Source organism: Streptomyces sp. NPDC001832, from assembly GCF_040297265.1.
Taxonomy (GTDB): Bacteria; Actinomycetota; Actinomycetes; order Streptomycetales; family Streptomycetaceae; genus Streptomyces.
This window is the reverse complement of the sequence record NZ_JBEOYU010000030.1, coordinates 1-57,671: the sequence shown is the minus strand read 5'-3', so window position 1 is coordinate 57,671 and position 57,671 is coordinate 1. Positions and strand designations below refer to the sequence as shown.

At 69.4% G+C, this 57,671-nt stretch carries 37 protein-coding genes and 1 riboswitch (1 of these 38 running past the window's edge); of the genes, 27 read left to right on the top strand and 10 right to left on the bottom strand.

Translation table 11 applies throughout. From position 1 onward, the window contains the following. Positions 1-2,969, top strand: partial view of a S8 family serine peptidase gene (locus ABT115_RS21985; protein WP_351792432.1) — the 3' portion only. 1,396 nt of this gene lie to the left of the window's left edge; the window shows 2,969 of its 4,365 coding nt (coding positions 1,397-4,365); its start codon lies beyond the left edge, outside the window; it ends in the stop codon at positions 2,967-2,969. Positions 2,970-3,099: 130 nt separating this feature from the next. Here ABT115_RS21985 and ABT115_RS21980 read toward each other — a convergent pair whose 3' ends face one another. Further along, positions 3,100-4,332, bottom strand: coding sequence for an MFS transporter (locus tag ABT115_RS21980; protein ID WP_351792429.1), 1,233 nt, complete (start codon positions 4,330-4,332; stop codon positions 3,100-3,102). Between the two features lie 26 nt (positions 4,333-4,358). Then, positions 4,359-4,553 (bottom strand): hypothetical protein, encoded by a 195-nt coding sequence (locus ABT115_RS21975; protein ID WP_351792427.1) that lies wholly within the window; start codon positions 4,551-4,553, stop codon positions 4,359-4,361. A gap of 62 nt (positions 4,554-4,615) precedes the next feature. Continuing rightward, a riboswitch (FMN riboswitch) is annotated at positions 4,616-4,746 on the top strand. Between the two features lie 155 nt (positions 4,747-4,901). Between ABT115_RS21975 and ribD the strand changes: the two genes are divergently transcribed. The 10 genes from ribD to ABT115_RS21925 all read left to right on the top strand — a co-directional run bounded on the left by ribD (position 4,902) and on the right by ABT115_RS21925 (position 13,458). Further along, positions 4,902-6,002: a bifunctional diaminohydroxyphosphoribosylaminopyrimidine deaminase/5-amino-6-(5-phosphoribosylamino)uracil reductase RibD gene (gene ribD, locus ABT115_RS21970; protein ID WP_351792424.1), complete on the top strand. Its 1,101-nt coding sequence runs from the start codon at positions 4,902-4,904 to the stop codon at positions 6,000-6,002. Continuing rightward, a complete protein-coding gene (locus ABT115_RS21965) occupies positions 6,003-6,620 on the top strand; it encodes a riboflavin synthase (RefSeq protein ID WP_351792422.1) in 618 nt (205 codons plus the stop codon). It abuts the gene before it with no gap. Further along, on the top strand, positions 6,617-7,261 hold the full coding sequence (locus ABT115_RS21960) for a nicotinamide mononucleotide transporter family protein (protein ID WP_351792419.1): 645 nt from the start codon (positions 6,617-6,619) through the stop codon (positions 7,259-7,261). The genes ABT115_RS21965 and ABT115_RS21960 overlap by 4 nt, the downstream gene beginning before the upstream one ends. Then, positions 7,258-8,556, top strand: a complete 1,299-nt coding sequence (locus tag ABT115_RS21955) for a bifunctional 3,4-dihydroxy-2-butanone-4-phosphate synthase/GTP cyclohydrolase II (protein ID WP_351792417.1) — start codon at positions 7,258-7,260, stop codon at positions 8,554-8,556. Before ABT115_RS21960 ends, ABT115_RS21955 begins: the two co-directional genes overlap by 4 nt. A 29-nt stretch (positions 8,557-8,585) precedes the next feature. After that, positions 8,586-9,071: a 6,7-dimethyl-8-ribityllumazine synthase gene (ribH, locus tag ABT115_RS21950; protein ID WP_351792414.1), complete on the top strand. Its 486-nt coding sequence runs from the start codon at positions 8,586-8,588 to the stop codon at positions 9,069-9,071. A gap of 35 nt (positions 9,072-9,106) precedes the next feature. Continuing rightward, positions 9,107-9,379, top strand: a complete 273-nt coding sequence (locus ABT115_RS21945) for a phosphoribosyl-ATP diphosphatase (RefSeq protein WP_018524273.1) — start codon at positions 9,107-9,109, stop codon at positions 9,377-9,379. Positions 9,380-9,460: 81 nt separating this feature from the next. Continuing rightward, positions 9,461-10,309 (top strand): ATP phosphoribosyltransferase, encoded by an 849-nt coding sequence (hisG, locus tag ABT115_RS21940; protein ID WP_351792412.1) that lies wholly within the window; start codon positions 9,461-9,463, stop codon positions 10,307-10,309. A 35-nt stretch (positions 10,310-10,344) separates the two neighbouring features. After that, the gene (locus tag ABT115_RS21935; RefSeq protein ID WP_351792410.1) at positions 10,345-10,809 is read left to right on the top strand and encodes a PH domain-containing protein; all 465 of its coding nucleotides are present in this window, start codon (positions 10,345-10,347) and stop codon (positions 10,807-10,809) included. Positions 10,810-10,993: 184 nt separating this feature from the next. Further along, positions 10,994-12,364, top strand: a complete 1,371-nt coding sequence (locus ABT115_RS21930) for a hemolysin family protein (protein ID WP_351792407.1) — start codon at positions 10,994-10,996, stop codon at positions 12,362-12,364. After that, positions 12,361-13,458: a hemolysin family protein gene (locus tag ABT115_RS21925; RefSeq protein ID WP_351792404.1), complete on the top strand. Its 1,098-nt coding sequence runs from the start codon at positions 12,361-12,363 to the stop codon at positions 13,456-13,458. The genes ABT115_RS21930 and ABT115_RS21925 overlap by 4 nt, the downstream gene beginning before the upstream one ends. Before the next feature lie 199 nt (positions 13,459-13,657). On the opposite strand, the gene ABT115_RS21920 is transcribed toward ABT115_RS21925, so the two are convergent. Then, the gene (locus tag ABT115_RS21920; protein ID WP_351792401.1) at positions 13,658-15,568 is read right to left on the bottom strand and encodes an AAA family ATPase; all 1,911 of its coding nucleotides are present in this window, start codon (positions 15,566-15,568) and stop codon (positions 13,658-13,660) included. Between the two features lie 362 nt (positions 15,569-15,930). After that, a complete protein-coding gene (locus tag ABT115_RS21915) occupies positions 15,931-16,557 on the bottom strand; it encodes a uridine kinase family protein (RefSeq protein ID WP_351792399.1) in 627 nt (208 codons plus the stop codon). Between the two features lie 175 nt (positions 16,558-16,732). Here ABT115_RS21915 and ABT115_RS21910 point away from each other — a divergent pair, with 175 nt between their 5' ends. Further along, positions 16,733-18,103: a C39 family peptidase gene (locus ABT115_RS21910; RefSeq protein ID WP_351792396.1), complete on the top strand. Its 1,371-nt coding sequence runs from the start codon at positions 16,733-16,735 to the stop codon at positions 18,101-18,103. Here the strand turns inward: ABT115_RS21910 and ABT115_RS21905 are convergent. The 5 genes from ABT115_RS21905 to eccCa all read right to left on the bottom strand — a co-directional run bounded on the left by ABT115_RS21905 (position 18,009) and on the right by eccCa (position 27,476). After that, positions 18,009-18,341, bottom strand: a complete 333-nt coding sequence (locus ABT115_RS21905) for a tyrosine-type recombinase/integrase (RefSeq protein WP_351792455.1) — start codon at positions 18,339-18,341, stop codon at positions 18,009-18,011. The two genes, ABT115_RS21910 and ABT115_RS21905, sit on opposite strands and share 95 nt — an antisense overlap. Further along, the gene (locus tag ABT115_RS21900) at positions 18,329-19,507 is read right to left on the bottom strand and encodes a S8 family serine peptidase (protein WP_351792393.1); all 1,179 of its coding nucleotides are present in this window, start codon (positions 19,505-19,507) and stop codon (positions 18,329-18,331) included. Before ABT115_RS21900 ends, ABT115_RS21905 begins: the two co-directional genes overlap by 13 nt. 35 nt (positions 19,508-19,542) lie before the next feature. After that, positions 19,543-20,109, bottom strand: coding sequence for a hypothetical protein (locus ABT115_RS21895; RefSeq protein ID WP_351792390.1), 567 nt, complete (start codon positions 20,107-20,109; stop codon positions 19,543-19,545). Further along, the gene (locus ABT115_RS21890) at positions 20,106-23,393 is read right to left on the bottom strand and encodes an AAA family ATPase (RefSeq protein ID WP_351792387.1); all 3,288 of its coding nucleotides are present in this window, start codon (positions 23,391-23,393) and stop codon (positions 20,106-20,108) included. The genes ABT115_RS21895 and ABT115_RS21890 overlap by 4 nt, the downstream gene beginning before the upstream one ends. 144 nt (positions 23,394-23,537) lie before the next feature. Then, positions 23,538-27,476: a type VII secretion protein EccCa gene (gene eccCa, locus ABT115_RS21885; protein WP_351792384.1), complete on the bottom strand. Its 3,939-nt coding sequence runs from the start codon at positions 27,474-27,476 to the stop codon at positions 23,538-23,540. 164 nt (positions 27,477-27,640) lie between these two features. On the opposite strand from eccCa, the gene eccD reads away from it, so the two are divergent. The 11 genes from eccD to ABT115_RS21830 all read left to right on the top strand — a co-directional run bounded on the left by eccD (position 27,641) and on the right by ABT115_RS21830 (position 52,622). Then, positions 27,641-29,023, top strand: a complete 1,383-nt coding sequence (gene eccD / locus ABT115_RS21880) for a type VII secretion integral membrane protein EccD (RefSeq protein WP_351792381.1) — start codon at positions 27,641-27,643, stop codon at positions 29,021-29,023. Positions 29,024-29,030: 7 nt separating this feature from the next. Further along, positions 29,031-30,521: a type VII secretion protein EccB gene (gene eccB, locus ABT115_RS21875; protein WP_351792378.1), complete on the top strand. Its 1,491-nt coding sequence runs from the start codon at positions 29,031-29,033 to the stop codon at positions 30,519-30,521. 171 nt (positions 30,522-30,692) lie between these two features. Then, complete coding sequence (locus tag ABT115_RS21870) at positions 30,693-31,043, top strand: hypothetical protein (RefSeq protein WP_351792375.1); 351 nt, start codon at positions 30,693-30,695, stop codon at positions 31,041-31,043. Positions 31,044-31,094: 51 nt separating this feature from the next. Continuing rightward, positions 31,095-31,388, top strand: coding sequence for a hypothetical protein (locus tag ABT115_RS21865; protein ID WP_351792373.1), 294 nt, complete (start codon positions 31,095-31,097; stop codon positions 31,386-31,388). 13 nt (positions 31,389-31,401) lie between these two features. After that, the gene (locus ABT115_RS21860; protein ID WP_351792370.1) at positions 31,402-31,875 is read left to right on the top strand and encodes a hypothetical protein; all 474 of its coding nucleotides are present in this window, start codon (positions 31,402-31,404) and stop codon (positions 31,873-31,875) included. A gap of 49 nt (positions 31,876-31,924) precedes the next feature. Continuing rightward, positions 31,925-33,907 (top strand): hypothetical protein, encoded by a 1,983-nt coding sequence (locus ABT115_RS21855; protein WP_351792367.1) that lies wholly within the window; start codon positions 31,925-31,927, stop codon positions 33,905-33,907. After that, positions 33,907-34,437, top strand: a complete 531-nt coding sequence (locus ABT115_RS21850) for a YbaB/EbfC family nucleoid-associated protein (RefSeq protein ID WP_351792364.1) — start codon at positions 33,907-33,909, stop codon at positions 34,435-34,437. Before ABT115_RS21855 ends, ABT115_RS21850 begins: the two co-directional genes overlap by 1 nt. After that, on the top strand, positions 34,430-34,771 hold the full coding sequence (locus ABT115_RS21845) for a hypothetical protein (protein WP_351792361.1): 342 nt from the start codon (positions 34,430-34,432) through the stop codon (positions 34,769-34,771). Before ABT115_RS21850 ends, ABT115_RS21845 begins: the two co-directional genes overlap by 8 nt. A 19-nt stretch (positions 34,772-34,790) precedes the next feature. After that, positions 34,791-49,403 carry a WXG100-like domain-containing protein gene (locus ABT115_RS21840; protein WP_351792359.1) on the top strand — a complete coding sequence of 4,871 codons (14,613 nt, stop codon included), beginning with the start codon at positions 34,791-34,793 and terminating at the stop codon, positions 49,401-49,403. Positions 49,404-49,455: 52 nt separating this feature from the next. Continuing rightward, positions 49,456-50,940, top strand: coding sequence for a hypothetical protein (locus ABT115_RS21835; protein ID WP_351792356.1), 1,485 nt, complete (start codon positions 49,456-49,458; stop codon positions 50,938-50,940). Positions 50,941-51,449: 509 nt separating this feature from the next. Next, the gene (locus tag ABT115_RS21830; RefSeq protein ID WP_351792354.1) at positions 51,450-52,622 is read left to right on the top strand and encodes an acyl-CoA dehydrogenase family protein; all 1,173 of its coding nucleotides are present in this window, start codon (positions 51,450-51,452) and stop codon (positions 52,620-52,622) included. Between the two features lie 122 nt (positions 52,623-52,744). Here the strand turns inward: ABT115_RS21830 and ABT115_RS21825 are convergent, their stop codons facing one another. After that, the gene (locus tag ABT115_RS21825; protein WP_351792352.1) at positions 52,745-53,143 is read right to left on the bottom strand and encodes a hypothetical protein; all 399 of its coding nucleotides are present in this window, start codon (positions 53,141-53,143) and stop codon (positions 52,745-52,747) included. Between the two features lie 203 nt (positions 53,144-53,346). On the opposite strand from ABT115_RS21825, the gene ABT115_RS21820 reads away from it, so the two are divergent. The 4 genes from ABT115_RS21820 to fxsA all read left to right on the top strand — a co-directional run bounded on the left by ABT115_RS21820 (position 53,347) and on the right by fxsA (position 57,486). Further along, on the top strand, positions 53,347-53,787 hold the full coding sequence (locus ABT115_RS21820; protein WP_024493538.1) for an Lrp/AsnC family transcriptional regulator: 441 nt from the start codon (positions 53,347-53,349) through the stop codon (positions 53,785-53,787). A gap of 46 nt (positions 53,788-53,833) precedes the next feature. Further along, positions 53,834-55,480 (top strand): amidohydrolase, encoded by a 1,647-nt coding sequence (locus ABT115_RS21815; protein WP_351792349.1) that lies wholly within the window; start codon positions 53,834-53,836, stop codon positions 55,478-55,480. A gap of 541 nt (positions 55,481-56,021) precedes the next feature. Beyond that, the gene (locus ABT115_RS21810) at positions 56,022-56,789 is read left to right on the top strand and encodes a polyprenol monophosphomannose synthase (protein WP_351792346.1); all 768 of its coding nucleotides are present in this window, start codon (positions 56,022-56,024) and stop codon (positions 56,787-56,789) included. A 109-nt stretch (positions 56,790-56,898) separates the two neighbouring features. Beyond that, on the top strand, positions 56,899-57,486 hold the full coding sequence (fxsA, locus tag ABT115_RS21805; RefSeq protein ID WP_351792343.1) for an FxsA family membrane protein: 588 nt from the start codon (positions 56,899-56,901) through the stop codon (positions 57,484-57,486). The last annotated feature ends 185 nt before the right edge of the window (positions 57,487-57,671 follow it).

Here is a 57,671-nt window from a genome sequence, read left to right as displayed (position 1 = left end):
TCAATCGCGGCGTCGATGTGGTGAACCTGTCGATCGGCGGGTTGCCGGCGCTCAACGACGGATCCGACGTGATCTCCCAGCTGTACAACAAGCTGACCGCCAACTTCGGCGTGCAGATCGTGGTGGCGGCCGGTAACGAGGGCGCGGGCACCAACACCGTCGGCTCCCCGGCGGTCTCCTCGTCGGTGCTGGCCGTTGCAGCCTCGGTGAGCAAGGAAACCTGGTGGGCCAACTACGGTTCCGCGGTCGATGCACCGCAGGGACTGTTCGGGTTCTCCTCCCACGGCCCGTCCGAGGACGGTGCGCTCGCACCCGCGGTCAGCGCCCCGGGATCGGCGATCTCCTCGATCCCCGGCTGGTTGGAAGGTGAGGCCGTGCCGGAAGCGGGCTACTCACTGCCGGTCGGCTACGGCATGGCGAACGGAACCTCTATGGCAGCACCCCAGGTGGCCGGAGCCGCTGCCCTGTTGCTGTCGGCGGCGAAGTCCCGACACGTCGAATCCGGCCCAACGGCGCTGCGCGCCGTGCTGACAGGAACGGCGACACCCATCGACGGAGTGCCGACCACCGCCCAGGGCGCCGGACTGGTCGACGTCCCGGCCGCCTGGAAGCAGCTCTCGAAGGGCGTGCGGATCGACAACTATGACGTCTCCGCTCCGGTGTGCACGGTGCTGTCGGGCAATCTGGCCACGCCGAACAGCGGCGCCGGAATCTACAACCGGTGCCTGCCCGGGTCGGGTGGGCAGCCGGTCGCGACCGGCAAGTCCTACCGGGTGACGGTGACCAGGACCAGCGGAAAGGCCGGAAGCACCAGTAGCCGGATCGGCTGGATCGGCAACGACGGCACGTTCCGGGCACCGAAGACCCTCTCGTCGCGGCGCGACGCCTCGAACACCGTGACGGTGACCGCCACTCCGGCGACGACCGGTGTGCACAGCGCGATCATGACGATCGACGATCCGACGACGGTCGGCATCGACCGGTTCGTAGCGGTTACCGTGCTGGCGGCGGATCCGTTGCGCGGCCCGACATATCAGGTCAGCAAGATCGGAACCCTTGGTCGCGCCCAAGCGACGTCGTTCCTGGTTGCGGTGCCGCAGGGCGTCGAAGCCCTGCAGATGAACCTTGACGGACTGGCCAAGGGCAGCCAGATGCGAGTCCTGCCCATCGGTCCCGACGGGATCCCGGCAGACTCCAACGCCAGCAATCACTGCTACACCGGATACAGCGATCCGACCGGATGTGATCCGCGATCCAGGGCCGTGCTGCGGCCGAAGGCGGGCATCTGGGAGTTCGTCGTGGAAGCCCGACGCACCTCCGAGACCGCCAAGAACCCCTTCGCCGCATCGATTTCATTGCAGGGAATGTCGTTTGCGCCGGACGTGACGACCTTGCCGTCGGCCACCGTGCACCAGAAGGCGTCGGTCGAGTTCACCGGGACGAACACCTGGGGCACGGCGAAGCTCAAGGCCACCGACGGTGAGCTCGGGTTCGTCCGGAACCTGTTCTCCACCGTCGCGAACGGAGAGCTCACGGCGAATCGGGTCGACGTGCCGCGGCAGTCGACGCGATTGGACCTGACGTTGACCCCACGCTCCGACGATGCCGATCTCGACATGTACATCGTCGGAGCCCGCGGCATCGCAGCCACCAGCATGAACATCGGCCCGGGCGTGGAGCGCATCGTCCTGGACGATCCGGCACCTGGCACCTACTTCGTGGTGGTGACCGGCGCCAACGTCCCGTCCGGCCCAGTTACCTTCGACTATCACGAGGAGATGTTCTCCCGCGGCATCGGGACCATCACGGCACAGTCCGACAAGGCGTTCCGGCTCGAGCCGGGACAGTCGATGCCGGTGGGCGCCGACATCGACCTGAGCGCGGTCACCCGGACGAGCGAGCCGGTGATCGGCCGGGTCCGAGTGGCCAACACGGACGGCACCATCGTCGGCGCAGCGAAGGTCAGGATCAACAGGGTCGTCGCGCCGAAGCTGGCGGCGGTGAAATGGGAAAAGCCTTTCGTCGGTGCCAAACTCACCAACAGCGGCGTCGTCGCAGGCGATCGACAGTTCAACGCCAACATGACGCCGACAACCTGGACCAAGGAGTCCGGGTTCACCAACCTGGCCCTGGGGACGGCGAAGAACGGCTCGGCGCTGGACATGAATGAGCGCCAGGAAGCGGCCGGGCTGCTCTATTACAGCGGTGAAGGAGTCACCCGGCCGACCGTGTGGGCGGCCGACGGCAGTGTGACGGACCTCGGGCTGCCGGATTGGCGGGAAAGGGCCTACGGCAGCGGGTACGCCACCGGCATCAGCGACAGCGGGACCGTCGTCGGGTTCGCGAGCCTTCAGTACCGGGAGAACGGACAGGGACACACCTACGTGGACCCGTTCAGTTGGACCAGAAACGGCGGATACACGAAGCTGGCCCACCTGTCGGACAACACCACGGAGACCCAACCGAGAGCGATCAACGCCCAAGGCACTGCGGTCGGGTCGTCGCGCAACGCTGAGGCTCGATCGCGAGCCGTCACCTGGCAGACCTCAACCGGGAAGATCACCGATCTCGGCACCCTTCCCGGGCAGTTCAACTCGGTTGCCCTGGGCGTCAACGCGGTCGGCTCGGTGGTCGGCGCCAGCGGAGACGACGCGTTCGTCTGGACGCCGGCAGCCGGAATGAAACGCTTGCCCGACTACGGGTTCAACGCCAAGGCGGAGAAGATCACCACCGACGGCTGGATCCTCGGCACCGTGGAACTGCAGCCCGACTTCGAGGTTTCGGCGCTGTGGGATCCGCAGGGCCGGCTCTGGGATCTGTCGGCAATGATCCCCGGGGACGATTGGTTCCTGCCGACCTACAGCTTCGGCATCAACGAAAACCACGATCTGATGGTCTACGGCGAAGGCGGGCCCACCGGATCCCCGTCGAGCACTGTCCTGCTGCACATACCGGATCAGATCTCGTAATAGCTCTTGCGTACCGACCGCGACCGTGTCCGGCCTGAGGCGACTCAGAGCCGGCCACGGTCGCGTGCGTACCAGCCGAGCAGAATCCGGGAGGTTCCTCGACCGGCCGGTGCCCCGCGCAGCCGCCGACTCAGAGGCGCGGCTCGGCCGCTGCCGTGCTCGGAGCGACGGCGCCCGGGGACGACACGGCCCCGCGGTCGCCCGCCCGCAGCACGCCGGCCCCCAGCACCAGGCCGAACGCCAGCACCGTCACCAGGCCGAACGACACGACCAGCGACGTCGCCTCGGCCAGTGAGCCGATCGCGGACGGGGCGATGAGCCCGGAGGTGTACGTGATGGTGGCGACGCCCGCAATCGCCTGACTCGGGTTCGGGCCGCTGCGTCCGGCTGCGGCGAAGGCGAGGGGGACGACCACGGCGACACCGAGGCCGAGGAGCCCGAAGCCGCACATCACCAGTACCGCGCTCGGTGACGCGACCACGAGCAGTCCGCCGACCGTCGCGAGGACGCCGCCGACCCGCACGGTCCTGACCGCCCCGAAGCGGTCGACGACCTTGTCGCCGACGATCCGGGCGACGGCCATCGTGAGCGCGAACGCCGTCGTGGACGCCGCGGCGAGCCCGGCGGAGGTGTCCATGACGTCCCGGAGATAGACCGCCGACCAGTCCAGGCTGGCCCCCTCCGCGAACACCGCGCAGAAGCCCACCGCGCCGATGACCAGCGCCGACTTCGGCGGCAGCGTGAAGCGCGGCGGCGGCTCCTCGTCCGGCTCGCTGCGCAGATCCAGTACGCCCTGGCAGGCGATCAGACCGAGCGCGGTGAGGACGAGAGCGGCGAGAGTGTGATGCAGCCGTGCATCGGAGCCCAGATGTGCGGCCACCGTGCCCACCGCCGAACCGACCAGGGCGCCCACGCTCCACATCCCGTGCAGCCCGGACATGATCGATTTGTTGAGGCGGTTCTCCACCTCGACACCGAGGGCGTTCATCGCCACGTCCGACATGCCGGCCGTCGCTCCGTACACGAAGAGCGCGGCGCACAGCGTCAGCAGGTTGGGTGCCAGCGCGGGCAGGATCAGCGCCAGCGTCCACAAGGCGAGCAGGCCGCGCAGCGCGGTTCTGGAGCCGAAGCGATGGCTGACCGCACCGGCCAGCGGCATCGCGAGCGAGGCGCCGATCGCCGGGAAGGCCAGGGCGAGACCGAGTTGCCCGGCACTGACCCCCGCGTGGTCCTGGATCCAGGGCACCCGGGTGGCGAAGCTGCCGGTCACCGCGCCGTGCACGGCGAAGACCGCGGCGACGGCGAACCTGGCCCGCTTCACCTGCTCCATGCCGAAGACCGTCTGTGCGGAATCCGTTGTCACCGTCGTGCCCTCCCCTGGGAATCCTCTCACCGAGGCCGCCGCCGAACGGGCCGCCGCACTGCGAACGCACCGCTCGCGAGGCGGGCGCCGCCCCGCTGCACAGTGTCGGCCTCGCCCTGCGTCCACCAACCATCCTTCCGCTGGTGGTCGGCGCCCATCTTCTCGCGGCCCTCGGTGTCGTGGGCGGAGCAGTACTCCGTCCGGGCCCGCTTGTGAGCCACTCCACAGGTGCTCGCCCGCATGGCTCATGGGCAGGCGTGGCACACTGACCGTGTACCAGCAGCAGCGCACTCCGGGGTCGGTGCAATTCCGAACCGGCGGTTATAGTCCGCGACCCGTCCGCATCCAGCGGCCGGTTGACCAGGTGAGATTCCTGGACCGACGGTTAAAGTCCGGATGGGAGGCAGTGCGCGGCGGGCCGTTTCACGGGTACGCCGCCGTCGGCGGATGGTCTTCGGGCAACCGTCCATCCGTGATTTCGGCATTCGGCGTCCCCCTGTTGCGTTCCCGCTTCATCTGTCGTCATCGACAGGCCCCGGAGTCCGTGCCCGAAGAGGCAGGAGGACCCGGTGGACACCGCAGCCGACATCACCGCCATGCGCCGAGCGATCACGCTCGCAGCGCGCGGTCTCGGCTCCACCAGCCCCAACCCGGTCGTCGGCTGCGTCATTCTCGACGCCGCAGGCCTGCAGGTCGGTGAAGGATTCCACCAGCGCGCCGGCGGGCCGCACGCAGAGATCCACGCCCTGTGCGCCGCAGGCGACAGGGCCCGGGGCGGCACTGCCTACGTCACCCTCGAACCTTGTAATCACACCGGACGCACCGGTCCCTGCGCCCAGGCGCTCATCGAGGCCGGTGTCGCCCGCGTCGTCTACGCCGTCGGCGACCCGAACCCGCAGGCCACCGGAGGCGCGGACACCCTGCGCGCGGCCGGGGTCAAGGCCGAACAGGGGCTCCTCGCGGACGAGGCCGAGGCGGGCAACGCGGCCTGGCTGACCTCGGCGCGCCTGGGCCGCCCGTACGTCCTGTGGAAGTACGCGGCGACCCTCGACGGCCGGATCGCGGCCGCCGACGCCACCAGCCGCTGGATCACCTCTCCCGAGTCCCGGGCCGACGTCCATCGGCTGCGCGCCGAGGCCGACGCCGTCGTGGTCGGCTCGGGCACCGCCCGTACCGACGACCCACAGCTCGCGGTACGGGGTATCGAAGGTGCTGTACAGCCCCTGCGGGTGGTCGTCGACACCGGTGCCACCGCCGTGCGCCCAGGCGCCCGCGTCCTCGACGACGCCGCGCCCACCCTGATCGCCGTCGCCGGTGATGCCGATGCCCGTCATCTCCCCGAAGGGGCCGTCCTGCGGCTGCCGCGCGCCGCCACCGGCCCCGGCCTGGACATCCTCGCCCTGCTCACCGCCCTGTACGGGCGGGGCATCCGCTCCATACTCCTCGAAGGCGGCCCGACCCTGGCCGGGGCCTTCGTCGCGGCGGCAAAGGTCGACAAGGTCGTCGGCTATCTCGCCCCCGTGCTCCTCGGCGCCGGCCCCGCGGCCCTCGCCGACGCCGGAATCTCCACCATCGCCGATGCGTTGCGCCTCGATGTGACCGAGACCGTCCGTATCGGCCCCGATCTGCGCATCACAGCCGCCATCGGCCCTGCCCGGAAGGGGAACTGAGTGTTCACCGGAATTGTCGAAGAACTGGGTGAGGTCACCGCTGTCGAGAAGCTCGGCGACGCCTCCCGCTTCCGTCTGCGCGGTCCCGTCGTCACCGAAGGCGCCAAGCACGGCGACTCCATCGCCGTCAACGGCGTCTGCCTCACCGTCGTCGACTTCGGCGAGCACGAGTTCACCGCCGATGTGATGGCCGAGACCCTGAACCGGTCCAGCCTCGGTGCCCTGGAGGTCGGCTCCCGGGTCAACCTGGAGCGCCCCATGGCGGTCGGCGGCAGGCTCGGCGGACACATCGTCCAGGGCCATGTCGACGGCACAGGCCGCATCGTCGAGCGCGAGATCTCCGAGAACTGGGAGATCGTGAAGATCTCCCTCCCCGCGGACCTGACCCGCTATGTGGTGGAGAAGGGGTCGATCACCGTCGACGGCGTGAGCCTGACCGTCGTGGACGCCGGACCCGACTACTTCACCATCAGCCTCATCCCCACCACCCTCGCCCTGACCACGCTCGGCATCAAGGAGCCGGGCGACCCGGTCAACCTCGAGGTGGACGTCATCGCGAAGTACGTCGAGCGGCTGCTCGGCAACACCGCGCAGGAATCCGAGGAGCCTGCGAGGTGACTGCGCTGAACTGGCTGAACGCGGAGGCGTTCACCGTCTTCGGACAGCACATCATCTGGTCCGACATGATCGGCAACACGGTCGGTCTGATCGCGCTGACGCTGGGCTGGCTCCGCTCGGTCTGGACCTGGCCGGCGCAGCTCCTGTCCGGCGTCGTCCTGGTCGCCGCCAACGCCTCCGTGCACCAGGCGGGCAGCGTAGGCAAGCAGCTCGTGGTCATCGCCGTGGCCGTCTGGGGCTGGCAGCAGTGGACCCGGGGCAAGCGGCAGGCGCAGGACGGTTCCATCGCCGTACGGTTCGCCACCTGGCGCGAGCGCGGCTGTCTGCTGGGCGGTGCCGTGCTCGGCACCCTCGCGGTCGGCGGCCTGTTCACCGCGTTTCCTTCGCTCTCCTGGAGCCCGTGGGCGGACGCGTACATATTCGCCGGGACGCTCGTGGCGATGCTTGCCCAGGCCCGCGGCCTGGTCGAGTTCTGGTTCGCCTGGCTCCTCGTCGACCTGGTCGGCGTACCGCTGAACTTCCGCAGTGGTCTCGCCTTCTCCGGTCTCATCTACATCGTGTACGGCGCCCTCGTCCTGTGGGGCATGCGCGACTGGTGGCTGCGTTCGCGGACACCCGCTCTGGAAGGAGCCACGGCATGACTGCCCAGCCCACCTGGTTGCACCGGGAAGACGAAGGCGTCGTCGAGGACCTCACCCTCGACCCCGTCGAGCAGGCGATCCGCGACATCGCCGCCGGACGGCCCGTCGTGGTCGTCGACGACGAGGACCGGGAGAACGAGGGCGACCTCGTCATCGCGGCCGAGAAGGCCACCCCCGAGATCGTCGCGTTCATGATGAGCGAGTGCCGCGGTCTGATCTGCGCACCCATGGAGAACGACGAGCTGGAACGGCTCGAGCTGCCGCAGATGGTCGACCACAACACCGAGTCGATGCGCACGGCGTTCACCGTCTCCGTCGACGCATCGGCGGTGCACGGCGTGACCACCGGCATCTCCGCTGCCGACCGTGCCACCACGCTCCGGATGCTGGCGGGCGGCGAGGCCGGGCCCGGCGACTTCGTACGGCCCGGCCACATCTTCCCGCTCCGTGCCCGCTCCGGCGGTGTGCTGGTCCGCAACGGCCACACCGAGGCCGCCGTCGACCTCGCCCGGCTCGCCGGACTGCGGCCCGCCGGAGCGATCGTCGAGATCGCCGGCGAGGACGGCTTGATGCTGCGGCTGCCCCAGTTGGTCCCGTTCGCCCGCAAGCACGGCCTCACGATCATCTCCATCGATGACCTGATCGCCTACCGCCGCACCTCGGAGCCGACCGTCCGCCGCGCAGCCGAGGTACGGCTGCCGACGAGCTTCGGCGCGTTCACCGCGTACGGCTACCGCTCCATGACCGACGGCGTCGAGCATGTCGCGCTCGTCCATGGCGACATCGGGAACGGCGACGACGTCCTGGTGCGGATCCACTCCGAGTGTCTGACCGGCGACATCTTCCAGTCGCAGCGCTGCGACTGCGGGCCACAGCTGCACGCCTCCATGCGACGGATCAATGAGGAGGGCCGCGGCGTCGTCATCTATCTGCGCGGCCACGAGGGCCGGGGCATCGGCCTGCTGTCCAAGCTGCGCGCCTACGAACTCCAGGAGCGCGGCATCGACACCCTCGACGCCAACCTGGAACTCGGTCTGCCCGCCGACGCCCGGGACTACGCGGCGGGCGCCCAGATCCTCAAGGACCTCGGCGTCCACAGCCTGCGGCTGATGACCAACAACCCCGACAAGACGGCCGCGGTCCTGCGGCACGGTCTGGCCGTCACCGGCCGCGAGCCGATGCCCGTCCAGGCCGGCGAACACAATCTGCGCTACCTGCGCACCAAGCGCGACCGCATGGGGCACGACCTGCCCTGGCTCGACGCCGCCACGGCGTCGACCTGCGGCAACCAGTAACGATCACGGAAACGAGCAGCAGGAGAGACATGAGCGGCAAGGGTGCACCCGAACTGTCCGTACGCAACTGCGGCGACCTGCGTGTGGCGGTCGTCGCCGCCCAGTGGCACGAGAAGGTCATGGCCGGACTCGTCGACGGCGCGCTGCGTGCCCTGCGCGAGCTGGGCATCGACGAGCCGACCCTGCTCCGGGTGCCCGGCAGCTTCGAGCTCCCGGTGGTTGCCAAGGTTCTCGCCGGTCGCGGTTACGACGCGGTCGTCGCCCTCGGCGTGATCATCCGCGGCGGCACCCCGCACTTCGAGTATGTGTCCCACGGCGTCACCAACGGCCTGACCCAGGTGGCCGTCGACACCGGAGTCCCGGTCGGCTTCGGCGTACTCACCTGCGACACCGAAGAGCAGGCCCTCGACCGGGCCGGGCTGGAAGGCTCCAACGAGGACAAGGGGCACGAAGCGGTCACCGCGGCCGTCGCCACCGCCGCCACGCTGCGTACGGTCAACGAGCCCTGGCGCTGAGTGGGGGGCGTGCACCCCGTACCCTAAGGACCATCATGGCGAACAAAACCTTCGAAGAGCTCTTCGCCGAGCTGCAGCTCAAGGCCGCCAACGGCGACCCCTCCACCTCCCGTACCGCCGAGCTCGTGGACAAGGGTGTCCATGCCATCGGCAAGAAGGTCGTCGAGGAGGCCGCCGAAGTCTGGATGGCCGCCGAGCACGAGAGCAAGGACGCCGCCGCCGAGGAGATCTCCCAGCTGCTGTACCACGTCCAGGTGATGATGGTCGCCCGCGGGATCTCCCTCGACGACGTCTACGCCCACCTCTGAGTACGACCTGAGCACCACGTAGCACTCCGTACATCCGCACATCCGTACAGCACTCTCTCCTCGCAAAGGAAACCTGAACTCATGCTGCGCATCGCCGTACCCAACAAGGGTTCACTCTCCGGGCCTGCGATGGCGATGCTCCATGAGGCCGGCTACCAGCAGCGCACGGAGTCCAAGGAGCTCGTACTCGTCGACCCCGAGAACGAGGTCGAGTTCTTCTACCTGCGGCCACGCGACATCGCGATCTACGTCAGCTCCGGCCGCCTCGACATCGGCATCACCGGCCGCGACCTGCTGCTGGACTCCGGCGCCGACTCCGAGGAGATCCTCCAGCTCGGCTTCGCCCGCTCCACCTTCCGCTACGCCACCAAGCCCGGCACGGCCCAGGGCCCGCAGGACTTCGACGGCAAGGCGATCGCCACCTCCTACGAGGGCATCGTTGCCAAGCACCTCGCCGACGCCGGCGTCAACGCCTCCGTCGTCCACCTCGACGGCGCGGTCGAGACCGCCATCGAACTCGGTGTCGCCCAGGTCATCGCCGACGTCGTGGAGACCGGCACCAGCCTGCGCAACGCCGGACTCGTAGTCATCGGCGAGCCGATCATGAAGTCGGAAGCGGTCGTCATCCGCCGCACCGGCGCACCGGACGACGACCCCAAGGTGCAGCAGTTCCTCCGCCGCCTCCAGGGCGTCCTGGTCGCCCGCAGCTACGTGATGATGGACTACGACTGCCGCGTCGAGCACCTGGAGCGCGCGGTCGCCCTCACTCCGGGCCTGGAGTCGCCGACCATCTCCCCGCTGCACCACGAGGGCTGGGTCGCCGTCCGTTCCATGGTCGCCGCCCGGGAGGCCCAGCGGATCATGGACGATCTGTATGACCTCGGCGCCCGCGCCATCCTCACCACCGCCATCCACGCCTGCCGCCTCTGACGGCCGGGCGATCACTCGGAAGACAGAAGAACGCCATGTCCGCCCCTGCGCCCCGGTCCGAACTCCCTGCACTGCCTGTCACGTTCCGGCCGACCCGAACCCGGGTGGTCCTGCTGACCGTGGGGGCGGCGATGGTCGTCGTCATCACCGCGGTCGCCCTGACCCTGGAGCAGCTGAGCGCGGGGGAGCAGTCCAGCTTCATCTTCACCGCGCTGCTGTTCTTCGGTGTGCTGGCGCTGCTCAGCCGCCCGAAGGTCGTCGCGAACGAGGAAGGGGTGACGGTGGTCAATCTCACCCGGACGCGCCGGCTGTCCTGGGCGGAGGTTGTCCGCGTCAACCTGCGCGCCGGCGACCCCTGGGTCTTTCTCGACCTGAGCGACGGGACCAGCATGCCCGTCCTCGGTATCCAGCCGGGAATCGGCAAGCAGCAGGCCATCCGCGACGCCGGTGCGCTCCGCGCCCTCGCCGAGCACCACGGCACCGGCAAGGACCACAGCTGAGCCCCTTGCCTCGTACGGCCACTTCTTGATTACTCTGGAGGACGGCGGCGCCCTGTGCGCCCCGCCCCGCACGAGCGGTCCATGAGGCCGGCGGGGCTTTCCTGCGACCCGAGGAGTGACTCCTTCCAGCAATGGACGGACCGTCCGGTAGTACCTGCGCCGCCCCTGCCCCGGAGGCGGCGGCATGACCATCCCCCTGCTGCTTCTGAGCGCAGCGTTCCTTCTCATCCTCGCCAACGGATTCTTCGTGGCGGCCGAGTTCGGGCTCGTCACGGTGGAGCGGCCGGACGCCGAGCGCGCCGCCGCCGAGGGCGACCGACGGGCCCGCACCGTCGTCGAAGCCTTGCGTGAACTCTCCTTCCAGCTCTCCGGCACCCAGCTCGGCATCACCATCACCTCACTGGTCGTCGGTATGCTCGCCGAACCGGCACTCGCCCAACTGCTGGACGGCCCCCTCACCGCGACCGGTCTGCCCGACGGCGCCGTACCCGGCATCAGCATGGTGATCGGGATGATGGTGGCCTCGGCCGTCCAGATGGTGATCGGCGAGCTCGTGCCCAAGAACTGGGCGGTCTCCCGGCCGCTCCAGGTCGCCCGGTTCGTCGCCGGCCCCCAGTACCGTTTCTCCGCCGCCCTCCGACCGGTGATCAGCATGCTGAACACGGTCGCCAACCGGCTGGTACGCCTGCTGGGTGTCGAACCCACCGACGAGCTGGCCTCCGCCCGTACCCCCGGAGAACTGGTCTCCCTGGCCCGGCACTCGGCCGAGGCCGGCACCCTCGAACAGGACACCGCGGATCTCTTCGTGCGGACCCTGTCGCTCGCCGGACTCACCGCACAGCACGTCATGACCCCACGGGTGAAGGTCAGCGCCCTGCAGTCCTCGGCGACGGCGCAGGACGTCCTCAACCTCACCCGCGCCACCGGCCTCTCCCGCTTTCCCGTCTACCGGGAGCGCATCGACGAGGTCATCGGAATGATCTACCTCAAGGACGCGCTCGCCGTGCCCGCCCAGGACCGGCTGCGCATACCGGCGCGCCGGATCGCCGTACCGCCGCTGCTGGTGCCGGAATCCCTGCCCGTCGAACAGCTGCTTCAGCGGCTGCGCAACGAGCAGCCGATCGCCGTGGTGGTCGACGAGTACGGCGGCACCGCCGGAGTCGTCACCCTTGAGGACATCATCGAGGAACTCGTCGGCGAGGTCAGGGACGAGCACGATGCCGAAGGCGCCGACCGGCCCGAACTGGCCCCTGCAGCTCCCGAGGACGGCCGCCCGGCCTGGGACGCCGAAGGCAGCTGCCGGGTCCTGACCCTGCGCCGGATAGGGCTCGACGTACCCGACGGACCGTACGAGACCGTGGCCGGACTCGTCGCCGATCTGCTGGGACGCATCCCCGCCCCCGGTGACCGGGCGGAACTGCCCGGCTGGCGGATCTCCGTCCGCCAGGTCGGCCACTACCGCGCCGAGAAGGTCCGCTTCGTACGCGTGGCCGAGGTGATGGACCCCGTCACCGAGGCATCGGTGACCCACGGCGTCCTGGAGGCCGTGCGATGAGCCTTGTCCAACTGCTTTTCGCCGCGCTCCTCGTGCTGGCGAACGGCTTCTTCGTCGGTGCCGAGTTCGCCCTCGTCTCCGTACGGCGCAGCCAGGTCGAACCCCTGGCGGCTGCCGGGTCGGGCCGGGCCCGCCAGGTGCTGTACGGCCTGGAGAACCTGCCGCAGATGATGGCCGCCGCCCAGTTCGGCATCACCATCTGCTCGCTGACCCTCGGCGCCGTCGCCGAACCGACCGTCGCCCATCTGCTGGAGCCGGTCTTCCAGGCGGTCAACCTGCCCGAGGGGCTCATCCATCCGCTCTGCTACGTACTGGCGCTCGTCTTCGTGGTGTTCCTCCACCTCGTCATCGGCGAAATGGTCCCGAAGAACCTCGCGATGGCGGCGCCGGAGAAGACCGCGCTGTGGTTCAGCCCCGGCCTCGTCGGCTTCGCCCGCATCTGCCGTCCAATCACCTCCGCACTGGGTGCCTGCGCCCGGCTGGTGCTCCGGCTCTTCGGTGTCGAACCGAAGGACGAGGTGGAGGCCGTCTTCACCAGTGAGCAGCTCAACCGGCTCGTCGAGGACTCCGGCCAGGCCGGACTGCTGGAGCCGGAGGCACGGGAGCGGCTGGAGGACGCACTGGAACTGGGCAGCAGGCCCGTCACCGATGTGCTGCTCAGCCGGGCCTCTCTGGTGACGGTCGACCCCTCCGTCACCCCGCACCGGATCGAGGAGCTGACCGTACGGACCGGCTACTCGCGCTTTCCCGTGTGCGCGGAGGGCGGCGGCCCGTTCATGGGCTATCTGCACGTCAAGGACGTCCTGGACCTGGAGGACGGCGAGCGGGCCGTCCCCCAGCAGGTGTGGCGCCCGATGGCGACCGTACGGGCCGAGCTGCCCCTGGACGACGCCCTGACCGTGATGCGCCGAGCGGCCACGCATCTGGCACAGGTCGCCGACGCGTCCGGCCGGGTCCTCGGCCTGGTCGCCATGGAGGACGTCCTGGAGATGCTGGTCGGTGAGGTGCGCGACCCGGCCCACCGGGTCTCGGTGCCGCGCCGGGCGGAGGAGACGACGACCGGCTACGGCGAACTCACCGCGGCGGCCCGCTAAGGGCTGTCCCGTAATCCCTGGCGGGCGCGCGACGACAGCTACGGCACCTCGCCGCGTTGTCGGAACGTCCGCATACATCCAGTATGCGGACGTCCCTCCGCCTTGGTCTGGCCGGGGGCGTCTGGCATGCACGCCCGCCGCTCCGGCTCCCGGACGCCGGAGGGCGCGGTCCCGCCGCCCCGGCGTCCTCGGGCGCTTCTCACAACACCGGCGGTTCCTGGGGCCCCCGGTCCACCGGTCCCCGGCCGGACAGTACCTCGCCGTACGCCTGCATCAGATCCGGCAGCCGCAGTGTGGCCAGGTCATCTCGGTCCGGCACAGCCGCATAGCCGGAGAGCCGCAGATCGCGGTAGGCGCAGCTCTTCTCGTACAGGGTGCGCAGGAACCGTCCGTTGCCCAGTTCGTCGATCCAGCCCTGCTCCACGACATGACCGCTGATGGAGCGCAGCTCCTCCAGGGACTCCTCGTCCCACGCATCGCCGTTCTCCGTGGCCAGCACCTCACCGATGGAGGTGAGCTCCAGGGGCCGGTAGCTCGGGAAGTCCACCCGGGTGGTGAAGCGTGAGGAGAGCCCCGGATTGGTGGCCAGCAGCCGGTCCATGCCTTCCGGATAGCCCGCGAGGATGACGACGAGATGGTCCCGGTTGTCCTCCGCGCGCTTGAGGAGGACCTGGAGGGCCTCGTCGCCGTACGCGTCACCCTTGCTGTAGCCGGTGTTGAAGAGGCTGTACGCCTCGTCGACGAAGAGCACCCCGCCGAGCGCCGAGTCGATCAGCTCATTGGCCTTGACGGCGGTCTGGCCGAGGAACTCGCCCACCAGATCTGCCCGTTGGGCCTCGACGAGGTGGTCGCCGCCGAGCAGACCGAGAGCGTAGAAGACTCGGCCGAGGATGCGGGCCACCGTGGTCTTGCCGGTGCCGGAGGGGCCCGAGAAGACGAAATGGCGTTTCGGCGGCTGTACGGGAAGCCCCTGGCCGGCCCGCAGCCGTGCCATGTTGAGCTGCGCGGACAACGCCTTGACCTGGCGTTTGACCGGTTCCAGGCCGACCATCCGCTCCAGCTCCGCCAGCGCCTCGGCGAGCAGTACCGGATCGCTGGGCCCGGCCGGGAAGGGGGCTGCCGGCCGGCCGGGCACCGCGGTCTTCCGCCGCGCCGTGCCGGACGGCGGTGGCACTCCGAGGCCCACGAGCCCCGGTGTCTCGCTGCCCGGCCGCAGTTCCCGGCCGTCCACCAGATCGGTGCCGAGCAGCGCATCCCCGTCCGGCTGTGCCTCCGCCCCGGCGTCCTTGCCGAACCCGGCCAGGGGCACGGCGGTCAGACCGGCGGCCTCGTCGGTCCCTTCGAGACCGTCGTAGTCCGCGATCGCGGCGAGTCGCGCCGAGGTATCCATGAACGCCGGATCGATCCGGTGCACCGCGCGGTAGAGCGGCAGGGCGGCCGCGCTGCGGCCGGTGCCCTCGTGCGCGCGGGCCAGCCAGTAGCGCAGCTCCTTGCGCTGCGGCTGCTCGCTGCGGCAGCGCATCAGTGCGGCGGAGAGCAGCGGCTCGGCCTGCCCGTACATCTCCAGCCGCACCCGCGCCATCCCGCCGAACAGCCCCGCCTCGATACCGAGCACCGGATCGTCGGTCAGCTGCTCGGTGTTGCGTACGAGTTGCTCCCAGTCCTTGACCAGGTAGGAGCGGCAGGCGTGCAGGAAGCGCACCTGCGGGTCCGTGTCCACTGGCGGCAGGCCGGCCAGCGCACGGTCCAGTTCGGGGACATGGCGCCCGTCCAGCCAGTGCGAGGCGTGCGCGAGGAGCAGATCGCGTGGGCTTTCCAGCACCGGCTGCACCCACCAGCCCAGCCAGTACCAGGAGTTGAGCGTGCGCCGATGGCGGGTGCGCTGTTCACCGAAGCGTTCGCGGTGGCGGTACATGCGCAGCAGCGCCGTCGTGGTGTCGACCCTCAGCGCGTGCAGGCCGAGCCAGCCGTCCGCCATGCCGGGATCGATCCGTACCGCAGCCCGGAACTCCTCCTCGGCCTGTGGGTAGGCGCCCATGGTGTAGGCGTCCACGCCGCGCAGCCAGGCGAGGTCGGCCGGGGCCTGTGCGCCCTGCGTGCCGATGTCCATCTGGTCCCCCACAAACGTGCCCCCAGGATGTCCCGCCGCACGACCTGCCCGCCGAGGCGCGCTGAATCACTGTGCCACGGACGGGATTTGACCGCACCGAGAGGCATCGTACCTGCGCAGGGAGTGTGCGACTAAGAGCACCGCAGGCGGAAGGGAGACCGTGACCGAGGGTGAGCGGAATCCGTCGAACAGGCAGGAGGGCGAGGGTGCAAGGGCAGAACGAAGCCCCCGATCACGGGGGAACAACCGGGGGCTTCGTGTCTGTGAGGGCTCCGAAAAGCCGCACATTGAGAACGTAAGACCTGTACCGCCCTCGGGTCAAGCAGAGTTGAGGTACTTCCGGGCCGTTTTCTCACCACTCATCACGGCGGCGCCATGTGATCACGTTCCGTGACGGGATGGTTCGCTCCTGCTGCCGTGGCGGACCTCTCCAGCCACTCGTACCCCACAGGCAACTGCCGTACCAGAGCATCCGCGTGGGAGCGCGAGGGATCGACCGAGAAGTGCTCCGCCTCGGCAGCCGTCCACCCGTCCCAGAAGGCCGAAAGAGCCGGTCCGTCCCGGCGGCGGCCCCGTTTCCAGGACTCCGCGGCGGCGAGATCCATCCACAGCAGCTGTGCCAGATGCGGCCGCAGCGCACGGCGGCCCGCCCCGACCCCCTCGATCAGCACCACCGGTGCGGGCTCCAGGCTGCGCGGCGCCGCGAACGTCCGCGCGGTCCAGTCGTACGGCGCGTAGCGCGCGCACTCACCGCGCGACAGGGGTCCGATCACCTGCTCCCGCAGCCGGTCCACCCAGGTGAAGAAGGACTCATGGGTGGCCAGGTCGTCCAGACGCAGTACGGGGGCGTCGTCGAGCGCGGCCGCGAGGCGGGACGCGAAGGTGCTCTTCCCCGATCCCGCGTGGCCGTCGACGGCGATCAGCCGCACCGGTCCGCAGGACGGCGCCAGGGTTCGCAGCCGCGCGGCGAGGAGCGAGAGGTCGTTCATGCGCCCCAGCCTACGAGCCGATCCGAAGCAATCGCAGGTCGCGCCAGTGGACTGGACCAATATTGGTTCATCGGTGCGAGTGGAACCGCTGGCCGAACCGGGCCGCGACCCGCAATAGTTGGCGCACTGTCGTGTACCCGCAGCGTCATTTCGCTTACGACCGGGGGTCTCGCCCATGAACAGACCGACCTCGCGCAGAACCGTCCTGACCGCCGCACTCGCGGCAGCGGCCACCGCCGGCACGGTGTCGTCCGCCGACTCCGCAACCGCCGCCGTTCCCTCCGACGCCCCGTCCCTCACCTCCCCGGCAGCCGCTTCTCTTGCGGACAACCGTTCCTGGCACACGTACACCGACTGGCGCTGCGGCTTCGGCGCCGGGACGCGGGCCGTCGCGGGCCGCCGGCCCGGTCTGGTGATCGGCCACGCCGAGGGGCGCACCGACTACACCGATCCGCACACCGGCCTGACCACCACCTGGGAGTACGCGACCTGGACCTCGCCGGTCCACCGGTCCGCCGTCCCGGCGACCGAGGTGATCGCCTCCTGGAACGCCGACACCCCGGCGGGCACCTGGATCCAGATCGAGCTCCAGGGCCGCTACTCGGACGCCACCTCCACACCCTGGTACGTGATGGGTCGGTGGGCCGCCGGCGACGGTGACATCCGCCGGACGTCGGTCGACGACCAGACCGACGGCAAGAGCTCCATCTGGACCGACACCTTCTCGGTGGACGACGCGGCGAGCGGGCTGCGGCTGGTCTCGTACCGGTTGCGGCTCACCCTCCACCGCCTCCCGGGCACCCGCCGCACGCCCACCGTCTGGCGGCTCGGCGCGATGGCGTCCGACATCCCGGACCGCTTCACCGTGCCCGCCAGCACCCCCGGTCTCGCCCGGGAGCTGCTGGTGCCGCGTTACTCGCAGAATGTGCACGCGGGCCAGTACCCGGAGTACGACAACGGCGGCGAGGCCTGGTGCAGCCCCACCTCCTCTCAAATGATCATCGAGTACTGGGGGCGCAGGCCCACCGCCGAGGACCTCGCCTGGGTCAAGCCGGGCCTGCCCGACCCTCAGGTCTGCCACGCTGCCCGGTTCACGTACGACTACCAGTACGAGGGCTGCGGCAACTGGCCGTTCAACGCCGCGTACGCCGCGACGTACGACGGCCTGAGCGCCGTGGTGACCAGGCTCCGCTCGCTGACGGACCTGGAGACGCTGATCCGGGCCGGCATCCCGGTCATCACGTCGCAGTCCTTCCTCAAGGAGGAACTGACCGGCGCCGGGTACGGCACCTCCGGCCATCTCATGACCGTGATCGGGTTCACCGCGGACGGCGACGTCGTCGCGAACGACCCGGCCTCGCCGAGCGACGAGGCGGTGCGCCGGGTCTACAAGCGCCGGGAGTGGGAGAACATCTGGCTGCGCACCAAGCGGTACGACGCGAACGGCAAGGTCAGGAGCGGTACGGGCGGGGTCTGCTACATCTTCTGGCCCGCTGAGCCAGCACCGAGCCAGCACCGCGCACTGCGGTCGCTCGGCCTGCTGTGAGCATGTACGGCCCCACGGCCGTCTCGGCCACCTGACGGCAGCGCTCCCGGCCGTCCTGCGTGAGGTGGCCGTACCGGTCCACCGTGACCTTGATCGAACGATGTCCGAACCGGCGGGACACCTCGTGGATGGACACACCGTTCGTCAGGGCCACGGTGGTCCATTTGTGGCGCGAGTCGTGCGGGTTGTATGCGGGCGACCGAGCCGCCTGATGGCGCGGTCCGCCTACGGCGCCGATCCTCCCGGCCGCCAGCCCCGGCGGCGGGCCCGGGGAAGGGTGAACGCGGCGAAGCCCGTGATCAGGACGGCCGCCCCGGCGGCGGAGGTGATGGCGATGGCCGTGGTGCGGCCGGAGTGGGCCTCGGCGGGCGGCATGCGGAGGGCTGCCGGGGTCTGGGGGGACGGGACGGCCGAGGGATCGGGGGCCGGAGCGGTGACGGCCGCCGCCGGGTCCACCGTTCCCGCGCCGACCAGCGCCTTGTCGGCAGGGATGTGATACGCCGTCGCGGTGAGACGGTCACACAGCTGAGAGGGCGTCAGATCCGGGTGCGCCGCGAGGGTGAGTGCGGCGGCGCCCGCGACGAAGGCGGTGGCCAGATCGGCACCGTCGCCGGTGAAGCTGCCCGTACCGCCGGGGCCGACACTCATCACGGCAATGCCGGGCGCAGCCAGATCGGGCGCGGTGCGGGGCGTGAGCTTCTGATCCGGGACACCGCCCGGTCCGAGTGCGGCGACGGCCAGGACGCCCGGCAACGCGGCCGGATAGGCGGCCGGGGCGGGGGCATTCCCGGAACCCGTGACCGTGCTGCCCGACGCGTACGCCGGGGCGATCACCACCGCGCCGTGGCGTTCCGCGTTACGGACCGCCGCGACGAGCGCCGGACTGCTCCGGGACAGGGCGATCGGGACATCGATGACACGCGCACGGCGGACGACGGCCGCGTCGATCCCGGCGGCCACGCTGTCCGCAGTGGCGGTGCCGTCCGACGCGGTGGCGCGGACGGCGATGATCCCGGCCTCGGGGGCGACCCCCGCGAACCCCGTGCCGGGGCGCGGCGCGGCGGCGATCAGGCCCGCGACGAACGTGCCGTGGCCGATGCAGTCGGTCCCGGCGGCCGCGGTGGCCGGTGTGACGCGACCCGCGAGGGCGGGGCTGCGCACGGCGTCCACGCCGGTGTCGACGACGGCGACGGTGACGCCCGCGCCTCGGGTGGTGTCCCAGGCACGGGACGGAGCGATGTACTGCTGCGGCCACGGGACATCGGCGGGATGCTGCCGGGACGGCTTGACGCAGCCGCCGTCCCGGGGCGGGGCAGTGGAGATCCGGGGCAGGCCGGGGTCGGCCGCGGCGGGGGAGGCCGCGATGAGCGGTCCGGCCGCGGTCAGGACAGCAGTCAGCAGCACGGGCAGGGTACGGACTGCCCTACGGGGTGGCCAGGTCATCGGGACGTGCCCCCCTCCGTGGCCGGGGCCTCGGCCCTGCCGGGCGCGGCGGTGCCGGGGCGCGGGGCACGGGCCGGTGCGGCGCCCGGCGTCGCGGTGCGCGTGCGGTCCGCCGTACCGGGTGCGGGGGTTGTACCGGGGGCCGAGCGCGGTGCGGTGCGCTCCTGCCACGGCGCCGGGCCGGCCGACGCGTCCGTCCTCGGGCGGCGCGGGTCACGGACCGGGGCGGAGGAGCGGTGCTCCGGGGAGGGAGCGGCCGAGTCCGAGGAGGCGGCGGTGCCCCGGGGACGGGAGGCGGCAGGGGGCTGCGCGGTGACCCTCGGCCGGTCGGTGTCCCCGGGGTTTTCGGACGTAGCAGGGCTCTCGGGTGTGGCGGGACCGGCGGTGGTACGGCGCGGGGACACCGGGTCCAGTGGCGGCACCGGCTCCGCCGGCCGCCGCGGAACTTCCTGCGTGCTCTCGTCCAGCACCGCGCGTGGGCACGCGGGGTTGAAGGACTCGAAGCAGGTGGCACACCGGCCGGTCCTCGGGTGCCTGCCGGTCGCCTTGTGTTCCTCCGTCATTCCGTCACATCCTCGGGGAGCAGCAGCCGCAGCTGGTCTGTGTCCGCGTCCGGGACGGACGCGAGCCGCCCGGCCTGGCGGGTCATCATCTGTTCGAGCACGGTGCGGGCGTAGCGCCCGTTGCCGAAGCTCGGGCCGCGGTCGACCCCGGCGAAGTGGCGACGCAGCGCGTCCAGCGTGGCGGGCGCGCACTCGTAACCGTCCCGGGTGCTCTGGCGGCGCACAATCTCGACCAGCTCGTCGGCGCTGTACGAGGCGAAGGTGACGGCGCGTCCGAAGCGTGAGGCCAGACCGGGGTTGGAGCCCAGGAAGCGGGCCATCTCGCCTTCGTAGCCCGCCGCCACCACGACCGTGTCGTCCCGGTGGTCCTCCATCAGCTTGAGCAAGGTGTCGACGGCCTCCCGGCCGAAGTCGGAGCCCGAACCGCCGTCGGGGGTGAGGGCATACGCTTCGTCGATGAACAGCACCCCGCCCCGGGCCCGCGCGAACACCTCCTTGGTGAGCTGGGCGGTGTGACCGACGTACCGGCCGACGAGATCGGCGCGGGACACCTCCACCAGCTGGCCGCGCGGCAGCACCGACATCGCGCCCAGTAGTTCGCCGTAGAGCCGGGCCACCGACGTCTTGCCGGTGCCGGGCGGGCCGGTGAACACCAGATGGTGGGCGACGGCCGGGGCGGGCAGCCCGGCGGCCTTGCGGCGGCGTGTCGCCGACAGCAGGTTGACGACATCGCGGACCTGCGCCTTGACGCCCTCCAGGCCGATCAGGCCGTCGAGTTCGGCGAGCAGTGCGGTGAGGCGCTCGGACTGGCGGCCCGGAGCACTCTGCCCCGCGACGACACGTGCGGCCTCCTCGCCGACATCCGTCGGGACGAGAACGGTGAGGTCCTCCTCCGTGACGTCCGGGGACTCGGCGAGCCGAAACGCCTGGCGGTCCACCATCTCCTCGAACACCTTGCGGGCCGCGCGGGCGTTGCCGAACGACTCGTCCCGGTGCATCTGCTCGAAGTGGTGGGTCAGGGCCCTCTCGGTGTCCTCGCGGATCGTGAACCGGTGCTGCTCGCCCTGGCGCTTCACGATGGTGAGCAGTTCGTCCACCGAGTAGTTCTCGAACTCCAGGGTGCGGCTGAACCGCGACCCCAGACCGGGGTTGGACTCCAGGAAGCTCCGCATCTGCTGCGAGTACCCGGCGGCGATGACGACGATGTCCTCGCGGTGGTCCTCCATCAGCTTGACCAGGGTGTCGACGGCCTCCCGGCCGAAGTCGGGGCCGCTGCCGCCATCCGCGGTGAGGGTGTACGCCTCGTCAACGAACAGCACGCCGCCGAGGGCCTGTTCGAACACCTCGGTGGTCTTGATGGCGGTGCCGCCGATGATCTTCGCGACGAGATCGGCGCGGGCCACTTCCACCAGGTGCCCGGAGCGCAGGACGCCGAGTGAGGCGAGGACCGAGCCGTAGAGACGGGCGACGGTGGTCTTGCCGGTGCCGGGCGGCCCGGCGAAGACCAGATGGCGGGCGGTGGCCGGGACGGGCAGCCCCATCTCGCGGCGCCGCCGGGCCAGCTTGTTGAGGTTGACGAGCGTGGCTACCTGCTCCTTGACGGCACGCAGCCCCACCAGCTCGTCGAGCTGGGCGAGCGGCCCGGCGAGCGGTCCGCCGTCCGCGCCCTCGCTCTCCGGGGCGGCGGCACCGTCGCCCCGTCCGCCGAGGACATCGGTCTCGCCGTTGTCCTCGCTGGTCAGCTCGTCCGCGGCGAGGCTGCCGCCAGGGGCGGTGTGACGGACCCCGGCCCCGGCGTTTCCGGTGACGGTGCAGCCCGCCGCCCGTACAGGGCGTTCGGTGGCGATCCGGATGCCGTCGGCCTTTCCGCCGGTGAACTCGCACTCCGTCAGCTCGGCCGCGGCGCCCGCGCCGATGAGGGCGCCGTGGCCTCGGCTGCGCAGGACGCGGGCCCGGACGGCGGTCAGCCCGGCTTCGTCGTCGGTGACCGTGATGCCGTCGCTGCCGGAATCTTCGATGAGGGTGTCGATGAGCTCGGGGGCGCACTTCCCGGCAGCGGCGAACCCGGCTGCCCCGCTTCCGCGCACGGCGACGTCCTGGAACGCCGGGCTCGCCCCGTCGGCGCGGACCCCGCACTGCGCGGCATCGACGACCGAGGTCATCTCGATACGTCCGCGCGCCTCGTCACGGGCGTGCAGGCCATGGCCGCCGGCCTCGACGATCTCGACATCGCGGAGCCTGGCCCGGCTGCCGCCGGCGAGGACGATGCCGTGGCCTCCCGCCCGGTGCACCGTCACCCGGTCGACGCGCGGCGCGCTGTCGGCGTCGATGAGGACGCCCTCGGCCTTGCCGCCGGTCACGAGGGTGCGCTGGACGGCGGGCTCGGCTCGGCCGCGGACCAGGATGCCGGCGGCGAGGGAGTTCTCGGCCAGGCAGTCCGAGAGGGTGCCGCGGGCCTGATCGATCGCGACGAAGCCGCTGCCGCCCGAGTCCCGGGCCTCCACGTTGTTGAGGGCGGGCGCGGCGGTGGCGGAGAGCAGCACCCCGTGAGTGACGCTGTTGACGGCGCAGCAGCCGGTGAGGACGGGCTGGGCGGTGGAGGAGATGTGGAAGCCGATGGTGCAGCCCACGGTGCGGACATCGGTGAGACGGGTGGCGGCCTGTTCCTCCAGGGCGACCCCGGGCTTGGGGGTGCCGTCGACCGTGAGCCGCTCGACGGTGCCGCCCGCGCGCCCGTTGGCCAGCAGGCCGTTGCCGCGGGCGCCGCGGACCGCGCAGTCGCGGATCGCGGGTGCGGAGTCGTCGCCGAGCACCAGGCCGGAGCTGCCGAGGTCCTCGAAGACGCAGTGCTCGACGACGCTGGGCTCGGGGGAGAGGTCGACGAACCCGGCGCCCGCAGGGTTGGCAATGACGCAGTTGCGCATGGCGAGGGAGCCGCGCTCGCGGGAAAGCAGCGCGGTCCAGGAGTGGGCGTGCACCCGGCAGTTCTCCAGTGCCGCCTGGCCGCGCGGCACATCGACGACGGGGGCGTCCTCGTCGCTGCCGCGCAGGATCAGGCCGGAGAGCTTGACGGCCTCGGCGACGACCTGGACGGCGCTGCCGGAATGGGGGGATATCTCGGGCGGGTCGTCGGGGTCGTCGGCGATGAGGGTGACCATCTTGGTGATGACCAGGGACTCGTCGTAGCGGCCGGGACGGAGGCGGATCACACCCCCCGGGCGGGCGGCGACGAGAGCCGACGTGATGCCCTGGTACGGGTCCGCGACGATGGTCTGGCGGGCCATGGTGTTCCTTTCTGCGTCGTCGTGGTCAGCCCTCCGCCGGTTCCTCGGCACCCGGCCCCACCGCGGCGGCCGCCCTCACCAGGGCGACGGTGCAGGCGCGCTCGGGGACGGGGGCCGAGGAGGTGGCAGGAGGGCGCCGGGCCGTCAGGACCGGTGTGCCGTCTGGATCTGCACCGTACGGCGACGGGTGATGTACAGGCCCCGTCCCGCAGGCAGGATACGTGGCTTCGTTCCGGCCACCACCTGCCCTTCCGCCGGCGGACAGCTCATCATCAGCACCGGGGTGTTGGCCTCCACCATGCGTCGAAGCAATTGGTCGGACATCATCGCCCGGCCGGAGCCGTTCGCACTACGGGCCACGACGATGTGCAAGCCGATCTCGTCGGCCTGGGCGAGGAACTCGTGGAGCGCGCCGAACGGATCGCCGCCGCTCAGCCCGCTCGTGGAGACCAGTTCGTGGTCGTCGACGAGAAGGAACAGCCGGGGCCCGCTCCACCAGTCGCGCAGCTTGAGCCGGGCCGGGGCGATCTCGGGGCCGGGGACCCGGTCCTTCATCGCCCGCGCCACCCCGTCGACCATCTGCGCCAGCAGATTGGCGCCGGTGGCATAGCCGAGGCGGTGCGACTCGGGCACTGCCTCGGCGAGGCCGCGCCGGTAGTCGACGAGCACGACACGGGCCTCGTCGGGGGTGTAGCGGGCACAGATCCCGTCGGCCACATGGGCGAGCAGGTTCGACTTGCCGGACTCCACATCACCGACGACCACCAGATGCGGGTGCTCCTCGAAGTCGTGGTGGAACACGTCGAGCCGCTGATCTTCCAGGCCGAGCGGGACGCGCAGATCGCCGTCCGCGGCGGGGAGTTCGGCCGCCGGAAGGCTCATCGGGAGCATCCGGACCCGTGGAGCACCCGGCCCGCCCCACCCGGCCGCGACCTCCCGTACGAGTGCGGCGACGCCGTCCGCGACGGTCTCCGCGTTCGGATCGCCGTCGTTGCGGGGCAGAGCGGTGAGGTAGTGCATCCGGTCGGTGGTCAGACCGCGGCCCGGAATCGTCGGGACGGTGCCCGCCGCCCGCATGTTGACCATCGAGTCCACGGGGTCGCCGAGACGCAGCTCGAAGCGGGTGCCGAGCTGGTCGCGCAGGGCGGCCGAGATCTCCATCCAGCGGCCGGAGGCCACGATCAGGTGCACCCCGAAGTTGAGGCCCCGCGAGGCGATCAGGTTGAAGGTGGGGGCGAGATCCATGAAGTCCTGGCGGATGGTGTTCCAGCCGTCCACGACGAGGAAGACATCGCCGTGCGCCTCGTCCGGGAACTCACCGGCGGCCCGGCGGCGCCGGAAGTCGGCCATGGACTCCACGCCCCGCTCCGCGAAGAGCAGTTCGCGGTGGGTGATGACCTGGCTGACCTCGGCGATGCTACGCGCTATCCGCTCGGGGTCGAGGCGCCCGGTGACGCCGCCGACGTGCGGCAGCCCGGTGAGCGAGGTGAGCGTCCCGCCGCCGAAGTCCAGGCAGTAGAACTGCACGTCGCGCGGGGTGTGGGTGAGCGCGAGCGCCGTGATCAGCGTACGGATCAGGGTGGACTTGCCGGACTGGGGACCGCCCGCGATGCCGACATGGCCGCCCGCACCCGAGAGGTCGGCCACCAGCTCGTCGCGACGCTGATCGAAGGGGCGGTCGATGACACCGACCGGAACGGAGAGGAACTTCCCGCCGGGCGTACCGGGCGGGGGCAACAGGAGGTCGAGCGTCGGGGGCTCGTCCAGCGGGGCCAGCCACACCTGGTGGGCGGGCGGCCCGGAGCGCTCCAGCTTGTCGACGGCGACGGCGAGCAGGCTGGGCCCGGAGGTGTTCTCCTCCGGCTCCGGCTCCGTCTCCGGGGCGGTGGGCAGGTTCCGGGGCGGAACCCAGCCCGCCTCGAACGGCACCACCTGCCCGGCGACCACCGCACCGCTGACCGCGGGGCGGGTGGCCCGGTAACGGCCCGACACATAGGCGGCCTTGAAGCGGGTGAGCGCACCGACGTCGTTCTTGAGCAGACCGCTGCCGGGCTGCGGCGGCAGCTCGTAGGCGTCCGGAACACCGAGCACGCCCCGGCTGTCCATCGCCGAGAAGGTGCGCAGCGCGATGCGGTAGGAGAGGTGGCCCTCCAGTTGGCTGATCCGGCCTTCGTCCAGGCGCTGCGAGGCGAGCAGCAGGTGGACGGAGAGCGAGCGGCCGAGCCGCCCGATCATCACGAAGAGGTCGAGGAAGTCGCGGTGCGCGGCCAGCAGTTCGCTGAACTCGTCGACCACCACGAACAGGGTGGGCAGCGGGGCGAGGTCGGTGCCGCTCGCCCGCGCCTGCTCGTACTCGCGGACGGACGAGTAGTTGCCGGCCTTGCGCAGCAGCTCCTGGCGGCGGACGAGTTCGCCGTGCAGGGCGTCCTTCATCCGCTCGACCAGCGCCGCCTCGTCGGCCAGGTTGGTGATGACGGCCGAGGTATGCGGCAGCCGGTCCAGGCCGAGGAAGGTAGCGCCGCCCTTGAAGTCGGTGAGGACGAAGTTGAGCGTCTCGGAGGAGTGGGTGAGCGCCAGGGCGAGCACCAGGGTGCGCAGCAGTTCCGACTTGCCGGAGCCGGTGGCGCCGATCAGCATGCCGTGCGGGCCCATGCCGCCCTGCGCGGACTCCTTGAGGTCGAGATCGACGTGCGCACCGTCCGAGCCGATGCCGATCGGCACCCGCATCCGTTCCGCGGCGGTGCGGGGGCGGTGCAGATCGGCCGCCTCGGCTGCGTGCAGATCGCGGATGCCGAGCAGATCGGTGAGCTCCATGTCGTCCTGCAGCGGGCGCTCGGCCCGGGCCGCGGCGCCCAGTCGGAAGGGTGCGAGGGTGGTGGCGAGGGCACGGGAGGCGTGCAGACCGAGCGCGTCCGGCCGGCCCAGCTTCGTCTCGGACGGCTTGCCGTCCGGCGCGGTGGACAGCAGGGTCAGCGCGTCCGGTGCGACGCGCAGTCGCAGTGTGCCGCGTGTCCGGCAGGCACCCTCCAGGGTGCCGCGTACGTCGACGACGGCGGTGTTGCGATAGCCGGACTCGGCGAGCCGGGCCCCGGGGGGCACGGTCGCGGTGTCCAGGATGACGACGGTGAACGGCTCGTCACGGCTGGGCTCCGCGCCGGGCTCGAACGGCGGCCGCCCGGCGAACTCCTCGCCGAGCAGCGGCTCCAGCTCCGAGACCGTCTCGGCCACCAGACGGGCCGGGCCCACCCCGTCGACGTCGGCCTGATGCTGTACGTGCGGCAGCCACTTGGCCCAGGACCAGGACGGCAGCGCGTCGCCGTCCGCCACCACGGCGATCGTCAGATCCTCCGGGGCGTGGGCCACGGCGAGCTGGGCGACCAGCGCGCGGGCCGCGGCCCGGGAAACGGCGCGGTGCTCGTCCGTGGCGGTGAGCAGCACCCGGGCGAACGAACGCAGACGTACGGCCACCGGCTGATCCTCGACCGTCGAGTACGTGTGGATGAAACGGCGCAAAGCGTGCGCGGAGAGCGGCTCCAGGTCCTCGACCGGCTTGGTGGACAGCGGCGCCAGGGTGAGCGCGAGCTGCTGCTCACCGGTCCCGATCCGGGCCTCGCCGAAGTCGTCGTGGGTGGCGCGCCGTTCCCACAGCCGCCCGGTGCGGGCGACCGACCACAGCGCCTGCGGCAACGGGTGGCGCCACTCCTGGGCCTGCCGCTGCTGCTCGACCACCTTGCGGATGCGGCGTCGGCTCGTCGTCAGGTACCGCAGGTAGTCCCGGCGTTCGGCGCGCAGCTTGCGCTTGCGGTCCCCGGCGGCCCGGAGGAACTGGGCGACCAGCATGGCGATGGCCGAGGTGGCCATCATGCCGACCGACACCCACATCAGCACCCCGTTGCCGTCGCCGGGCCGGATGAAGATGAGCACCATGCCGAGCGAACTGAGCGCCATCGGCAGGTAGGTGATGATGCCGCCCATGGCGCCCTGGGGCTCCGGGAGGGACGGTGGCTCCTGAAGCGTCAGTTCGCCCTCGGGCATGCGCGGGCCGACCCGGCGCGGGGGCCGTCGAAAAATGACGGTGCTCAAACCGGCTCCCGACTCGAAGTGTCGACGACCTGAAATCGGCGGCCCACGCCGCCGATTAACGGTTGGTCGCACGAACGTACAGTCATAACGAACTTCACGATAATGTGCACTCGTTCTCGGGGTCGAATCCCGATCGAAATACAGGCGGGAGTGAATCGCGCACCGTGGGCGACAAGACCGCCGGGCTCTGCCGGATAACCGTCAGAAGTCCGGAGAAAACCTTCGAACTAGGCATACCCGCCGATGTTCCGCTCGCTGATCTGCTGCCGGTACTGGTCGAGTACGCCGGTGGAGACCTCGACGAACAGGGCCTGGAACACGGCGGCTGGACTCTCCAACGGCTCGGTGCGGCCCCCCTCGACGAGGAGCGCACCCCGGCCGAGGTGGAGCTGCGCGACGGCGAGACGCTTTATCTGAGGGTCCGTCATGACACGTTGCCCGAAGCAGACTTCGACGATCTGGTCGATGGCATCGGGGAGACGCTGCGCGCCCGGTCCGACACCTGGCGGCCCGAGCTGACGCGTCGGCTGCTCATCGGTTTCACCGTGACGGCTCTGGCCGCCGGACTGATCACCGTGCTGCTGCCGGGCGCCGCGATGTGGCGGGCCGGAGCGGCCGGTGCCGTCGCGCTGCTGCTGGTGGCGGGCGGTCTTGCCGCCTCCCGCGCGGTCGGCGACGCGGGCGCCGGAGCGGCGCTCGGCCTGCTGGCCGTGCCCTACCTGGCCGTCGCTGGCGCGCTGGTCCCGGCCGCCGGGCACGGCGAGAGCATGCTCGGCCCGAGGCTGCTGGCCGGAGGTGCGGCCGGAGCGGGCGCCGCGATCATCGCGCTGGCCGCGGTCGGGGCCTTCGCACCGCTCTTCCTCGGGGCGTTCACGGTGGCCGCGTTCACCGCGGCGGCCGGTGCGGTCGCGCTGTCCGGGATGCCGATCGACCAGGTCGCGGGGTGGCTGGCGGTCGTGGTCGTGCTCGCCGGCGGGTTCGTACCCAGCCTGGCCTTCCGGTTCGCCGGGATGCGGATGCCGCCGCTGCCGTCCAACGCGGGCGAACTGCAGGAGGGCATCGAACCGTTCCCCGCCGCACAGGTCCGCGAGCGCGCCGAACTGGCCGACCGCTACCTGACCGGCATGTACGTGGCGCTCGGGCTGCTGGCCGCCGCCTGCGAGACCGCGCTGCTCGCCACCGGCAGCGGCTGGACGGCCGAGCTGCTCGCCGTGGCGCTGAGCACGCTGCTGCTCCTGCACGTACGCGTGGTCGGCGCCGTGCCGCACCGGCTCGCGATGGCGGTCCCGGGGGCGTACGGACTGGCCCTGGCCGGGGTGCTCCGCGCCATCGACCTGGGACTTCCGGGGCGACTGGAGATCACCGCCGCCTTCGCCGTGCTGGCCGCGATCACCGCGATCGCCGCCTGGACGGTGCCGGGACGACGGCTCGTCCCCTACTGGGGACGGATCGCCGACCTGCTGCACACGCTGTGCGCGCTGGCGCTGCTGCCGCTCGCGGTGCTGCTCGCCGGCGTGTTCGGCGCGCTGCGCGGAATCAGGGGGTGAGGGGCTGATGGCGGTGCAGTCGCGCAAGGACCAGGTGCAGGCGCATCTGTACGTGATGGGGCGGCTCTCCAGCGGACTGCTGCGGGACGACCCCGACTCGCCCGACACCCCGACTGCGCGGACCTGGCGGGGCATTCGCTGGGGTGCGTTGATCGTGGCGCTGGCCTGCGTGGTCACCACGCTCTTCGGGCTGATCAAGCCGGGGGGCGGCACCTCCTGGCAGACACCGGGCACGCTGGTCGTGGTGAAGGAGACCGGCGCCCGCTACCTGAACGTCGGCGGGGTGCTCCATCCGGTGCTCAACCAGGCGTCCGCACGGCTGGTCGCGGGAGATCGGATGGCGGTGCAGCAGGTCGCGTCGGAGTCGATCGGGGACGCGCCGCGCGGCACCCCCATCGGGATCGTGGGCGCCCCGGACGGACTGCCGGGCACCCCCGGCTCCGAAGCCTGGGCGGTCTGCGCCGGTACGCAGCCGGCCGGACCGACGAAGTCGAAGCCGCTGACCAGCTTGGTCGTGGGGGGACCCGCGGACTCGGAGGACGGACTCGGCTCCGACCGCGGTGTGCTGGTGACGGCACCGGGGGAGGGGCGGCAACTGGTGTGGAACGGCCGCCGGTTCCCGGTCGACACCCAGCACGGCACGGAGGCGGCCCTGGGCTGGGCCGGGGTCACGCCCGTACCGGTCAGCGCCTCGTTCCTGACGGCGCTGGACGCCGGGCCTAGGCTCGCCCCGCCGGAGATCACCGGGCGGGGGGGCCCGGGGCCGGAGCTGGCGGGCTCCGTCACCCGCATCGGCCAGCTCTTCTCGGCCGGAGGACAGCACTATGTGCTGCGTACGGACGGGCTGGCCCCGCTGACCGAGCTGGCCCGGCTGCTGCTGCGCGGCGACCCGCGGACCCAGGACCAGGCGTACGGCGGAAAGGCCGTGGTCGAGCGTCCGGTGGGCCCCTCCGACCTGGCGGGTCATCAGGCGCCCGCGTCGGCCGCGCAGCAGCTGGCGGCGGGGCTTCCCGCCTCGGCGCCGAGGGTGTCGACGGTGGACCCGGCGCAGGAGCAGGTCTGCGTCCGGGTGAAGCCGTCCGCCGGTGGTCATACGACGACGGTGTCCCTGGTTCCGGCGGACAGTGTCCCCGGCTCGCTGCCGGACCGGCAGCCGGGGGTGACGGCGGCGTGCGTGGCGGTGGACCGGATCTGGGTGCGCCCGGGAACGGGAACGCTGGTGCGGTCCCGGTCCTCAGCCGGTACCGGCAACTCGATGTATTTGGTGACGGATTCGGGCGTTTCCTATCCGGTTACGGCGGCGGGACTGAAACAACTCGGGTATTCGGCCGGCGTAGCCGTGGATGTTCCGGGGCGTTTGTTGAGTCTTCTTCCGACGGGTCCCGTACTGGACCCGTCGGGGGTTTCGAAGAGCGGAGTGGTGGACGCGGACGGCCGAGAGGAGGGGAAGGTTCCACAGAAGAGAACACAGCTCCGTGAACAATGCGGTGCGGGATAGCGGACATGCTCAAGAAAAGCTCAGACAGAGGTGAACTGGGCTCCCCCACTGCTGACATGAATCCCAATGATCGGATAATCTTCCCGACACAGATGAGGTTGGGGAGGGCCCTGCGACGGATGGGTCGTGCCTTCCCGTAACCGATCGGGTTCCAACTGGAAGGAGACAACGGTGTCCCAGCTCGTCAAGGACGCTGCGGCGGCACGGAAGGCTGTCGTCGCGCTCGACACCCACTTCGGGTTCATGAAGCAGGCCGGCGGCGTCGCCGAAGGCATCAGGAGCAACGTCGCGACGCACTACAGCACGACGGACGGGTCGGCCGCGACCTTCCAGGACAAGTTCGCGTCATGGCAGCAGGGCTACACCAAGGCGATGGCTGCCGTCGACGACGTCTGGAACAAGCTGAACCAGCAGCAGAACGTCCTCGACGCCGGTGAGGAAGCCGCCCTCCAGCACGCCAAGAGCGGGTTCGAGAGCTCCGCCGTCTCCGACGGCATCGCGGGCGTTCTCAACAACAACTGATTTGAAACCACCGATCCGGCCTCATCCGTCGCGGCAAGAAGGGGGCACCCTGTGTCCGGCAACATCCACATCAACTGGAACGGTCTTGGCGACGCCACCAACGACATGCAGCAGCTCACAGCCAACATGCGCAACGCGCTGGAAGAGCTGATCGCGGGCGTGCAGGAGCTCGCCAACACCGCCGAGGGCAAGAGCGCCAACACCTGGCGCCAGGTCCAGCAGCAGCTGAACACCGCGATCAACGAGATGGACAACGCGTTCAACCAGGGCCACCAGACGCTCAACAACATGGGTGACACCCACCACGAGCATGACGTCCACGGTGCCAACGTCATGAACAACTGACGGGTGGTGACCCATGGCTGAGGACGGCGGTACCTACAAGATCTCGTCGGAATTCCTGGAGAGCTTCGCGCGGGACCGGATCAACGGCCAGTTCGTCGAGGAGTTCAGGAACGACGAGCACCTCCTGAAGCTGTACGGCTACGGCGGCATGAAGGGCGCCGGCACCTACGACACCTTGCGTGCGGGTAACCCGGACGTGAAGGAGATCGGCGCGGCGAAGGCCCTGGAGGACCGGTTCACGAAGTTCGCGACGGACATGGTGGGGATTCTGGACGGTCTCAAGGAGGGGATGCTGGTCCTCTCCGACAAGGTGCTCAACGTCAATCACATCACCCAGCAGGGCGAGCAGGATGCCAAGGACATCGCCCTTCAGTCGATGATGGACGACCTCAAGGAACCGCTGGCCATGTTCAGCGGCAGCGGTGGGAAAAGTAACACCACCACAGAGTCTACGTCGGACAACCTGACGCAGAACAAAGATAGTTGACCGAGGGGCGAATCAGCGGGGCGGGATCGGAAGAAGAGGCGAAGGTAAGATGGGTGATGTGAAGTGGGAGGCGGCTCTCAGCCTCTTCACCGATTCCGCGCATCCTCCGGCCACCCGGGAGGACGTAACTAAGCTCCAGTGGATCGCCAACAGCCATGTGGATCCCTGGCACTTCGAGTGGGGGCCCGAGGTCGGTCCTCCCGGGGGCTACGAGTTCGGCTGGAACAAGCCGTGGAACCTGCACAACTTCTGGCCCGTCAACTACCAGATCGGTTTCAACCTCAGCCCGGACATCAAGGACCCGCTGCCCCAGGACAAAGCGCTCTACCAGTGGCACTTCCGCGCAAGGGATACCCTGAAGGAAGCGCTCTCCGGCCACGGCAATGTCTTCGCGCTGTTCAGCTTCGATGACGCGAGTAACACGGTCAAGGGTGTCCAGCGCTTCCTGTTGCGCTGGTTCCAGACGGTCAAGGGCTGGGCCGACGAGATCGACGTTCCCGATTCCGAGATGCAGGGCAGTGCGGCTGGACAGTTCCGCAGCATGCTCATAGGAGTCGCGAACCAGTTTGGTGATCTGCATACGCAGATCACCAACCCGGGTGACCCCTCCAAGGAGATCGACGAAGCTCGGACCGCGGCCATGACGGAGCTGCAGAACCTGTACCACGTGATCTTCGCGTACGGCACGGAGGGGAATGCCTGGCCCGCCCAGATCCTGCACGATCTGTTCCGTGAGGAGTTCGGTGAGGGCTCCTACACGTTCAACAATGGCTGGCTGACGACGAAGACACTTGGCGACCCGAACGCGGCGGGATTCTGGGCCGCCTTCGAGCAGAAGGCCAAGGACCGCTGGCTCGACCAGGTAAAGGGCAGTCTCGACGGTCCTGCATCGACCGCGGCGTCGGTCATCAGCAGCGCGTACAGCAATGCGACCAATGCCCTCCGCTCACCGTACAAGCCGAGCTGGGACGCCCCTGCCGGCACTGGGAAGGGCGGGCTGAATCTGGGAGACAGTGACAACACGGCGTCCGATGCCATCGCCCAACTACTCAAAGGACTGCCGAACCCTCAGGGCGACGCGAACGATCTGCCGGGCGGCGGGACCGGCGACGAGACCCAAGTCCAGGACGGAGAGGGTGACGGCACGTTCAGCGGAGGCGGCGACGGGTCATCCTTCGAGCAGAACGGCTCGGAGGGAGAGAACAAGGGCCCCGGCTCGGCGCTGGAAGACCAGCTCAAGAACCTGAACGCCCAGGGCCCGGGAAGCTTCGACACCAGCGACGTCACCGGAAACGGCAGTACGGGCCTCGACCACAACGGCCTGGGGAACACCAACACCGATCAGAACACCACCGGCCCGGGTACGTTCGGCCCCGGCGGACTGACGGGCATCCCGCCCGGCTCCAGGATCAACCAGAACGGCACCGTGACCGGCCCGGACGGCAAGACGCTCAAGAACCCCGACGGCTCCTTCTACAAGGCCCCGCCCGGCGCGTTCCAGCAACAGCAGAAGCAGCAGGAGACGCTGCGCCGCCAGGCCGAGGCCGAGCAGAAGGCGTACCAGCAGCACGCCAAGGAGCAGGAAGAGGCGCAGCGGCGTGCCGAGCAGCAGCGGCGCGACAACGAGAAGGCGCTGGCCCGCCTCCGCGAGAGCTCCCGGCTCTCCAGCGACCACTCCGGCCTGCGCACCGGCGGCGAGGGCGGATCGCAGCAGAGCAAAGGCGTGTTCAAGGTCCGCAACGCCGACGGTACGTTCTCCGAGTACACGAGTGGCAAGGGCGGCAAGAACAGCGTCGGCATCGAGCCGACCGGCCGGGTCAGGACCAGCTCCGTCGATCCCAGTGCCAAGGCCGTCGAGGAAGCGACCGGGCGGCGCACCTCCTCCCAGCCACCGATGATGCCCCCCGGCGCGGGGGCGGGGGCCGGTGCGGGAGCGGGACAGGAGCAGCACCGGGAGCGCAAGAGCTACCTGGACGAGGACGAGGAGACGTGGGGCACGCAGGAGTGCACCACGACGGGAGTGATCGGCTGATGGGCAACCAGAACGGAGGGCCGGCCCGCGACAACGGCGGCATGCACGACGGCGGTGACGCCCGGGTTCCGCTGTCCGCGCGCGAGCAGTTCGAGTCGATCCTCGGCTCGACGCTCCAGGAGCAGTTCGGCGAGATGCAGCGGCAGGTCCGCGAACATGCCGAGAAGCTTGCCTCCGTCCAGCGCGAGCTGGCCGCCCGCACCTCCACGGTGCGCTCCAAGGACCGCGCCATCAGCGTCACCGTGGGTGTCCAGGGCGATGTCCGCGAGATCAAGTTCCACACCGAGGACTACCGCCAGATGGATCCGGTCCGTCTCGGCAAGGCGCTGGTGGACCTGATCGGCCGGGCGCAGAACGAAGGCGGTGAGGCCGCACGCGAGGCCTTCGAGCCTCTGCGCGGCAAGGGCGACGAGATGCGCCGCTCGATGCTGGCCGGCACCCCGGTGGAGGATTTCCTGGCGCCCCTCCGCGAGATGGCGAAGGGCGCCGCCGAGGCGTCCAAGCCCCGGGGAGGCAGAAACGATGGCTGACGGCAATGAGCTGAAGGCGAGTGAGGCGACCTGGAAGGGCATCGAGGAGTACGGGCAGCTCGGCCGGACCCTGGCCGAGACGCACGCCCATGTCGAGTCCATCAACGACCTCAACGCGCGCGGTGGTGGCGACGGTGAGGACGATTCCTCGAAGCAGTACCACGAAGTGATCAAGGTGGGCATGCCGCCGCTCACCGACAGCCTGAAGATGCTCGACATCCTGATCACCCGGCTGGGTGAGAACGGCCAGGACGTGAAGAAGCTCTTCGCGGAGGCCGAGGACCTGGCCACCCAGCTGGCCAAGGACTGGAAGGCGGCTGGAGGGGACCAGTGAGGCGCACCACCATCAGGTCGTGCCTGACGGACCGGGGTCGGGCAGGGCGCCCGTGCTGACCCCGTCGCCCGAGGCGCAGACGCTGCTCATGGTCTTCTCGGGCGAAAAATGGCCCTCCATCAACGAAGACCTGTTGCGCGAGGCCGCCGGCTACTACGACAAGCTGATCGACAACTTCAAGGATCTGCAGACGTATCTCGTCGCTGTCCAGAACTATGTCGATGAGAGCTTCTCCGGGAAGAGCGCGGAGGAGTTCCAGAAGTACGCCCAGTACCTGTCGGGGGGCGGCGACGCCTCGATCCTGAACGCCTGCGCCACGCAGGCCCAGAACCTTGCAAAGATCGCCCGGGACACCGCGAATCAGGCCGAGTACTCGAAGTGGATGATCCTGGGGCAGGTCATCCAGCTGATGGTCGAGATGGCCTTCGAGGCTGCGGTGAGCTGGATCCCCGGCCTGAACGCGGTCGCCCACGCCAACACGGTCGCCGCGGAGACCACCCTCCGGATAGTGGCCCAGCAGGTCATCAAGGCCCTGATCAAGAGCATCGCGATCCACACCGCCATGAGCGTGGTGATCGGCGAGGCGATGGACATCGCCATCCAGCTGATCCAGAAGGGCATGGGGAACCGCACCGAATGGGACCTGGAGGCCACGAAGAGTGCGCTCGGGTTCGGAGCGCTGCAGGGCGTGTTCGGTGGTGTCTTCAGCCCGATCGGTGGTGCGCTCGGCAGGCAGGTCGCCAAGGTGCTCGGCAGCGACGCGACCAAGTGGCTGAGCACGCAGATCGGGAAGCACCTCGACACACTGGGTGCCAAGGAGGGGGCGAAGGCAGGCGCGGCCAAGGGGCTGGGGAACTCTCTCGGCAGCATCCTCGGGGGCACCGAGGGGGAGTTGGCCAAGAACCTTGACAAGAGCACTGGGAAGCTGATTTCGGACAGTTTCGTCGACAAGGTGGGCAACGCGTTCGCCAAGTTCGGCTTCCACACGCTCGACAAAGACATGTCGCGGGACGTCGGCAAGGCCTGGGCGAGTTCCCTCAACAAGCACTGGACGACGAAGGAAACTGTCGATGTAGTGTCCCAGAAGATCTTCAACGACCTGACGAAGACCTTTGGCGGCAAAGTCGACGAGGCTGCCCTCAAGAAGCTGTCCAACGAGATCACCTACGATGTCGCGAAGTCCGTCAGCTCGAAGACGATGGCCGAGACCCTGACCAGGATGGAGAAATTCGGCTTCGCGGCGGGCCTGTACGGGACGTCGGCACTCATCGACGCGGGTGCGCAGAATCTGGCCGAGGGCACGTACAACTCGATGACCCAGGGCGAGTTCACCACGAGCTGGCAGACGTTCGTCTCCGGTGTCGCGCCGACCATGTTCAGTCATGTGATGCGGCACACCGTGGTACATCCGCTCATCGCCCAGTCCGACTCGGGGATCGCCAACCTGATCAAGGGCATCCACTCGAAGGCCGACACGCTGGACAGGCCGGGCGGGGAGTTCGGGCCGTACCTGTCGGCGCCGCCCGTACTGGGCGCGGGGGATCTTTCGAACGTTAATTCGGGTAACGGTCTCGACGAGCAGCTGGAGGTGGAAACGAAGGAGGAAGAGAACGAGCAGGAACCGCTGATCCCGCCCGGGAAGAACCCCGTTGCCCCCGTCACGCCGATCGTGACGGAAACACCGAACGAGAACGACACCCGGGAGTCGAACTCCTCGGTGATCCCATCGGCGGTGCCCCCCGTGGCGCCTTCGGAGATGCCGACGAACCCGACGGCGACGTCCCCGAAGATGACGCAGGTTCCCACCCAGTCGACACCGCAGCCGAACGCCCAGATCCAGATTCCTCCCAAGGTGACGCAGAATCCAGCGCCTTCCGCGGCCGGGAACAACGCGAGTACGCCCCCGACGAAGCAATATCCCCCGCGTTCCACGGCGTCGTCCCCGCCCTCCTCCGAGTTCAACGACATGCTCAAGCAGAGCCCGCTGAACTCCCAACGGATGGAAACGAATCAGGACCCGCTCACCTTCGAGATGCGGGACTTGCAGCCTCTGGTGACGACGAGCACGCCAACGGTCGACGTAGACAGCAATCAGGGCGCGACTATCACCCCGGCCGCCGTTGAAAACAACACCCAGAGCACCGCCAACACCAACACCACCGTTGACGAGATCATCGAAGACGTCATCATCGATGATGCAGACATCGATCCCGGCAACACCGTTGGTGTCATCACCGATAACACCGATGTCACCGACATCGAAAACAACAACAGCCAGGACAGCACCCCGCAGTTCCACGAAACCGACGACACCACCACCCCTGCACCCACCACACCCCCGCCGCTTGAGGTCACCGACTCCAAGGGCAACACGAAGACCATCAAGATTCCCGGCTTCCTCAACGACATCTCCGTCTACGCCGACGAGGGCGAGGAGACCCCGTTCAACGGCGCGGTCGGCGGGCATCACGTCGTCCAGTTCAGCCACGAGAAGGGCTCGGAGCAGCTCGCCGACGAACTGGCCAAGAAGGCCAAGGTGACCCTGACGACCCCGTCGGATCTCTCTTTCGCCCTGGCGAATCAGGCGGGCACCCTCCTCGGCGACGGCCGCCGGTTCGTCGTCAAGGACGGGGGACGGACGCGGGAACTGCGCGTCAAGGTGGTCCCCGACCAGAACGGCTGGGAGGCCGCCCCCGGCGATGCCGGCAAGCAGGACAGCATCGCGCGCAATCAGCAGAGCGAAGGCCAGTCCTCCTCCGAATCCAGCACGGTCCAGATGGCGTTCACCGCCGCGGTTACGGCAGGACCAGCCGCGGTCAAGGCGACCATGGCGCCCGCGATGGGCACCAGTCATGACTCCAACCTCAACACCCAGCAGCTCTCACAGCGTGAAACCCGCAGTCACGGCCCCTCCGTCAAACTGAGCACCAACGTCACGTACGAGCTGTCCCTCCACGACATCCCCACCACCGACTCCACGGGTACGCAGAGAACCCCCGAGGCCTCGGAGCCCATCAAGCACACCGTCGCGAAGGGCCTGATCGTCCAGATTCCCGACTCGCACACCACCAGCAGTCGGCCCGATCCACGCAAGGACCGGGTCCCGCTGAAGTTCACCACCGAGTCCGGCGAGCGGGCGAAGATTGAGCACACCGAGTCGTACTTCAACATCGACCCGATGACCGACTGGGTGCTCCAGCACACCGACTCCCCGATCGGCAGCAATAACTACAAGGCGGTTATCAACCACTTCTCGGCAGACCACTTCACCCAGATCGACGGCCGGGACCCCGTCCCTCCGCTGCGTCTGCACAAGAAAGACGGATCGACGGACGGCACCGTCACCATCGGAACACCGGTGCCCAAGCGCCACTGGGTGATCGACTCCTCGACCGACTTCGAACTGCGTGACACGAACCAGTTCAGCGAGAAGAACGAGAGCAGCACCACCCGTACCCACACTCTCGATGCCTCGCTGTTCGTGGGCGGTGTGACGGACCCCACCGGATTCTCCGATGCCTTCGCCGCACCACGCGCCCAGGCGGGCCTGACCCTGGGGTACAGCCACTCCTCCAGTAACACGTCCAACCTCGGCGGCACCGCTGGAGCCAAGAACGCCGAGCGCTCCCCGAAGGACGTCCGGACAGTGCTCGTGATGCGCGAGTCGGAAATCACGGTGGAGACGCCGGACGGATCCAGCAAGGCATTCACCGTCGGCAGCCTGGTGCGCATGCCGGTCGGCGAGGCCCAGCGGCTGGCCGGCTGGGACAATCAGGAGCAGTTGCGGGTCGGCAAGAACGAGCCGAAGAAACCCGCCTACTGGAACACCGGCGACAGCGGGAGCGACAAGGTAACCATGCTCGGCCCTGGGCGGCCCGGCGAGATCAAGTTCGGCAAAGAGACTCTGGACCAGGAAACCCCGAATCAGAACGCTGAGAACGAGAACGCCGAGAACGAGAACGCCGAGAACGACAACCCCACTGTCCAGAACGAAACGAAGAAGGACACTCGCAAAGCCGAGGAGGAGCTTGTCGATTCCCTCCTCGACGACCTGAAGAAGGCGGATCCGAACCTGCCCCTGGCCACCCGGGACGAGGTGAAGAAGGCCGATCGGCAGCGAAGTTGGTTCAAGCGGCTGTTCCGCCGCGACGGACTGTCCGTCAAGGCGGTGGCGAACACCCTCTCCCTGATGAACGCGGTCGCCAAGCAGGGGATGGACCAGCGCATGCACCTGGCAGCCACCGAGGAGGGCGTTCGGGTGCACCTGGTCGGCTCGTCGTTCACCCGCGAACGCGGCTATACCCTGACGATTCGGGCCGATCTCGATCAGCCCACGTACGTGGGCAGCGCGCGCCGTACGACGACCCAGGCGTTCAGCGGCTCGGAACGGTTCGACACCGGGTTCCAGTCCACGCACAGCGTGAGTGGGGGCGCGGAGGCGATGTTCTCGGCCTACCGGAGCGAGAAGGACGAATTCGGTGCGAACACCGGAATCGGCTCCGGCAGTGCCAACGCTCGTTACACGTACCGGTCCACGCGCCAGGTGAAGTCAGGGGGGACTGCCACCCGCGAGGATCTGGTCGCGCCCACGCCAGGTACCGACTACTACGACTTCAACGGCAATCTGACCTTTGAGCTGGAGCGTTCGTCGTTCCCTCAGCCCCTTGTCCAAGCGATCACGCTGGGCGGCTGGCGAGCGTTGGCGAGGTACGGCAGCGAGTCGCATTTTCCGGCGGTGAAGTGGCTCTACAAGAAGAGCGGACTGGGCGGCATCGGTGAGACCCGGGAGACCGGGAGCAAGTCCGTATTCCTCACGCCGCATCCGATCAAGTTCACCTTCGGTGTGCCGGACAGCCTGTCGAAGACCGGTGAGAAGCCACAGGAGGACCAGGACCTGATCGCCGGAAGGATCGAGTCCGAGCAGACGGAGACCGAGGTCCAGAAGCCGGACGAGATCTTCTCCAAGGGATTCACCACCGTCACTCTCGCGGCCAGGTCGGACCAGACGCTGTTCGGTTCGGTGCGCGACCTCATCGGGAAGACCTCCGGGAATGCCTGGCGGCTGACCGAAGCGGGCGCGTTCATGTCGGAACGGGTCCGCCGGATATTCGGACAGCACTCCTTCACCTCCCTGTCCGACCAGGTGTTCTCACCGGGTGGCCACACCGTTGGAAACCTGCACGACAAGGGAACGCTGTTCGCGGGGGAGGAGTCGCTCTCGATCACCGGCACCCGGCACAACCTGAAGGTGGTGGGCGAGCCGTTCACACCATCGCTTGAGACGAACACCGCGCTGGAGCAGGCGTTCGGCTTCAGCAAGGGTAATTCGCACGGCGCCACCTTCGGAACCAGCGGTGCGGGCGGGGGGCTGCAGGAGGCCGGAGACGTGAACTTCACCGGACAGGGCGGTGTAGTCAACAACTGGCTGCAGAAGTTCTGGAACCGGAACAACAGCTCGTCCGCCACCTCCATGCGCGACCTCAACCAGGTGTTGGGCAGCGACCGTTGGGTCATGGTCGTCGCCGACACCGACTACCGGGTCCGGGCTCATCACAAGCCCCTGGGCCTCTTCGGCCGCCCTTTCGGGAGTTCCCGCGACGCCGAGACGTATGTGATCCGCAAGCCGGGCGGCTGGGTCGGGCTGATGCGGGAGAGCGACGCGCTGAAGGCGGGGCTGATCGATGACGGTCTGGGCGACGCGCCCAAGGGCGCTCTTGAGAACGTGGAGTGGCAGGACCGTGAGGGCCTCGACGAGGCGAGCCGAGGCGCCTTCGCGCACAACGCCCCTCAGGACGCCGCCGAGTTGAAGAAGCTCAACAAGGACCTGCGGAAGGCGGGTATCACCGAACAGACCCTGCACACCATCAACGGCATGGTGTCCGCCCGTTCGGGCCGGTCGGCCATTCAGAGCGGCAGTACGCTGACCTCCCGCGGCCGCACGTCCGCGTTGGCTCACGTCAAGAATCTCAACGTTCTGGGCGAGGACGTGGTGATCAACGTCCAGCACCGGCGCGTCGGCACCCCCGTGGTCGTCGACACCCTGTTCGGCGACCACGAGTTCGGGGCGGGTCGCAACATTTCGCAGGAGAATGCGTCCTCGGCGACGGCCTCGAACACGCACTCCTTCAACGGTGGCGAGCCGGTGCGTGGTCCGGGCGGTGCCGGCGGGATCACCGGCGCCGGCGGGGGCGGCCTCGGCGACGCCAACTCCGCGACGGACTCCACCTCCGGCGTGGTCACCCAGGTCACCACCATTCCCGGACCCAAGGCGGTGATGGAGACTGAGTGGGAGACGGTCGTCACCGTCACCTACTCCGACGGCACCAAAGTCATCGAACCGGTGAAGTGGAACGCCACAGTCACCACGTCGGAGTCGTATCTGTTTCTGGAGCCGAAGGCCGGGGGCGACACGTCGCAGACCTCGTCCCCGAGCTTGCGGCCGAAGGCCACCATGACGGTCGAGGCCCCGAAGAACGGTAGCGACCCCGCCGAGCTCCTGAAGGAGACCGCGAAGAAGAACGCCCCGTCGGCCCGCAAGGGTGACGGAGGGTTCCACATTCACGAGGTCATCGGCGCGGACCAGGTACAGAAGCTCGGCAAGCTGCTCGTCGCCAAGTCCCGCAGCAACGACCAGAAGTTGAAGGCCCCGCAGGAGTACAAGGAAGACGAGATCGTGAAGGAGGTGAACAAAGCCGTCAACGTCAGCGACACAGTGAAGCCGGGAAAGCCCGGGGCCGACGCGCTCGACACCGCTCTGAACGACATTTCCCTCACCGCCGCACTCTCCTCGGGCCACGCCCAGGCCGGTCAGCACGCCGTCACCGTCACCAACAACAGCCTCGTCGGCGGCGTCGACACCACACTCGTGGTCGCCACACACCTCGACTTCAAGTCGCCGAAGGCGCGCCGCCTCGCCGTCACCAGCCAGATAAAATTCGACGACCTGACCGGGGCCGGAACCGGCACCGAGATGTCCAACACCACCAGCACGAACTCGGCGGGAGGCCCCGGCATCGCCGGAACCGCGGCCAAGAACGGTGTGACCACCGCACCGAGTCTCCCCGTCGCCGGAGTCAGCAACTCCAGCAGTGTGACGCACAAGCTCGGCCAGGCCGAGCAGTCCCGGACCAACCTCAAACCCCCCGCCGGGCACGGGCACCTGTACGCCGTCCCCGCGACTTTCCACCTGGCCGCAGGTTCGCAGCACCACATCAAGGACACCATCGGCGGCCCGTCCACCGAGGGCGCACTGCAGTCCGGGACGACGGAGGCGACCGTGCTCGTCTGGCTGAGCGACGAGCGCGTCGAGGAACTGGGGCTGCACGAGCTGACCCAGGACGAGATCGACGCGGCCAAGGCGGTGAAGCAGGCCGAGGAGGCATGGGAGGCCAACTACAAGGAGTACTGGGATCAGCGTCACAGAGTGAAGGCTCTGGAGACGGAGGCGAAAGCCGCCCTCGCCAAGTACGTGCAACTGGGCGGCAACCCCGAATCGGACGCACCGGCCGCGACCGCGGAGCCCCAGAACGCGAACCACGCCGAATCAGAGCTGGACAAGGCGACGAAGGACTGGAAGGAAAGTGACAAGGCGCACGTCGAGGGGCTCCGACGGCTGGAGGACCTGAAGAAGAAGATCGCTGAGGCCGGTAACGAGTATGTACGGCTCCGCGGCCTCACCGACAAGATGTTCAGAGTCCCGAACTCAACGGCCCAGGAACCCATCGCGTTCAAGGATGAAGTCCGCCACGACCAAGGCAAGCCGGAGGTCGAGGAAGAATTCAAGGAGGTCACGGGCGAGGACGGCAATCCGACCGCCATCACGATCGACGGCACGACCTATCCGCTGAAGGATGTCGAGAGTGACGGCAACGGATTCTTCAACGCGCTGGCGGAGGGATTCGGGCAGAACGGGAACGAGAACCTGCCGCAAGGCAGCGGCCCGGACCTCCGTCTCGCACTGGCCGAGCAATTGCGCGCCGAGGCGGCCAAGACAGGCGGTTCGAACGAGAATGCCGGGGCGCCCGGGGATTCGTACTTCTCGAACCTGGTGAAGGAGATGCTGCCCGACCTCACGGACGAGTTCAGCGAAGAAGACGTTCGCGCGGCGGGGCTGGACAAGCTGATCGACGATCCGACGAGCAAGGGTGGAAAGGAATACCACGATCGCAAAGCCATTCCGCCGGGGAAGGAAGCGCTGACGGAGCAGCAGCGCCTTACGCTCACCTCGCGCTCGGCCAGTCGGGAAGGCGACCGCGAAAAGCTGATCGACCACGGTACGGCGGACTACTACCCGGCGCTGGCGGCGGCTCTGTGGAAGGTGCGGGTGACCGTGGCGGACGGCAAGAAGCTGCTCACCTTCATGCCGGACGGCAGCCAGGCAATGGCCGAGGACATGCGGCGAGGCGTCATGCTGCACCGGAAGGACGAGACGTACCGCTACGTCGACCAGAACTCGACACCGTCGAACACGGCTGAGCAGCAGAATCCGACGGAGACGGTTGAGGAGGAGACGACGAAGCAGCCGGTGCCTGAGGTGACGGAGCCGAATATCCAGGCGTACCAGCAGCAGTCGTCCTCCCTGAACTCCCGGAGCCGGGAGGACGAAGGGCTTGGCAGCTCCATCTCCCAGAGTATTTTCGACGTGCTCAGTTCGCCTGTCACCCCCGACGAGGAACTCGTCGAGCCGGACCCTGATGAGGAGCTCGCGGACCCGATCGTTGATGAGGAGCTCGTCGAGCCGGACCTCGACGATGAACTCAAGGAACTGGCACACCAGTTGGACCTTCCGGTGAACAAGGTCACCGCCCTTGAAGAGAACCTGGCGAGTCTGGGCATTCGGCGCGCCGACTGGTTCGCCTTCGATGGCCACCTGGCCCGTAACGGCTCGTCGCTCTCCGTACTCGCCGAGTCCGGCGACCCCATCCACATCCGTGACGCCGTCGCGGACTGGATCGCCGAGCCCGTCCACATGCCGTCGGCCGCCATGCAGCGTGCCGCGGGAATGTACGGCGGAATGTCGCCGCACCACCTGGAACGGCTTCTGCGTGAACACGGCCTCCACGATGCCCACGGCCTCGTGGAGGCAATCGGAACTCCGGGCACCACACCGCAGGGTTTCGTCATCCAGCCGGTCCATGTCGTCGAATGGTTCGCCGCCAACGGCGACGAGATCGCCCGCCTGCGGGACTGGCAGGACACCCAACGGCTCGCGGGCGCCATGAACGACCTCTCACCCACCGTCCCGGACCCCAACGCACCCCACGCAACAGCTGCCGACGGATCACCGCTCACCACATTCCGCGACTGGTACGCCAACAACGTCGGCCATGAACACCTGGCCCGTGCCACCGACGAGCAGTTGCGGGACGCGGTCGCGCGCTGGCACCTCGACACCCGTCACGAACTCGCCAACCTCCCCGCCGACGTCGACGCACGGACACTCCTGCGGCTCGGCCAGGCCGCCGAGGCCGCAGGCACGACCGCGCAGTTCCACCAGGACGTCACACACCATGTCACCGAGGGCAGTCTCGCGGACGCCGTCGCCCTCGCCGACGCGCTCGGCCACGGCGCGGGCCTCCATGAAGTCGAAGCGCTCACCCGCGCGTTGGGCGCCGGCGTCGACACACTGCGGCCCTTCGGGAAGATGCTCGGGCGCCGCCTCGCCCAGCACGCCGCGGCCCAGGATGCGATCCAGGCGGCCGTGGATTCCTTCCGCGTCGACCTCGCGCACCACGGCTTCACCACGGCCGACCTCTCCACACTCATCATGGAGGGGGACGGGCACGCGAAGGCGGACCCCATCGGGACCGAGGAGCTGGACTCCTTCGCCCGCTACCTCGCCCACCAGCAGATTCTCGGCACCACACCGCACGCGGCGATCCGGGCATGGCGCGAGCTGCCCACCGTCGAAGCATTCGCCTACGTCGAGACCTGGCGCGGGAACGACACCGCCCAGGGGAAGGCCCTCGGCACCATCGACATCCTGCCCCCGAACGATCGGGAATCCGAGCTCCTCGGCTACCTCGGACCCAACCAACTTCGCGCCTACAAGGTGCAGCGCGTGGAACTCCCCAACGGAGACATCCGCTCCGACGTGATCATCCCCATCAAATTGCTTCACGCGAAGGGGCAGGAGCACCTGGTCGACGCTGCCAAGAAGGTCGCCCAGACCTCTCTCGACCGCTACCTCAACGCTCCGCGTTACCGGCTGTCCAACGGCGATCTGCTGCACGTCTCGGTGGAGTTCACCGATGCCGATGTGCCCGTGGAGAAATGGGACAACGGCGTGCTGAAGAGTCCCCGCGACGGTGTCCATCTCGTCGAACTCTCCTACGAGCCCGGTGGCCGCATGGAGGCACGGGACTGGAGGCTGCCCAGCGACAACCTCTCCGTCTTCGCCCACGAACTGACCCACCTGCTCGGCCCGTGGGACTACTACCGGGAACACGCGAACATACTGCGCCCCGTCTACATCGACCAGGCCCTCATGGGCGGCCCGGTCTTCGGTGACCGCTTCGGCAACGTCACCGTGGGTTCACTTCAGAGCAAGCAGGACTGGCTCCACAACCAGCGGATGATGCCGCGCGACCTGCGGCTGATCGGTTCGGTGATCGAGGAGACCTGGAAGAGCAGCGGGTACGATTCCGCCCCGCACGACGGACTGCGGTCCGAACTGCCGCTCCACGTCGCCGAACGGGTCCTGCGCGGCAATCCGTCCACCGGTAAGGCCGGCCACCTGGCGCCCATCGGCACCGGCGGGCGGATACGTCCCGAGCCGATCGGCGACATCAACCCCAACGGCACCTACCGTGCGGCCGGGGGAGGACCCGGCAACAAGCCCATCATGATGTTCCCCGACCACTGGTCGATGGAGGAGGTCACCGAAGCAGTCGTTCACGTGCACCGTGACCAGTTGCGGTACGGGAACATCGGACCGGACGGCGAGTTCGAGGGCGTCCACCACGGAGTACGCATCCGCGGCCACGCCCGGCCCGACGGCACGATCACCGACTTCGAGGCGTCGAAGTGGCAGGGCGACCTCGCCCCTCGCCCGTTCGCCGCCCCGACCGTCGAACCACGACCGAAGCCCTTCGCCGAGGGCGGCGAGCCGATCTCCACCCACCGGCTTTGGGACTTCCTCGAAATCGGCAACCGTTCCCACGGCATCGGCGGACACGTGCGCCCCGCGGCCGACATCGGCCAGAACTCCCAGAACAACACACCCCCGACCAGAAAGGCCGTGCACTACGACCTGTTCACCGACGAGAAGTCCCGATCCGGAACACGCCGCGCCGCCGCCCACTCCCTCGAACTCCGTGAGTACGCGCCGTTCCAGAAAATCCTGTCCACCCTGACTTCTCCGGGGCCGACCGTCGCCGTCTTGGATGGTGTGAGCAACCTCAACACCGCCTTCCCGGACGAGTGGCAGACGTGGCATTTCGACGGCATCCTCAGCCATGCCCATGGGGAAGCCCTCAACTCCGGCAACTTCACCGTGCTGCCGTCCGGTGGCTACATCTGGCACGGCGTGGCCGCGGGCGTGCCGGTACACGGCCAGGTCCTCGACGGCGAGCACCAGTGGATACGGCCCTCCTGGCACCAGCCGCAACAGCTGGGCCCGGGAAGCCACGAGGTGCTGGCCCAGACCGAGGGCATCGAGTTCCGCACCGGCGACGGTGCTCATTACCGGATGCAGCGGATGCTGTTCACGAACGGCGAGCAGCAAACTGTCATCGTCCGTGTGCTGCATCTGTCGGCCGAAGACAGCATGAGCATGCAGGCCGAGGCGATCAGGACACCCCCGACGGGCCTCGGTGAGATTTCCGGTCTCGGCCCGACATTCCTCGGATTCGAGGTCAAGTCCGATGAAGCGGTGAACAGCTCCGACACCGATCTGCTGAACCGCTCGTCATCCCACGGGACGGATGACTTCCGTACTCTGCTCGGCTCCGGATACGACGCGATGAAGCTGTCCGCCCCGCGCATCCTCGGCAAGGACCAGTGGATGCCACCCGCCGGGAAGGCCAACGACGCCGCCTGGCGTGCCCACACCGCAGCGGTGCTCGACCGCCACGGACCGAACGCGCTGAACCACGAGCCCGGTGTCGACGCGCTCGTACAGTTGCACACCGCCGAGGAGCTCGCTCCTCACGCCGACCGCGATCGCACCGAGCAGGACCTGATCGGCGCCACCGACCACCTGTTCCATGCCGGTGCTGGGAACGGCCTGGAGATCCCCGAGAGCCTGCAAGAGGACTGGCCGCTGGAGCGCGTACGCCTGGCCGTGCTGCAGCAATCCTCGTACGGGGGCCCCGACGAAGATCAGTCGACCTCCGACTCGGTGATGCTGAAGGCCTTCCCCGAGCCGGGCGTTCGCCTGGAGATCCGCTACGAGCCCGACGCCGACGGGGTATGGAAGATCGCCGACTACACGATCCACCTGGACACAGACTCCGAAGCGCCGCCGCTGTGGGAGCCCGGCAAGGACCTGAAGAAGGCTGCGGCCGGGATGGACGTCGACCCGGGACATCTCCTTGTTCTCAGTGAGGAAATGGACCTGCCTCCCGAGGACCTGACGAGTGCGGCGGCGCTCCTGCGGGGCCTCGGGGACCCGCGCGCCGTCATCGCCGAACTGCGTCTGATGTCCGCCAACCTGGGTATCGGCGACGCGAAGCTGCTGACCGAGCAGATGAGTGCGTTCGGTATCGGCGTCGAGCACTGGTGGGACCTCGCCGCCCATCTGCAGAACAGCGGCCACACCATCTCCGACCTGATCCACGCGGGACCCGGCAGTGACCTGGCTGTCAGTTGGGAGCAGCGGGAACAGACGCCGGTTCCCCAGAACGTGGTCGCGCAGGCTCTCGCACTCGGCATTCATCCCCGTCGGCTGGAAATGGTGATGAACGCGGCACTGACCAACGACCCCCAGTGGTTCGCCAGGGACGATCCGGAGTTCTGGACGGGGGGACTTACCCCACAGCAGATCGCCGAGTGGCGTTTCGAGCAGATCTGGCGCGACAGCTTCGACTGGATGGCCGGGCAGCTCGGTGTCGAGACAACGAACCAGGGTGCGTCGGCCGACTTCGACGAGTGGGCCGGGGGCCCCGAGTTCCGTGCCTCCAGCGGAGTGGAGGAGCTGACGCGCGCTGTGGCGCTGTGGCGCCTCGGGCGGAGCGGGCCGACGGACAGTCTCCCCGACGGTTCGGACCCCCGCCCGCTCGCGCGCCTGGTCTCGTCGCTCGGGATGACGACCGAGCATGCCCGCATCTACATCGAGGGCCCGGGCAGGGGGGCGGGCCCCCTCCTGTTGGCCACGCATCTGGCACAGAGGTACGCGGCCGCCGAGAAGGCTGCAGGAAAGCTGCAACACTCGGTGCGGAAGGTTCCGCCGAACGCTCTACGGGTGCTCGGGGTCGCCGACGCTCTCAACATCGACCCGCACCTTCTGCCCAGCATCTCGGAACTCGTCATGGACGACGGGCGGATCCTCCGGGATGTGCTCTGGAACAGCGACGAGCCGTTCGGTGTTGCCGACCTGGTGCGAAAGCGCCTCGACGCACTCCGGCTCGCACCTGATGAACTGTCCTGGTTCCAGGGCATGTTGGTGACGGAAGAGCGCATCGGAAAGTTCTGGGACTACGTCGAGGAGCACCGAACCAGCGACGCCGACCTGACGGCGCTGCTGGCCGGAAACCGGCAGACGGGACCGGCGGCGGTCCGGAAGTGGGTCGAGCACGAAGGGGCGGCGACACACGGTCCCGCGACAGCACCCCCAGCGACGCAGGAGACGGAGCAGCGGAACAGCATGGTGTTCCACTCGTCCACTGTGAACGACCCGCCCGGCGCCCCGCCGGTCCCCGGGCAGGGGGCCCCGCTGCCCGACATCCTGCTGGCCCTGACCAAGCAGCTGAGCTCCACCAGCGCCGAGGACCGGACCGGACTGGCCGACGCCGACCTGTTCCAGGGCGCGAGCCCCGCTGCTCGCGACACCAGGATGGCCGCCTTCCGCAAAGCGATGTTCCAGGCCGAGACCACCGCCGACGTCGACGAGCGGGCCGCGCGTATCGCCTCGGACATCAAGTCGAACCAGTACTTCACCGACGGCAACACCAGGACGGCGACCGCCGCGGTCTTCACCACCTACGCCGCGGCCGGTGCCGGCCTCGGAGCGTCACCCCTGGAAGTGTTCGCGGCGATCGGCGAGGCCGAGGTGAACCCGCGCTTCGACCTGGCCGAATGGCTCCGCGAGCGCCACACGGACGACGGTCCCGCGACGGTACCGTCCGTGGCGGAACTCGAAGAGATCAACGTCGTGGCGGGGCAACTGGCAGCGGCGGCCGCCGGGTTCCAGCGGATCGACGGATACCGGCGCGACTACCTCCGCAGGCACCCGACGGAAACGGAGGAGACCGCCCAGGACGACTTCCTGGCCGAGCTGCTCGAGGATTCGGAGGCCGATTACGACCTGTGGGCCGAGCGTGAGGAACTCAACCGGGCGATCGACCTCATCCGCCCCGGTGGCAGGACGGGCTTCCTGAACACGGTGGCCCAGCGGCGGGCCCCGAAAGACAACGACGAAACCCTCGTCGAGGAGATCGAGCGCCTCATGGAAGCGCTCGGACTGGACGAGTGACCGGCACATCCATCAGCAGTACCCATGACGAGAACAACGAGGAGAGGCACCAGTGGCAGTCACGGAGACGCGGAGCGGTACCCCCGGCGGCGCCGACGGGGCCAGGTCGGAGGAGGCGGAGGCGCCGACGACGAGTCGGGCGCGCGCCACGGCATCTGTCAGCAACGGCGTGATCGGTGCGCTCCCGGACACCGACCCCGAGGCGGAGGCCGGGCCCGCGGCCGCAGGGGTGGCAGAGGCTGAAGCCGAGCCCGAAAGTGCGGCGGGCGTCGCCTCCGCGCTGCGGGGGAGCAGTGCTCCCGAGCCGCTGACGGCTGAGCGCGAGGCGAAGCCTCAGACGGCTGGGGCACCGACGGCCGGGACACCGACGGGTGAGGCGTCGACGGATGAGGCGTCGACGGTCGAGGAACCGGCTGTGTCCACGCCCCCGCCCGCAGCCCCCACAACCGCCGCTCCGGCCACCGCAACTGCCGAAGCCGGCACAACCGCGGCTCCGGCCACGGCGCCCAGCGCCCGGTTCTCCTGGCTGCGCGCCGGGCGGTCCGCCACGGCCGTCGCGTCCGGAGGCCCGGGCGACGGGAATCCGGCTGCCGAGGCCGTCGGTGCCTCGGGAAACCCGAACCGGATATCCCGGCCCATGGTCGCCGCCGCCGCGATCGGCGGAGTGGTACTCCTCGCCGCTCCCTTCGTCATCAGCGCCACCTCGGGCGACGACCCGAAGGACAGCAAGAGCCATAACGCCGCCGCCGGATACGACGGTCCCAGCACCTCCCCGTCCGGATACGTTCCCAGCGCAGAGCAGGACAACGGCAAGGCGCCGGCCGACAAGAAGGGACCGGCTTCGAAGGTGCCCCCCGCGCCGGAGAACAACGCCGTCGCCGACTCGGCCGGGAAGGACAAGAGGGCAGACGAAACGTCACCCGCCGGGAGCCACGATGCATCCGCCAAGCCGGGCTCCGGCTCCAAGGCGGCCGGTGAGGGAACAGCGACTGGATCCACCGTCAAATCCACCGTGGTCCAGCAGTTCTCCGCCTACGCGGGCCCGCACTGCTCGGGCTCCGGAGTCTCCTACAGCGAGCACGGATCGTCCAAGGTTGCCAACGACGACGACCTGTGGACGACCGCGACCGGCGGCTACTCGTCCAACGGCTGCAACGGCCGTTTTCGCTCGGTCCCGATGTCCGGGGACGGCAGCGACGCCGGTAACTATGCGACGTGGTCCTTCAATACCGGCTCCGTCACTTCGGGCTCCTGCCGCATCAGTGTGCACATCCCCGACTCCGGCGACATCCGGCACGTCGGCGGCGCCCCGTCGTACTACACCGTCCACGCCGGGAGCAGTTCCTCCGGGGCGCAGCTGGCGAGCTTCACGATCGACCAGGTCGCCCACCACGGGCAGTGGGTGGCGGCCCCGAACGTCAAGATCAGTAGCGGGAGGCTGGCGGTCGTGCTGCACGACCGCGGCAAGGACTGGAATTCGCAGGGTTCCACGGACGCGCACCACGCGGCGGACGCGGTCTATGTGAACTGCAGCTGACGCGGGGGCTTGCGGACCTGCACCTCACGCCGGTCAAGTCCGCGTCCGACGGCGCCCCACAGTCGGGGAACCTTGGGCCAAAGTCCGTACGGGCGGCGTCTGCTACCTGTACTTCCTGGCGCATCCGGCCCCCGCCCTGAAGCGGGCTCTGGCCGCCGTCGGCGTCCCCTGAGGCGCAGCGGGGCCCCGGGCGGTGACAGATGTCTCTGCCCGGGGCCCGGCTGTTGCAGGCTTGGCATGAGCGTATAAATATCGAAATGGAGTCGTAGGGAGCTGGGCCGGTGATCGTCCCGTTCGCTGCTGAGTCGCTCGTTCCCCCGTGACGGATATCGTCCGATCGGGCATACTCAAGCCGCCGTAGCCGCTGGCCGGCAACTCTCGTAATCCGAGAGGCCGGCACCGGCTGGGCAGTAGCTCTTCCGGGCTGGGCCCGGAAGTCCCCCCGACGGCGCCGCCCACACCCCGAGCGCGCGACCGTCGCAACGCCCGACAGGGAGGAGAGCGCCGTCATGACCGACCGTGCCCCGCATTTGGTGGAACGCCGTCTGCCCACCGAGGAGTCCAAGCAGCTCGTCGAGCTCGTCCGCGACATCGCCCAGCGCGAGATCGCGCCGCGGGCGGCCGAGGAGGAGGCGGCGGGCCGCTTCCCGCGCGAAGTCTTCACGCTGCTTTCCGAGTCCGGACTGCTCGGACTGCCCTACGACTCCGCCCACGGCGGTGGTGACCAGCCGTACGAGGTGTACCTCCAGGTCCTGGAAGAGCTCGCGGCCGCCCGGCTCACCGTCGGCCTCGGTGTCAGCGTCCACTCCCTCGCCTGCCACGCGCTCGCCGGATACGGCACCAAGGAGCAGCAGGCCGAACACCTCCCGGCGATGCTGGGAGGGGGCCAGCTGGGCGCCTACTGCCTCTCCGAGCCCGCTTCGGGCTCCGATGCCGCCTCGCTCCGGACGAGGGCCGTACGGGACGGCGACGACTGGGTCATCACCGGCACCAAAGCATGGATCACCCATGGCGGCATCGCCGACTTCTACACGGTCCTGGCCCGCACCGGGGCCGAGGGCGCCCGCGGCATCACCGCCTTCCTGGTCCCCGGCAGCGCCGAGGGGCTGAACGCGGCCGCCCCCGAGAAGAAGATGGGCATGAAGGGCTCGCCCACCGCCCAGCTGAACTTCGACGGCGTACGGGTCGCCGACGCACGCCGGATCGGCGAGGAGGGGCAGGGCTTCGCGATCGCCCTGTCCGCACTCGACTCCGGACGCCTGGGCATCGCCGCCTGCGCGATAGGCGTCGCCCAGGCCGCCCTGAGCGAGGCTGTCTCCTACGCCACCGGGCGGCAGCAGTTCGGCCGGCCCATCGCGGACTTCCAGGGCCTGCGCTTCATGCTTGCCGACATGGCCACCCAGATCGAGGCGGGCCGGGCCCTCTACCTGGAGGCGGCCCGGCTGCGTGACGAGGGCAAGCCCTTCTCGCGCCAGGCGGCCATGGCCAAGCTGTTCTGCACGGACGCGGCCATGCGAGTGACCATCGACGCGGTCCAGGTGCTCGGCGGATACGGCTACACCCTCGACTTCCCGGTCGAGCGGCTGATGCGCGAGGCCAAGGTGCTGCAGATCGTCGAAGGCACCAATCAGATCCAGCGGATGGTCATCGCGCGCCACCTCGCGGGTCCGGAGACGCGCTGACCAGCAGCGGTCGCTCCGACCACACCGGCGTCGTCATGATCCGGTTCCACTTCTGATCATGGCGGCCCGGCAGGGTCCGCCCCGTGCTCTCCCAACAGCGCAGCAAGGACCGGTAGATGGTCTCAGGCGGCGTCGCGCCGCATCTGCGGCAGCCGCAGCGGTCGCGAGCCGGGGCCACCGGCGTGCGAGAACGGCTGCGTTCGCCAGTCGAGCCCCTGAGGGAGTGTCAACAGCAGGGCCGTCTCCTGCTCCTGGAGGTCCAGCGACTCGTCGGCGGGCCGCGCCTGCGACGCCGCGCGGCCGGTACCGGCGCAGACGGTCAGGACGAACGGGTTCCACGGACTCGGGCACAGCGCGTGCTCCGGCAGTACGTCCTCGTCCGCCAGCAGCGCGATCGGCTGCGCGCAGTCCGGGCAGATCACCCGGTACATCTCGAACATGTCGTACACATCGGGAGCGGTGTCCTCGACCGGATCAACGGGCTCCGGTTCGGTTCGTTCGGTGAGCTTCAGGCTCTGCATGGGAAATTCCCCCCTCGGGTGGGCCGGCAAGGCGCCACGGCCTCGACCACAGCAAGCACTTCCCGTCGCGCATCGGCCGTAACCGCGAGAAGGCCGGCTACCCACTCGTAAACCTGTGGCATTCGTCACATGCTCGCCGTGGGTGCCCTTCTGGAGCCCTCACCGCTGTGCCTGGAGGGACCTGGGGCAATAGGTTGATCCGTATGGAGGAGCTGGACCGACAGATCGTGGAGTTGCTCGTCAAGGACGGGCGGATGAGCTACACCGACCTGGGCAAGGCCACGGGCCTGTCCACCTCGGCGGTTCATCAGCGTGTCCGCAGGCTGGAGCAGCGCGGGGTGATCCGGGGCTATGCCGCGGTCGTCGACCCCGAGGCCGTCGGCCTGCCGCTCACCGCGTTCATCTCGGTGAAACCTTTCGACCCGAGTGCGCCGGACGACATCGCGGAACGGCTCGCGGGCGTCCCGGAGCTGGAGGCGTGTCACAGCGTCGCGGGTGACGAGAACTACATCCTCAAGGTGCGTGTCGCGACCCCGCTGGAGCTGGAGCACCTGCTCACCCGGATCCGTTCGCTGGCCGGTGTCTCCACCCGGACCACCGTCGTACTCTCCACGCCGTACGAGGCCCGGCCCCCGCAGATCTGAGGGGGCCGCGGAACGCGCGGGTCCGGGCAGGCGAGAGACTGGTCCCATGACCGAGAGCACCGCCCCCCAGAGCGAACACCGCACCGTGCTGCTGCGTGGTGGAGACGTCCACAGCCCCGCCGATCCCTTTGCCACCGCCATGGTGGTCGAACGCGGCCATGTCGCCTGGGTGGGCTCGGAAGGGGCTGCCGACGCCTTCGCGAGCGGCGTGGACGAAGTGATCGACCTCGAAGGCGCACTGGTCACCCCCGCGTTCACCGACGCCCACGTCCACACCACATCGACCGGCCTGGCCCTCACCGGCCTCGACCTCTCCGGTGCCCGGAGCCTCGACGAAACACTCGGTCTGCTGCGCGCGTACATGACGGAGCACCCCGCGGACAGGGTCGTCCTCGGCCACGGCTGGGACGCCACACGCTGGCCGGAGCAACGCCCGCCGTCGCGCGGCGAACTCGACGCGGCCGCCGGCGGACGGCCGGCCTACCTGCCCCGTATCGATGTGCACTCCGCGGTCGTCACCACCGCCCTGCTCGACCTGGTCCCGGGCGTCACCGAGCTGCCCGGGTACCACCCCGACGCCCCGCTGACCGGAGCCGCCCACCACGCGGTGCGCTCCGCGGCACACGGCGCCGTCTCGCCCCGGCAGCGCGCCGAGGCCCAGCGCGCAGCCCTGCGCCACGCCGCGTCGCTCGGCATCGGCACCGTCCACGAGTGCGGCGGCCCCGACATCTCCGACGAGGAGGACTTCGTCGCGCTGCTCGAGCTCGCCGCCGCGGAGAGCGGGCCACGGGTCTTCGGATACTGGGCCGAGGAGGTCGGCGACGAGAAGGACGCCCGCCGTATCCGGGAACTCGGTGCGATCGGCGCGGCCGGGGACCTCTTCGTCGACGGCTCGCTCGGCTCGCACACAGCTTGCCTGCACGAGCCGTACGCCGACGGTCCGGCCGGACACAAGGGCACCGCCCACCTGGACGCGGCGCGGATCGCCGCCCATGTCACCGCCTGCACCGAGGCCGGGCTGCAGGCCGGCTTCCACGCCATCGGCGACGCGGCGGTTTCCGCCGTGGTGGAGGGTGTCCGGGCCGCCTCCGAAACGCTCGGCCTGGCCCGGGTCCGGGCCGCCCGGCACCGCATCGAGCATGCCGAGATGCTCACCCCCGAGACCGTCGCCGCCTTCGCGGAGCTGGGTCTCACCGCCTCCGTACAGCCTGCTTTCGACGCGGCCTGGGGCGGCGAGGAGGGCATGTACGCGCAGCGGCTCGGCGCCGAGCGGGCCAGGGCCCTCAATCCGTACGCGGCGCTCCTGCGGGCCGGTGTGCCCCTGGCCTTCGGCTCGGACAGCCCCGTGACCCCACTGGATCCGTGGGGGACCGTGCGGGCCGCCGCCTTCCATCGCACGCCCGAGCACCGGATCTCCGTGCGGGCCGGCTTCACCGCGCACACCAGGGGCGGCTGGCGGGCTGTCGGCCGCGACGACGCGGGGATCCTGGTACCCGGCGCCCCGGCCGACTACGCGATCTGGCGCACCGCTGACCTGGTGGTCCAGGCCCCGGACGACCGGGTCGCCCGCTGGTCGACCGACCCGAGGTCGGGAACGCCCGGCCTGCCGGATCTCACCCCGGGCGCCGAGCTCCCGGTCTGCCTGAGCACCGCGGTCTTCGGACAAACTGTCTACGTACGACCGAACGAGTGACGTCCGGACATTTCGTACCGCCGATCGAAGACGCCTCTGCTCCTCCGCGACCTGCGGATCTTCGCTACTGACCAGGCAAGTTCCGCAAACATTGCAGGTCAGGCGACTATTGACAGAAAGCGCCCACCGGCCGGTAGGTTCGGCCGAGTCCACCACAGGACGTCCGACCGGTTGAACCTCCACGCAGTCGTCGAACGCCGCTGGGTCATGGGGTGGTGTGCCGCACCGGTGCCCCACCACTGGCAGCCAGGTTCAGCGCCCGCGCCTCGGGGGCGAGGGAAGGTTTCAGCCGGACGGTAGGTGCGACCCGGGTGGGGCCCGGACGTTCAGTAGACAACGGCTCTAGGGCGACCCGCAGCCAGCGGGTCCCAGGTCGGCCCGAAGGGCGCCGGGCCCCCATCCGTAGTTCCCGTCCACGGTTCTGTCCGTACTTCCCTCCTTCTGTCCGTGGCGGTGCCCGGCCACGTCCGACCGCTTCGGTGTCAGGCCCCCGCCCGCTGGATATGGTGTGCACCTGCGTACGGAACTTAAGGGGCGGTAAGTGAACGACGGCGGTCAGAGGCGATACGGCCCGCTCGGCAGAACCTTGGTGATCATTCCGACCTACAACGAGGCCGAGAACATCAAGCTGATCGTGAGCCGGGTGCGCGCCGCTGTGCCAGAGGCCGGCATCCTGATCGCCGACGACAACAGCCCCGACGGCACCGGCAAGATCGCCGACGAGCTCGCCTCGGCCGACGACCAGGTCCAGGTGCTGCACCGCAAGGGAAAGGAAGGGCTGGGCGCGGCGTATATCGCGGGCTTCAGCTGGGGCATCGAGCACGGTTACGGCGTCCTCGTGGAGATGGACGCCGACGGTTCCCACCAGCCCGAGGAACTGCCCCGGCTGCTCACCGCGCTCAAGGGTGCCGACCTGGTGCTGGGCTCCCGCTGGGTGCCGGGCGGGCGAGTGGTCAACTGGCCCAAGTCCCGGGAAATGATCTCCCGCGGCGGCAGCACGTACTCCCGGCTCCTCCTCGGGCTGCGGACCAGGGACGTCACGGGCGGCTACCGGGCCTTCCGCGCCGAGACCCTGGAGGGCATCGGCCTCGACCGGGTCGCCTCGCAGGGCTACTGCTTCCAGGTCGACCTGGCCCGTCGCGCCATCGACGCCGGGTATCACGTCGTCGAGGTCCCGATCACCTTCGTGGACCGCGAGATCGGCGACTCGAAGATGAGCCGCGACATCCTGGTCGAGGCGCTCTGGCGGGTCACCTTCTGGGGCGTCGCCTCGCGTGCGAACCGGGTTCTGGGCCGCAAGGCGACCTGAGAGGCCACCCGACAGCCTCTGAGCCGATGGCGGGCGGCGGGCGCCGGTCCGCCGCTCGTGATCCACCCCCATACGCCGATTGGACGCCCGTACGGGCACACTGGGGACCATGACGACCGGCACACCGCCCCCGACCGCCCCGAGGCGCTCACGCGCCCGTACCTTCGTCCCCCTCGCCGTCGCCGCCTGGGCGGTGCTGGAGATCTGGCTGCTCACCGTCGTGGCCGACACGGCGGGTGGGTTCACCGTGCTGCTGCTCCTGGGGGCGGGGATCGTGCTCGGCGCCGCGGTGATGAAGCGGGCCGGCCGCCGGGCCTTCCGCAATCTCACCGAGACGCTCCAGCAGATGCCGGGGCAGCCCGGGGCTGCCGCTCCGCAGGCGGCACCTTCGGACAGCAAGGGCAATGGCTTCCTGATGCTGGCCGGGCTGCTGCTGATGATCCCGGGGGTCATCTCGGACGTGGCGGGGCTTCTGCTGCTCGTGCCGCCGGTCCGTTCGATGCTGGGGCGGTACGCGGAGCGGTCGCTGGAGCGCCGGATGCGTGCCGCCGGCCCCGGCAGCTTCTCCGACGCCTTCCAGCAGGCCCGTATGCACCGGCCGGACGGAAAGATCGTGCAGGGTGAGGTCATCCGCCAGGACGGCACTCAGCCGAGCTCCCGCCCCGACGAAAGCCCCCGGCCGCCGCTGGCCCCCTGAGCTTGAGTTGTCCAACCCCCACACCCCGAGCTGATCCAGCGGGGTTGGACAACAGCTTCTGAGCTGAGAGGCCGGACCGCGACGCGAAAGAAGGAGCCGCGGGGGGGGGGGCGGCGGGCGGGTGGGGGCCCGCCCGGGCCGGGGGGTTTTTGGGGGGGTGTGGGGGGGGGGGCGTCTGGCGTGGT

Bases quoted from the DNA above. Each gene is read 5' to 3' on its own strand.
- ABT115_RS21955 (WP_351792417.1), top strand. From the start codon at position 7,258: ATGACTGCCCAGCCCACCTGGTTGCACCGGGAAGACGAAGGCGTCGTC.
- ribH (WP_351792414.1), top strand. From the start codon at position 8,586: ATGAGCGGCAAGGGTGCACCCGAACTGTCCGTACGCAACTGCGGCGAC.
- ABT115_RS21945 (WP_018524273.1), top strand. From the start codon at position 9,107: ATGGCGAACAAAACCTTCGAAGAGCTCTTCGCCGAGCTGCAGCTCAAG.
- hisG (WP_351792412.1), top strand. From the start codon at position 9,461: ATGCTGCGCATCGCCGTACCCAACAAGGGTTCACTCTCCGGGCCTGCG.
- ABT115_RS21935 (WP_351792410.1), top strand. From the start codon at position 10,345: ATGTCCGCCCCTGCGCCCCGGTCCGAACTCCCTGCACTGCCTGTCACG.
- ABT115_RS21930 (WP_351792407.1), top strand. From the start codon at position 10,994: ATGACCATCCCCCTGCTGCTTCTGAGCGCAGCGTTCCTTCTCATCCTC.
- ABT115_RS21925 (WP_351792404.1), top strand. From the start codon at position 12,361: ATGAGCCTTGTCCAACTGCTTTTCGCCGCGCTCCTCGTGCTGGCGAAC.
- ABT115_RS21920 (WP_351792401.1), bottom strand. From the start codon at position 15,568: ATGGACATCGGCACGCAGGGCGCACAGGCCCCGGCCGACCTCGCCTGG.
- ABT115_RS21915 (WP_351792399.1), bottom strand. From the start codon at position 16,557: ATGAACGACCTCTCGCTCCTCGCCGCGCGGCTGCGAACCCTGGCGCCG.
- ABT115_RS21910 (WP_351792396.1), top strand. From the start codon at position 16,733: ATGAACAGACCGACCTCGCGCAGAACCGTCCTGACCGCCGCACTCGCG.
- ABT115_RS21895 (WP_351792390.1), bottom strand. From the start codon at position 20,109: ATGACGGAGGAACACAAGGCGACCGGCAGGCACCCGAGGACCGGCCGG.
- ABT115_RS21890 (WP_351792387.1), bottom strand. From the start codon at position 23,393: ATGGCCCGCCAGACCATCGTCGCGGACCCGTACCAGGGCATCACGTCG.
- eccB (WP_351792378.1), top strand. From the start codon at position 29,031: ATGGCGGTGCAGTCGCGCAAGGACCAGGTGCAGGCGCATCTGTACGTG.
- ABT115_RS21860 (WP_351792370.1), top strand. From the start codon at position 31,402: ATGGCTGAGGACGGCGGTACCTACAAGATCTCGTCGGAATTCCTGGAG.
- ABT115_RS21855 (WP_351792367.1), top strand. From the start codon at position 31,925: ATGGGTGATGTGAAGTGGGAGGCGGCTCTCAGCCTCTTCACCGATTCC.
- ABT115_RS21850 (WP_351792364.1), top strand. From the start codon at position 33,907: ATGGGCAACCAGAACGGAGGGCCGGCCCGCGACAACGGCGGCATGCAC.
- ABT115_RS21845 (WP_351792361.1), top strand. From the start codon at position 34,430: ATGGCTGACGGCAATGAGCTGAAGGCGAGTGAGGCGACCTGGAAGGGC.
- ABT115_RS21830 (WP_351792354.1), top strand. From the start codon at position 51,450: ATGACCGACCGTGCCCCGCATTTGGTGGAACGCCGTCTGCCCACCGAG.
- ABT115_RS21825 (WP_351792352.1), bottom strand. From the start codon at position 53,143: ATGCAGAGCCTGAAGCTCACCGAACGAACCGAACCGGAGCCCGTTGAT.
- ABT115_RS21820 (WP_024493538.1), top strand. From the start codon at position 53,347: ATGGAGGAGCTGGACCGACAGATCGTGGAGTTGCTCGTCAAGGACGGG.
- ABT115_RS21815 (WP_351792349.1), top strand. From the start codon at position 53,834: ATGACCGAGAGCACCGCCCCCCAGAGCGAACACCGCACCGTGCTGCTG.
- fxsA (WP_351792343.1), top strand. From the start codon at position 56,899: ATGACGACCGGCACACCGCCCCCGACCGCCCCGAGGCGCTCACGCGCC.